Origin of the sequence: Ferruginivarius sediminum (genome assembly GCF_003344765.1) — a bacterium.
GTDB classification, from domain to species: domain Bacteria; phylum Pseudomonadota; class Alphaproteobacteria; order Kiloniellales; family Rhodovibrionaceae; genus Ferruginivarius; species Ferruginivarius sediminum.
In genome coordinates this window covers 55,962-110,538 of sequence record NZ_QPMH01000010.1, presented here as the reverse complement: position 1 = coordinate 110,538, position 54,577 = coordinate 55,962, and the positions used below count along the sequence as shown (strand labels likewise).

At 66.2% G+C, this 54,577-nt stretch carries 62 protein-coding genes (2 of these 62 only partly in view); 12 read left to right on the top strand and 50 right to left on the bottom strand.

Translation table 11 applies throughout. The features are described 5' to 3' along the window. Together DRB17_RS12175 and hemF are read left to right on the top strand one after the other, a co-directional pair. A protein-coding gene (locus DRB17_RS12175) for a tRNA (cytidine(34)-2'-O)-methyltransferase (protein WP_114582483.1) crosses the window boundary here: on the top strand, window positions 1-193 show its 3' portion. It extends 302 nt beyond the left edge of the window; only the last 193 of its 495 coding nucleotides appear in the window; its start codon lies off the left edge, out of view; the stop codon is at window positions 191-193. Then, the gene (gene hemF / locus DRB17_RS12170) at window positions 190-1,086 is read left to right on the top strand and encodes an oxygen-dependent coproporphyrinogen oxidase (protein ID WP_114582482.1); all 897 of its coding nucleotides are present in this window, start codon (window positions 190-192) and stop codon (window positions 1,084-1,086) included. The genes DRB17_RS12175 and hemF overlap by 4 nt, the downstream gene beginning before the upstream one ends. Window positions 1,087-1,101: 15 nt before the next feature. Here hemF and DRB17_RS12165 read toward each other — a convergent pair whose 3' ends face one another. From DRB17_RS12165 to DRB17_RS12145, 5 genes are all read right to left on the bottom strand, one after another. Further along, window positions 1,102-1,524, bottom strand: a complete 423-nt coding sequence (locus tag DRB17_RS12165) for a hypothetical protein (protein WP_114582481.1) — start codon at window positions 1,522-1,524, stop codon at window positions 1,102-1,104. Next, window positions 1,521-2,774, bottom strand: coding sequence for a CCA tRNA nucleotidyltransferase (locus tag DRB17_RS12160; protein ID WP_114582480.1), 1,254 nt, complete (start codon window positions 2,772-2,774; stop codon window positions 1,521-1,523). The genes DRB17_RS12165 and DRB17_RS12160 overlap by 4 nt, the downstream gene beginning before the upstream one ends. A gap of 80 nt (window positions 2,775-2,854) precedes the next feature. After that, the gene (locus tag DRB17_RS12155) at window positions 2,855-3,136 is read right to left on the bottom strand and encodes a hypothetical protein (protein WP_114582479.1); all 282 of its coding nucleotides are present in this window, start codon (window positions 3,134-3,136) and stop codon (window positions 2,855-2,857) included. Beyond that, a complete protein-coding gene (locus DRB17_RS12150; RefSeq protein WP_114582478.1) occupies window positions 3,130-3,804 on the bottom strand; it encodes a CoA pyrophosphatase in 675 nt (224 codons plus the stop codon). Before DRB17_RS12150 ends, DRB17_RS12155 begins: the two co-directional genes overlap by 7 nt. Beyond that, entirely contained in the window at window positions 3,756-4,244 is a 489-nt protein-coding gene (locus tag DRB17_RS12145) for a DUF1285 domain-containing protein (protein WP_241503823.1), read from the bottom strand. Before DRB17_RS12145 ends, DRB17_RS12150 begins: the two co-directional genes overlap by 49 nt. 131 nt (window positions 4,245-4,375) lie before the next feature. Between DRB17_RS12145 and DRB17_RS12140 the strand changes: the two genes are divergently transcribed. From DRB17_RS12140 to DRB17_RS12115, 6 genes are all read left to right on the top strand, one after another. Then, complete coding sequence (locus tag DRB17_RS12140; RefSeq protein WP_114582476.1) at window positions 4,376-5,407, top strand: AAA family ATPase; 1,032 nt, start codon at window positions 4,376-4,378, stop codon at window positions 5,405-5,407. A 43-nt stretch (window positions 5,408-5,450) separates the two neighbouring features. Next, window positions 5,451-6,332 carry a DUF58 domain-containing protein gene (locus DRB17_RS12135; RefSeq protein ID WP_114582475.1) on the top strand — a complete coding sequence of 294 codons (882 nt, stop codon included), beginning with the start codon at window positions 5,451-5,453 and terminating at the stop codon, window positions 6,330-6,332. An 18-nt stretch (window positions 6,333-6,350) separates the two neighbouring features. Next, window positions 6,351-9,137, top strand: coding sequence for a DUF4159 domain-containing protein (locus DRB17_RS12130; RefSeq protein ID WP_114582474.1), 2,787 nt, complete (start codon window positions 6,351-6,353; stop codon window positions 9,135-9,137). Then, entirely contained in the window at window positions 9,134-11,215 is a 2,082-nt protein-coding gene (locus DRB17_RS12125) for a hypothetical protein (RefSeq protein ID WP_114582473.1), read from the top strand. The genes DRB17_RS12130 and DRB17_RS12125 overlap by 4 nt, the downstream gene beginning before the upstream one ends. Then, window positions 11,212-11,727 (top strand): TspO/MBR family protein, encoded by a 516-nt coding sequence (locus DRB17_RS12120; protein ID WP_206607871.1) that lies wholly within the window; start codon window positions 11,212-11,214, stop codon window positions 11,725-11,727. Before DRB17_RS12125 ends, DRB17_RS12120 begins: the two co-directional genes overlap by 4 nt. 69 nt (window positions 11,728-11,796) lie before the next feature. Then, a complete protein-coding gene (locus DRB17_RS12115; RefSeq protein WP_421778747.1) occupies window positions 11,797-12,807 on the top strand; it encodes a zinc-dependent alcohol dehydrogenase family protein in 1,011 nt (336 codons plus the stop codon). Here DRB17_RS12115 and DRB17_RS12110 read toward each other — a convergent pair. The 3 genes from DRB17_RS12110 to DRB17_RS12100 form a co-directional block, all read right to left on the bottom strand. Further along, window positions 12,804-13,382, bottom strand: a complete 579-nt coding sequence (locus tag DRB17_RS12110) for a hypothetical protein (protein WP_147274894.1) — start codon at window positions 13,380-13,382, stop codon at window positions 12,804-12,806. The genes DRB17_RS12115 and DRB17_RS12110 overlap by 4 nt on opposite strands. A 125-nt stretch (window positions 13,383-13,507) precedes the next feature. Beyond that, window positions 13,508-13,921 carry a hypothetical protein gene (locus tag DRB17_RS12105; RefSeq protein ID WP_114582471.1) on the bottom strand — a complete coding sequence of 138 codons (414 nt, stop codon included), beginning with the start codon at window positions 13,919-13,921 and terminating at the stop codon, window positions 13,508-13,510. A 1-nt stretch (window position 13,922) separates the two neighbouring features. Then, entirely contained in the window at window positions 13,923-14,804 is an 882-nt protein-coding gene (locus DRB17_RS12100) for a helix-turn-helix transcriptional regulator (protein WP_206607870.1), read from the bottom strand. A gap of 161 nt (window positions 14,805-14,965) precedes the next feature. On the opposite strand from DRB17_RS12100, the gene DRB17_RS12095 reads away from it, so the two are divergent. After that, on the top strand, window positions 14,966-17,035 hold the full coding sequence (locus DRB17_RS12095; protein ID WP_114582470.1) for a 4Fe-4S dicluster domain-containing protein: 2,070 nt from the start codon (window positions 14,966-14,968) through the stop codon (window positions 17,033-17,035). Between the two features lie 34 nt (window positions 17,036-17,069). Here DRB17_RS12095 and DRB17_RS12090 read toward each other — a convergent pair whose 3' ends face one another. Further along, entirely contained in the window at window positions 17,070-18,602 is a 1,533-nt protein-coding gene (locus tag DRB17_RS12090; RefSeq protein WP_114582469.1) for an acyl-CoA carboxylase subunit beta, read from the bottom strand. Between the two features lie 92 nt (window positions 18,603-18,694). Further along, complete coding sequence (locus DRB17_RS12085) at window positions 18,695-21,064, bottom strand: PAS domain S-box protein (protein WP_114582468.1); 2,370 nt, start codon at window positions 21,062-21,064, stop codon at window positions 18,695-18,697. Between the two features lie 336 nt (window positions 21,065-21,400). On the opposite strand from DRB17_RS12085, the gene DRB17_RS12080 reads away from it, so the two are divergent. Continuing rightward, window positions 21,401-22,027, top strand: a complete 627-nt coding sequence (locus DRB17_RS12080; protein WP_114582467.1) for a response regulator transcription factor — start codon at window positions 21,401-21,403, stop codon at window positions 22,025-22,027. A gap of 318 nt (window positions 22,028-22,345) precedes the next feature. Next, window positions 22,346-22,741 carry a MarR family winged helix-turn-helix transcriptional regulator gene (locus DRB17_RS12075; RefSeq protein ID WP_147274893.1) on the top strand — a complete coding sequence of 132 codons (396 nt, stop codon included), beginning with the start codon at window positions 22,346-22,348 and terminating at the stop codon, window positions 22,739-22,741. A gap of 83 nt (window positions 22,742-22,824) precedes the next feature. Here the strand turns inward: DRB17_RS12075 and DRB17_RS12070 are convergent, their stop codons facing one another. From DRB17_RS12070 to DRB17_RS20695, 5 genes are all read right to left on the bottom strand, one after another. Then, entirely contained in the window at window positions 22,825-23,541 is a 717-nt protein-coding gene (locus tag DRB17_RS12070; protein ID WP_114582465.1) for an ATP12 family protein, read from the bottom strand. Further along, the gene (locus DRB17_RS12065) at window positions 23,483-25,579 is read right to left on the bottom strand and encodes an AsmA family protein (RefSeq protein ID WP_114582464.1); all 2,097 of its coding nucleotides are present in this window, start codon (window positions 25,577-25,579) and stop codon (window positions 23,483-23,485) included. Before DRB17_RS12065 ends, DRB17_RS12070 begins: the two co-directional genes overlap by 59 nt. Beyond that, window positions 25,567-26,265, bottom strand: coding sequence for an HAD-IA family hydrolase (locus DRB17_RS12060; RefSeq protein ID WP_114582463.1), 699 nt, complete (start codon window positions 26,263-26,265; stop codon window positions 25,567-25,569). The genes DRB17_RS12065 and DRB17_RS12060 overlap by 13 nt, the downstream gene beginning before the upstream one ends. 61 nt (window positions 26,266-26,326) lie before the next feature. Continuing rightward, entirely contained in the window at window positions 26,327-27,334 is a 1,008-nt protein-coding gene (locus DRB17_RS12055; RefSeq protein ID WP_241503822.1) for an RluA family pseudouridine synthase, read from the bottom strand. After that, window positions 27,319-27,711 (bottom strand): fluoride efflux transporter FluC, encoded by a 393-nt coding sequence (locus DRB17_RS20695; RefSeq protein ID WP_241503821.1) that lies wholly within the window; start codon window positions 27,709-27,711, stop codon window positions 27,319-27,321. Before DRB17_RS20695 ends, DRB17_RS12055 begins: the two co-directional genes overlap by 16 nt. A 204-nt stretch (window positions 27,712-27,915) precedes the next feature. On the opposite strand from DRB17_RS20695, the gene accC reads away from it, so the two are divergent. Next, the gene (gene accC / locus DRB17_RS12050; protein ID WP_114582500.1) at window positions 27,916-29,904 is read left to right on the top strand and encodes an acetyl-CoA carboxylase biotin carboxylase subunit; all 1,989 of its coding nucleotides are present in this window, start codon (window positions 27,916-27,918) and stop codon (window positions 29,902-29,904) included. Between the two features lie 43 nt (window positions 29,905-29,947). Here accC and DRB17_RS12045 read toward each other — a convergent pair whose 3' ends face one another. The 35 genes from DRB17_RS12045 to rpoC all read right to left on the bottom strand — a co-directional run. Continuing rightward, on the bottom strand, window positions 29,948-30,613 hold the full coding sequence (locus DRB17_RS12045) for a cysteine hydrolase family protein (RefSeq protein WP_114582461.1): 666 nt from the start codon (window positions 30,611-30,613) through the stop codon (window positions 29,948-29,950). Between the two features lie 122 nt (window positions 30,614-30,735). Next, window positions 30,736-32,040 carry a replication-associated recombination protein A gene (locus tag DRB17_RS12040; RefSeq protein WP_114582460.1) on the bottom strand — a complete coding sequence of 435 codons (1,305 nt, stop codon included), beginning with the start codon at window positions 32,038-32,040 and terminating at the stop codon, window positions 30,736-30,738. Between the two features lie 42 nt (window positions 32,041-32,082). Beyond that, window positions 32,083-33,489, bottom strand: a complete 1,407-nt coding sequence (locus tag DRB17_RS12035) for a DegQ family serine endoprotease (RefSeq protein ID WP_241503820.1) — start codon at window positions 33,487-33,489, stop codon at window positions 32,083-32,085. Between the two features lie 144 nt (window positions 33,490-33,633). After that, window positions 33,634-34,056 (bottom strand): 50S ribosomal protein L17, encoded by a 423-nt coding sequence (gene rplQ / locus DRB17_RS12030; protein WP_114582459.1) that lies wholly within the window; start codon window positions 34,054-34,056, stop codon window positions 33,634-33,636. 224 nt (window positions 34,057-34,280) lie between these two features. Beyond that, window positions 34,281-35,297: a DNA-directed RNA polymerase subunit alpha gene (locus DRB17_RS12025; protein WP_114582458.1), complete on the bottom strand. Its 1,017-nt coding sequence runs from the start codon at window positions 35,295-35,297 to the stop codon at window positions 34,281-34,283. A 166-nt stretch (window positions 35,298-35,463) separates the two neighbouring features. Then, complete coding sequence (rpsK, locus tag DRB17_RS12020; protein WP_114582457.1) at window positions 35,464-35,856, bottom strand: 30S ribosomal protein S11; 393 nt, start codon at window positions 35,854-35,856, stop codon at window positions 35,464-35,466. Between the two features lie 75 nt (window positions 35,857-35,931). Continuing rightward, a complete protein-coding gene (gene rpsM / locus DRB17_RS12015; protein ID WP_114582456.1) occupies window positions 35,932-36,312 on the bottom strand; it encodes a 30S ribosomal protein S13 in 381 nt (126 codons plus the stop codon). 132 nt (window positions 36,313-36,444) lie between these two features. After that, on the bottom strand, window positions 36,445-37,098 hold the full coding sequence (locus tag DRB17_RS12010; RefSeq protein ID WP_114582455.1) for an adenylate kinase: 654 nt from the start codon (window positions 37,096-37,098) through the stop codon (window positions 36,445-36,447). Beyond that, a complete protein-coding gene (gene secY / locus DRB17_RS12005; protein ID WP_114582454.1) occupies window positions 37,095-38,441 on the bottom strand; it encodes a preprotein translocase subunit SecY in 1,347 nt (448 codons plus the stop codon). The genes DRB17_RS12010 and secY overlap by 4 nt, the downstream gene beginning before the upstream one ends. A gap of 86 nt (window positions 38,442-38,527) precedes the next feature. Continuing rightward, window positions 38,528-39,055: a 50S ribosomal protein L15 gene (gene rplO, locus DRB17_RS12000; RefSeq protein ID WP_114582453.1), complete on the bottom strand. Its 528-nt coding sequence runs from the start codon at window positions 39,053-39,055 to the stop codon at window positions 38,528-38,530. A 123-nt stretch (window positions 39,056-39,178) separates the two neighbouring features. Then, on the bottom strand, window positions 39,179-39,376 hold the full coding sequence (gene rpmD, locus DRB17_RS11995) for a 50S ribosomal protein L30 (RefSeq protein WP_114582452.1): 198 nt from the start codon (window positions 39,374-39,376) through the stop codon (window positions 39,179-39,181). Window positions 39,377-39,382: 6 nt separating this feature from the next. After that, a complete protein-coding gene (gene rpsE / locus DRB17_RS11990; RefSeq protein ID WP_114582451.1) occupies window positions 39,383-39,928 on the bottom strand; it encodes a 30S ribosomal protein S5 in 546 nt (181 codons plus the stop codon). Window positions 39,929-39,943: 15 nt separating this feature from the next. Then, window positions 39,944-40,306, bottom strand: coding sequence for a 50S ribosomal protein L18 (rplR, locus tag DRB17_RS11985; RefSeq protein WP_114582450.1), 363 nt, complete (start codon window positions 40,304-40,306; stop codon window positions 39,944-39,946). A 4-nt stretch (window positions 40,307-40,310) separates the two neighbouring features. Further along, entirely contained in the window at window positions 40,311-40,844 is a 534-nt protein-coding gene (gene rplF, locus DRB17_RS11980) for a 50S ribosomal protein L6 (RefSeq protein ID WP_114582449.1), read from the bottom strand. A 20-nt stretch (window positions 40,845-40,864) separates the two neighbouring features. Continuing rightward, window positions 40,865-41,263 (bottom strand): 30S ribosomal protein S8, encoded by a 399-nt coding sequence (gene rpsH / locus DRB17_RS11975; protein ID WP_114582448.1) that lies wholly within the window; start codon window positions 41,261-41,263, stop codon window positions 40,865-40,867. A gap of 18 nt (window positions 41,264-41,281) precedes the next feature. Then, complete coding sequence (gene rpsN, locus DRB17_RS11970) at window positions 41,282-41,587, bottom strand: 30S ribosomal protein S14 (protein WP_114582498.1); 306 nt, start codon at window positions 41,585-41,587, stop codon at window positions 41,282-41,284. 23 nt (window positions 41,588-41,610) lie between these two features. After that, window positions 41,611-42,153, bottom strand: coding sequence for a 50S ribosomal protein L5 (gene rplE / locus DRB17_RS11965; RefSeq protein ID WP_114582447.1), 543 nt, complete (start codon window positions 42,151-42,153; stop codon window positions 41,611-41,613). Window positions 42,154-42,170: 17 nt separating this feature from the next. After that, window positions 42,171-42,491 (bottom strand): 50S ribosomal protein L24, encoded by a 321-nt coding sequence (rplX, locus tag DRB17_RS11960; protein WP_241503819.1) that lies wholly within the window; start codon window positions 42,489-42,491, stop codon window positions 42,171-42,173. Next, a complete protein-coding gene (gene rplN / locus DRB17_RS11955; RefSeq protein ID WP_114582445.1) occupies window positions 42,488-42,856 on the bottom strand; it encodes a 50S ribosomal protein L14 in 369 nt (122 codons plus the stop codon). Before rplN ends, rplX begins: the two co-directional genes overlap by 4 nt. Before the next feature lie 29 nt (window positions 42,857-42,885). Further along, window positions 42,886-43,131, bottom strand: coding sequence for a 30S ribosomal protein S17 (gene rpsQ / locus DRB17_RS11950; RefSeq protein WP_114582444.1), 246 nt, complete (start codon window positions 43,129-43,131; stop codon window positions 42,886-42,888). 3 nt (window positions 43,132-43,134) lie between these two features. Continuing rightward, window positions 43,135-43,344, bottom strand: coding sequence for a 50S ribosomal protein L29 (gene rpmC, locus DRB17_RS11945; protein ID WP_114582443.1), 210 nt, complete (start codon window positions 43,342-43,344; stop codon window positions 43,135-43,137). A gap of 4 nt (window positions 43,345-43,348) precedes the next feature. Continuing rightward, window positions 43,349-43,768, bottom strand: coding sequence for a 50S ribosomal protein L16 (gene rplP, locus DRB17_RS11940; RefSeq protein ID WP_114582442.1), 420 nt, complete (start codon window positions 43,766-43,768; stop codon window positions 43,349-43,351). 41 nt (window positions 43,769-43,809) lie between these two features. Beyond that, the gene (gene rpsC / locus DRB17_RS11935; protein ID WP_114582441.1) at window positions 43,810-44,490 is read right to left on the bottom strand and encodes a 30S ribosomal protein S3; all 681 of its coding nucleotides are present in this window, start codon (window positions 44,488-44,490) and stop codon (window positions 43,810-43,812) included. Window positions 44,491-44,492: 2 nt separating this feature from the next. Then, window positions 44,493-44,873: a 50S ribosomal protein L22 gene (gene rplV, locus DRB17_RS11930; protein WP_114582440.1), complete on the bottom strand. Its 381-nt coding sequence runs from the start codon at window positions 44,871-44,873 to the stop codon at window positions 44,493-44,495. Window positions 44,874-44,876: 3 nt separating this feature from the next. Then, complete coding sequence (rpsS, locus tag DRB17_RS11925) at window positions 44,877-45,155, bottom strand: 30S ribosomal protein S19 (protein ID WP_114582439.1); 279 nt, start codon at window positions 45,153-45,155, stop codon at window positions 44,877-44,879. 12 nt (window positions 45,156-45,167) lie between these two features. Beyond that, window positions 45,168-45,998 carry a 50S ribosomal protein L2 gene (rplB, locus tag DRB17_RS11920; protein ID WP_114582438.1) on the bottom strand — a complete coding sequence of 277 codons (831 nt, stop codon included), beginning with the start codon at window positions 45,996-45,998 and terminating at the stop codon, window positions 45,168-45,170. A gap of 3 nt (window positions 45,999-46,001) precedes the next feature. Continuing rightward, entirely contained in the window at window positions 46,002-46,334 is a 333-nt protein-coding gene (locus DRB17_RS11915) for a 50S ribosomal protein L23 (protein ID WP_114582437.1), read from the bottom strand. Next, the gene (rplD, locus tag DRB17_RS11910; RefSeq protein ID WP_114582436.1) at window positions 46,331-46,951 is read right to left on the bottom strand and encodes a 50S ribosomal protein L4; all 621 of its coding nucleotides are present in this window, start codon (window positions 46,949-46,951) and stop codon (window positions 46,331-46,333) included. Before rplD ends, DRB17_RS11915 begins: the two co-directional genes overlap by 4 nt. A gap of 3 nt (window positions 46,952-46,954) precedes the next feature. Then, window positions 46,955-47,722 (bottom strand): 50S ribosomal protein L3, encoded by a 768-nt coding sequence (gene rplC, locus DRB17_RS11905; protein WP_114582435.1) that lies wholly within the window; start codon window positions 47,720-47,722, stop codon window positions 46,955-46,957. Window positions 47,723-47,726: 4 nt separating this feature from the next. Next, complete coding sequence (gene rpsJ, locus DRB17_RS11900) at window positions 47,727-48,041, bottom strand: 30S ribosomal protein S10 (protein ID WP_114582434.1); 315 nt, start codon at window positions 48,039-48,041, stop codon at window positions 47,727-47,729. Window positions 48,042-48,112: 71 nt separating this feature from the next. Continuing rightward, entirely contained in the window at window positions 48,113-49,303 is a 1,191-nt protein-coding gene (gene tuf / locus DRB17_RS11895) for an elongation factor Tu (RefSeq protein ID WP_114582422.1), read from the bottom strand. Between the two features lie 65 nt (window positions 49,304-49,368). After that, the gene (gene fusA, locus DRB17_RS11890) at window positions 49,369-51,447 is read right to left on the bottom strand and encodes an elongation factor G (RefSeq protein ID WP_114582433.1); all 2,079 of its coding nucleotides are present in this window, start codon (window positions 51,445-51,447) and stop codon (window positions 49,369-49,371) included. A gap of 26 nt (window positions 51,448-51,473) precedes the next feature. Then, on the bottom strand, window positions 51,474-51,944 hold the full coding sequence (rpsG, locus tag DRB17_RS11885; RefSeq protein ID WP_114582432.1) for a 30S ribosomal protein S7: 471 nt from the start codon (window positions 51,942-51,944) through the stop codon (window positions 51,474-51,476). Between the two features lie 11 nt (window positions 51,945-51,955). Further along, window positions 51,956-52,327: a 30S ribosomal protein S12 gene (gene rpsL, locus DRB17_RS11880; protein ID WP_114582431.1), complete on the bottom strand. Its 372-nt coding sequence runs from the start codon at window positions 52,325-52,327 to the stop codon at window positions 51,956-51,958. A gap of 331 nt (window positions 52,328-52,658) precedes the next feature. Continuing rightward, a protein-coding gene (gene rpoC / locus DRB17_RS11875) for a DNA-directed RNA polymerase subunit beta' (protein WP_114582430.1) crosses the window boundary here: on the bottom strand, window positions 52,659-54,577 show its end. It continues 2,263 nt past the right edge of the window; 1,919 of the gene's 4,182 nt are visible here — the last part of the coding sequence; the start codon falls outside the window, past its right edge; its stop codon occupies window positions 52,659-52,661.

Genomic DNA, 54,577 nt, shown 5'->3' with positions numbered 1-54,577 from the left:
AAGCGCGGGTGTGCCGGAAGACGTGCATGCAAATGTTGACGCCTGCATACGCATACCGCTTTGTCCCGGCCAGCGGTCCCTGAACGTCGCCATCGCCGCGGCGATGACGGCGGGTGAGGCGCTGCGACAGACCGGCGGCTTCGCGCGGCATGGCGCCCCCGCAAGCGATTTCGAGGAGACTGGCGACTCGTGACAGACACGGCCGACACACACGACCTCGCAACCGAGCGCAAGCAGCGCGCCGAATCCTGGTTCCGCGAGCTGCGCGACGACATCTGCGCGGCCTTCGAGCGCCTGGAGGACGAGCTTTCCGGCGAGAACGCCGAACGCCTGGCCGACACGCCGCCCGGCCGCTTCGAACGCCGGACCTGGCGGCGCCAGGATCCGGAGGTCGAGGAACCCGGCGGTGGCACGATGTCGATCATGCACGGCCGCGTCTTCGAGAAGGTGGGCGTGAACATCTCCACCGTCCAGGGCCGGTTCAGCGAAGGTTTCGCCAAGGAGATTCCGGGTGCCGAGGCCGATCCCACCTTCTGGGCGTCGGGCATCTCGCTGGTGGCGCACATGCGCTCGCCCCACGTGCCGGCGGTACACATGAACACGCGGCACATCGTCACCGCGACAAGCTGGTTCGGTGGCGGCAGCGACTTGAATCCCAGCCGCGAGGACGAGGCGGATACCCGCGACTTCCACGCGGCAATGCAGGCCGCCTGCGACGCGCACGACCCGGGCTATTACCCGCGCTTCAAGGCCTGGGCCGACGACTACTTCTTCATCAAGCATCGCGGCGAGGCGCGCGGCGTCGGCGGCATCTTCTACGATTACCTGGACAGCGGCGACTGGGAGGCGGACTTCGCGTTCACCCGCGACGTCGGCAAGGCCTTCCTGGACATCTACCCCACGTTGGTGCGCCGGCACATGCACAAGCCCTGGACCGAAGCCGACCGCCAGCATCAGCTTTTCCGCCGGGGGCGTTACGTCGAGTTCAACCTGCTTTACGACCGGGGTACCCGATTCGGCCTGCAGACCGGCGGCAACCCGGAAGCCATCCTGATGTCGCTGCCGCCGCTGGCCGGCTGGCCGTAACGCCGAAAGCCGCGCCTACCCCGCCGCCGGGGCCGTGAAACGGCGGCAGTCGACGCGCAAGAAGGGCTCTCCAGACGGCATCGTGGCGCGGATTTGCAGGTCGGTCGCGCTGCCCACCTCATCCCAGAGATCGGCGCCCGGACAGACCTCGGCGATGCTGGCCTGCTGGAAGCCCATCGGGCTTTTCAGCAAGGCCGCCGCCTGCGCCGAGGGCACTTCCAGGTGCACCAGCACGCGGCCCTGTGTCGCCTCCACATCCCGGACGTGCCAATCCGGGCGCGGCGGATTCGCGGCGTAGTAGGTACGCACCCGCTTCGCCGCCAGCCTGTCGCCCGCCGACGGCGGCGCCTTGGGGCGCTGCTCAAGGATGTAGGCTGCCCCGGCCGCCGCCACCGCCGCCGCCGCCACGACAACCCCCAGCCGAACGATTTCCTTCAAGACCGCCGCTCCGCCACTTCCCGCAGTTTGGCCAGGCAGGCCGCGCGGTCGGGGACGAAATCCCGCTCTTCCCACCACCGCTCGACCGCGCGCAGCGCCGCGCCCATCTCCGGACCCGGCGATATCCCCACAGCCTGCGCATCCGCTCCCCCGATAGGCAAGTGCCGCGGAGTCCAGGCAGCCACTTCCGCCAGCGCCGCGGTCAGCCGCTCGCCGTCGACCAACTCCCCTTCCGCCTTGCGACTCGCGGCGGCAAGCAGCAGGAGATCGCGCACCAGCTCCGGCCCCAGTCGGTACATCGCGCGTCGCAGCGCCGACCCCGAGTCGCCGATTCCCACGTCCCGCGCGGGTGCCAGCAAATCGGCCAGCCACCGCGCTTCCCGGCGGGAGAAACGCAGGCGTTCCGCCACGTCCTCGGCGCCCGCGCGATCCGTCTCCAGGAGGGCGGCAAGGCGGAGGATCGGGTCCCCCGCCACGCCCGCCGGCCGTTCCAGTCCGACGAGCGCGTCGAGCCGCTCCGCCAGCTTCGCCTCCGGCAGGATCGCGGCCAGGATACCGTGGGCCAGCATGTCCCGCAGCACCGGCGCCGGGTCGGGGGCGGACAGCAGCCGCAGCAGCTCCTCGCGGATACGCTCACCCGAAAGCTCGACGAGATGCGGTGCGAAGGCCGTCGCCGCCCGCAGGCCGTCAGCGTCCGGCGCGCCGTGGCCGTAATGGGCATGGAAGCGGAAGAAGCGCAGCAGCCGCAGATAGTCCTCCTGGATTCGCTGCGCCGGCTCGCCGACGAAGCGCACCCGCCCGGCGCGCAGGTCCGGCAAGCCGTCGAAGGGGTCGTAGATCGCACCCTCGGGCGCCAGGAACATCGCGTTCATGGTGAAGTCCCGGCGCGCGGCGTCGGCCGTCCAGTCGTCTGTGAACGCAACCCGCGCGTGGCGGCCGAAGGTCTCGACATCCTCGCGCAGCGTCGTGATCTCGAAGGGGTGATGATCCGACACTGCCGTCACCGTGCCGTGGTGCAGCCCGGTCGGTATCGCCTTCAGGCCGGACTGGCGCAGCAGGCGCAGGACGGTCTCCGGCGTGTCGGGCGTGGCGATATCCACGTCCTTCACCGGACGGTGCAGCAGGCTATCGCGCACGCAGCCGCCGACAAAGCGCACCTCCGTCCCCTCGGCCCGCAGCGCGGCGAGGACCGCGCGCGTGTCGTCCGCCATCATCCACGGCTGCGGGTCCAGATGGCCGGCCGGTTTCATGCGCCCGTCGCAAAGGGGGGCGCGTCCCCCCGCGCATGCCCGGAAAGAGAGATATCCCACCTAGCCCACAAAACCTCGCCCTACTCCTCGACCACGTAGCTGGGTTCCACCTGGCCGTCGATGTAGCGATCGGGGACGATCTCCGCACCGGGCGCGGCAGGATCGGAGAGGACCCGCCAGGCGATGAGCGCGGCGGCCATCAGCACGACGCCGCCCGCTGCCAGCCAGGGCCAGGGCGGGTCCTTGTAGCCCGGTTGCTGGCCCTGCCCGGCACCGCGCATGCGCGCCCAGGTGATGTAGAGGTAATACACCACGAACGGCAGGGCGATCGGCAGGACGATTGTCAGCAGCTTTCTCAGCATGGTTGCTCAAGCACATCCACAAGGTTGACCAGCATGCCCGCCGTTGCCCCCCAAATGTAATAGGCGCCGTAGGGAAATACATAGAAGAAGCGCTCGCGCCCCTGGAACTGCTGGCTGTGCATCTGGCGGGACTCGGGCTGGCGCAGGAATGACAGCGGCACCTCGAAGATCTCGGCGACCTCGAAATCGTCGGGCCGCAGCGCGCCGGGCGGTTCCATGACGCCGACGATGGGCGTGACCCGATAGCCGGTGCGCGTCAGGTAGGTGTCGAGCTGGCCGACGATATCCACCGCGCGCGGCGTCAGGCCCACCTCCTCCTCCGCCTCGCGCAGGGCCGCCGCCTCGGGGCTGGCGTCCCACGCCTCGACCCGGCCGCCGGGAAAGGCGATCTGGCCCGGATGGTCGTTCAGATGCGCGGTGCGGCGCGTCAGCAGGACATGCAGGTCGCTCTTCCGGCGGATCAGCGGCACCAAAACGGCGGCATCCACAAATTCCCCCACCGGGGAGATCAGGCCTGGATTGAGGTCGTCGTCCCCCCGGCGCGGCGCGATACGCGTCGCGGCATCACGGCGCCCCAGGGGCGCGTGGGTGCGCAGCCGCTGGATGGCTTCGCCGCTGCTCAGTCCGCTGGCATCCCGCCCAGCGGGAAAAAGGTCTCGTGACTCCATACGCCCAGCACTTCCTCCCCGTTTTGGCGCGCCGGCTCTGCCAGTTCGACGAGGCTATAGAACACCGATCGGGCGAGCAGCGCCTCCAGCTTGTCTTTCACCAGTATATAGGGGCTGGGCTCTCCGGTTTCAGGCGACCGCCGCACGCGGATCGGATGATCCGGTCCCGCCTCCACCCACACGTCCATGTTCGTGCGGAACCACAGCACTTGTTTCCGGCCCGCGCCCTCGCGCTCCATCTCCTCGGCGATGAAGGGCGCGTCCTCCACGTGCACCCGCACCTTCTCCACAGGCGTTTGCAACCAGTAGAGGCCGTCTTCATCTCGCCGCAATACGGTGGAAAACAGCTTCACCAGCGCCTTGCGCGGAAACGGCCGGCCCTCGTGGAACCAGGTGCCGTCGCGGACGATGTAGAACTCGCCGCTGCCGACGAGGGACATGATCTCCGCCGCCCCCCTCTCGTCAGGCGGCGCGCGATGAGTCACTATCGAGGGTGACGGGTCCAAGGGCCCTTGCATGGTCTTTCGGTCTCCGTGCGCTATCTTGCTCTTTCGACAGGGAGTCGAACACAGTGTCGAGCAACGCGCCTTACACGAGCGATGCAGCCGCCGACGACGCAACCGCGGCGGGGCGGCTGGCTGAAGAGATCGAGACGCTGGGCCACAAGCTGCAGGCGGCCCGCGAGTCGATCGCCCACGTCATTTTCGGCCAACAAAGCGTCGTCGATCAAACGTTGATCACGCTGCTCTGCGGCGGACATGCCTTGTTGATCGGCGTGCCGGGGCTGGCGAAGACCCGCCTGGTCGAAACACTGGGCACCGTCTTCGGCCTGGAGGACCGCCGCGTGCAGTGCACGCCGGACCTGATGCCGGCCGACATCCTCGGCTCGGAAGTGCTGGAGGAGGACGAGCAGGGCCGGCGCACCTTCCGCTTCATTCCCGGCCCGGTATTCTCGCAGCTTCTGATGGCCGACGAGATCAACCGCGCCAGCCCGCGCACGCAGTCGGCGCTGTTGCAGGCAATGCAGGAACGCCGGGTCACCGTCGCCGGCCATCCCCACGACCTGCCGCGACCGTTCCACGTGCTGGCTACCCAGAACCCGCTGGAGCAGGAGGGCACCTACCCGCTTCCCGAAGCGCAGCTCGACCGCTTCCTGCTGGAGATCGACGTCGGCTACCCGGATATCGACGCGGAGCGCCAGATGCTCCTCGCCACCACCGGCGCCGAGGACGCAAAGCCCAACCGGGTTCTCGACACCGAGGAGCTGATGGCGGCGCAACGGCTGGTCCGGCGCGTCCCCGTGGGCGAGAGCGTGGTCGAGGCGATCCTGTCGTTGGTCCGTCAGGGCCGGCCGGAGAGCAGCAGCATCCCCGAGGTCGGCGAGCAGGTCGCCTGGGGTCCCGGCCCGCGCGCCAGCCAGGCGCTGATGCTGGGCGCGCGGGCGCGGGCCGTGATGGACGGACGGCTCGCGCCGTCGGTGGACGACGTTCTGGCGCTTGCCCATCCCGTGCTGCGCCATCGCATGGCACTGACCTTCGCGGCACGGGCGGAGGGCGCGACCCTCGACGACGTCATCGCGCGCCTGTGCGCCCCGCTGCAATAGCGCCTGACGCAGCCAAGCGGGAAGACGCGGACGAAAGAAAGCCATGGCGACACCGGCATTGACGGCACGGCAACGGGCGGAACAGCTTGCGGCGACGCTGCCGCCGCTGCTGCTGGCGGCCGAGCGGGTGGCGACGACCGTCGCCCAGGGCGTGCACGGACGCCGCCGTGTCGGCCAGGGCGAGACCTTCTGGCAATACCGCGACTACCAGCCGGGCGACCCGCCGCCCAGCATCGACTGGCGCCAATCGGCCAAGTCGGACCGCGTGTTCGTGCGCCAACTGGAATGGGAAGCGGCGCAATCGGTCTGGATGTGGCGCGACGCTTCCGCCTCGATGACGTGGCGATCCAACAGGAACCTCCCCACCAAGCGCGAGCGGGCCGAGCTTCTGATGCTGGCGCTGATGGTACTGATGGTGCGTGCCGGCGAGCACGTGACGCTACTGGGCACCGGGATGCCGCCGGCGGCGGGACGCGGCACCCTGGGCCGGCTGTCGGAGGCGCTGACACGAGAGGGTACCGGCGACAGCGACCTGCCGCCGCCCGAGCCCCTGCCTCGGGCGGCGCAAGTGGTGCTGTTCGGCGACTTCCTGGCGCCGCTGGAGTCGGTGGAACGCTGCCTGCGCGACTTTGCCGAGCGCGGCGTCTCGGGCCACCTGGTCCAGGTGCTGGACCCCGCGGAGGAAACGCTGCCCTACGAGGGCCGCGTGCGCTTCGAGGGACTGGAAGGCGAGCAGCCGTGGCTGTTGTCCAGGGTCGAGGGCGTGCGCGGCGCCTATCGCCGGCGGCTGCGCGCGCAGGAAGAGGGCATCGCCGCCATCGCCCGGCGCACCGGCTGGAGCTGCACTTGGCACCGCACCGACCGGCCGCCGCAGACGGCGCTGCTGGCGATCTACGGCGCGTTGACGGCGTTCATGCAGAGGTAGGGCGTTGAGCGAAACCTGATGCTGGGACTGGAGACATTCGCCTTCGCGCAGCCCTGGCTGCTGCTGGCCCTCGTCGGCCTGCCCGCGCTGTGGTTCCTGCTGCGCGTCACGCCACCCGCGCCGAAGAGCATCCGCTTTCCCGCGATCCGCCTGCTGACCGGCCTGACGCCGCCGGAGGAGACGCCCCAGCGCACGCCCCTATGGCTGCTGCTGCTGCGCATGCTGGCCGTGGCGCTGCTGATCCTGGGCCTGGCCGGGCCGGTGCTGCACCCGGCCGGGCAGCTATCGGGAAGCGGGCCCCTGGTCCTTGTGATCGATGACGGCTGGGCCGCCGCCGGCACCTGGGAAGAGCGGCAACGCGCGATGGAGACTCTGATCGACCGCGCGGCACGCGAAGAGCGGCGCGTCATCCTGATGACCACGGCGCGCGAGCGGCCGGACGAGCCGCTGACCGCCAGCAACCCGCTACGCCCGGACGCGGCGCTGGAGCGCGTGCGCGCCATCCAGCCGAAGCCCTGGCCGAGCGATCTCGACGCCGCGCAGGCGGTCGCGGCCGAGATCGGCGTGACCGGCTCGGCCCACGTCATCTGGCTCTCCGACGGTCTGGCCGCGCCGGGAACGCGGGAACTCGCCGCGACGCTGCAACGGCTTGGCCGGCTGAGCGTACTGCATGCCGGCGCCGGACGCGCCGCCAGTATCGTGCTGCCGCCGGAGAACACCGGCACGGACGTGCGGGTGACCGTCCAGCGGCCCGATTCGCGCGGCGCGAAGTCGGTGACCGTTCTGGCCGAGGGCGAGGACGGACGGCTTGTCGGCACCGCCCCCGCCCGCGTCGAGGCAGGCGAGACGGCCGCCACGGCCAGTTTCGAGTTGCCGCTGCAACTGCGTAACCGTATCGCGCGCGTGCGGATCGAAGGCGCGCGCCATGCCGGCGCCGTCGCGCTGCTGGACGAGCGCTGGCAGCGCCGGCCCGTGGGATTGGTGTCCGACAGCCCGCTGGAGGCCGCGCAACCGCTGCTGTCCGAGCTGTACTACCTGGAACGGGCGCTGAAGCCCTATGCCGAGATCAGCCGGGGCACACTTGACGATCTGCTGAAGCGCGACCTTGCCGTGCTGGTACTGGCGGATCGCGGAAAGCTGTCGCCGGAACAGCGGGAGGCGGTCTCCCGCTGGGTGGAGAACGGCGGCCTGCTGCTTCGCTTTGCCGGGCCGAAGCTGGCCCAGGACCTGAGCGGCGACGGGATAACCGCGGGGGAAGGCGCACAGCCGCCGCTGCTGCCGGTGCGCCTGCGCCGTGGCGGCCGCGCGCTGGGCGGCACGATGAGTTGGGACACGCCCGCGACGCTTGCGCCCTTCGGCGACGACAGCCCGTTCGCGGGGCTGGAAATCCCCTCCGACATCACAGTTTCGCGGCAGGTGCTGGCCGAGCCCTCCCTGGAGCTCGGCGGCAAGACCTGGGCGCGGCTGGCCGACGGCACGCCGCTGGTGACAGCGGGCGAGCGCGGGGATGGCTGGCTGGTGCTGGTGCACACGACGGCGAACACCTCGTGGTCGAACCTTTCGCTATCGGGCCTGTTCGTGCGGATGCTGCGACGCGTGGTGACGGTAAGCGAGGGCCTGAGCGGCGCGGCGGACGACCAGCCCGCCCTGCCCCCGCAACGCGTGCTCGACGGCTTCGGCCGGCTGACGGAACCGGGTGCCGGCGTGCGCACGCTGCCGGCGGAAGCCCTGCGCGATCACCTTGTCAGTGCCGGCAATCCGCCTGGACTTTATGGCCGCGACGGCCAGCGCCGGGCACACAATCTGGGCCCGATGGTGGCGCCTTCGCTGGCGCCCCTGGACGACCTGCCGCCGGGTGTCACCGCCGGCGCCTTCGCGATGCAGCCCGAGACGCGCATCGGGCCCTGGCTGCTGGCGACGGCGCTGGTACTGATGCTCGTGGACATGTTGATCGCGCTTGGCCTGCGCGGCCTTCTGCCGACGCCGCGCCGCGGCGGGGCCGCCGGAACCACCGCCGCCACGATGCTGATTTTCACGGCCTGCATGCTTGCCTGGCCGGGCGGCGCGAAGGCCCAGGGCGACGACGAGTTCGCGCTGAAGGCCACGCTGGACACGCGCCTCGCCTATATCGAAACCGGCGTGGCGGAGGCCGACCGGATCACGCGCCAGGGCCTGACGGGCATTTCGAGGGTGCTGGCGCGGCGCAGCGCGGTCGAGCCGGAGCCGCCGCTTGGCGTCGACCTGCTCAGCGACGAGATCGCGTTCTTTCCCCTGCTCTACTGGTCGATCTCGCCGGAGCAGCCGGACCTGCCGCCGGCCGGCGTGCGCAAGATCAACCATTTCCTCGGCCACGGCGGAACGCTGCTGATCGATCTGCGCGAGGCCGGCGGCGGGAGTTCGCTGTTCGGCCAGGGAACGCCGGCGACGCAAGCACTGCGGCGGCTGACCCGTGATATCGACATCCCGCCGCTGACCCCGGTCGACCCGGAGCACGTGCTGACCAAGGCCTTCTACCTGCTACAGGATTTCCCCGGCCGCTATGCCGGCGGCGCGTTGTGGGTGGAGGACACGGCGACCGCGCCGGGCGACGGCGTCGCCTCGGTCATGATCACCGCGAACGACTGGGTGGGCGCCTGGGCCGTGGATGAAAGCGGCCAGCCGCGCCTTCCCGTGGTGCCGGGCGGCGAGCGCCAGCGCGAGATCGCCTACCGCGTCGGGGTCAACGTCGTGATGTACGCACTGACCGGCAATTACAAGGCCGATCAGGTCCATGTGCCGGCGATTCTGGAGCGCCTGGGACAATGAACACCGCCCTCTCCATCGCCTGGTCGCCGCTGTTGCCGTGGGGCGCAATCGCGCTGCTTGCCCTGCTTGCGGCGGCGGTGACGGGGCTTGCGGCGTGGCGGCGCGCGCGCGGTACCGCCTGGCGGGCGCTGGCCGCACTTGCCATCCTGGCGGTGCTGGCGAACCCGACGCTGGTGCAGGAGGATCGCGAGACGCTGCCGGATATTGCCCTGGTCGCGGTGGACGCCAGCCCGAGCCAGGATATCGAGCCGCGCGGCGAGCAGGTGCGGGCGATCATGGACTATCTCGACCGCCGCCTCGCCATGCTGCCGGAGACAGAGGTCCGCGTGATCCAGGCCGGCGAGCCCGATTCCGGTCCGCCGAAGGAAGGCACCCGCCTGTTCGCCGACGTGGCCCGCGCGCTTGGCGAGATTCCGCGCGACCGGCTGGCCGGTGTCGTGATCGTCAGCGACGGACAGGTTCACGACGCCCCCGAAAGCCTCGATGCCCTCGATATCGACGCGCCGATGCACCTGTTGCTGACCGGCGGCGCGGACGAGGGCGACCGCCGCCTGATCGTCGGTGACGCGCCCAGCTACGGCATCGTCGGCAAGGAGATCGAGATCACCGTCCGGATCGAGGACGTGCCCGGCACTGGCGAGCGCCGGCTGGCCCGACTGAAGCTGACACGCGACGGCGGCGAGCCCGAGGTCGTCCGGGTCCCGACCGGCGAGGAGCAGAAAGTCCGCTTCAAGATCGAGCACCGCGGTCCGACGGTGCTGGAGCTTGCCACGGACGCGGGGCCGCGCGAGCTGACCATGGCGAACAACCGCGCCGCCGTGATGGTGAACGGCGTGCGCGACCGGCTTCGCGTGCTGCTGGTCTCGGGCGAGCCGCATGCAGGTGAGCGGGCGTGGCGGCACCTCTTGAAATCGGACCCCTCGGTCGACCTCGTGCACTTCACCATCCTTCGCCCGCCGGAGAAGCAGGACGGGACGCCGATCCGCGAATTGTCGCTGATCGCCTTCCCGACGCGCGAGCTGTTCCAGGAGAAGATCGACGACTTCGACCTGATCGTCTTCGACCGCTATCGCCGCCGTGGAGTGCTGCCACAGCTTTATCTGGACAACGTCGCCGAATACGTCCGCAACGGCGGCGCGCTACTGGAAGCAGGTGGCCCCAGCTTCGGCTCGTCGCTGTCGCTGTTCCGCACGCCGCTGGGCGACGTCCTGCCCGCGGCGCCGACCGGCCGCATCATGGAGCAGGGCTATCGCCCGTCAGTGACGACGCTGGGCCAGCGCCATCCGGTCACCGCGAAGCTACCGGGGGGGAACGACGCGAACTCGAATCCCGAATGGGGCCGCTGGTTCCGGCAGGTGGACGCGGAGGCGCGCGAGGGCGACACCCTGATGTCCGGCATCCGCGAGCGGCCGCTACTGATCCTGCAGCGCGTCGGCGAGGGCCGCGTGGCGCAGTTGCTGAGCGATCATGCATGGCTGTGGGCGCGCGGCTACGAGGGTGGCGGCCCCCAGGCGGAACTGATGCGCCGCGTTGCCCACTGGCTGATGAAGGAACCGGAACTGGAGGAAGAGGACCTGCGCGCGCAGGTGAGCGGCGGGACACTGGAGATCGTCCGCCGCTCCATGCGCCCGAGCCTGCCCGAGATCACGGTCACCCGCCCCGACGGCTCGACGGAATCGTTGCAGCTTGAGGACGCCGGTCCGGGTCGCGCCACGGCAGCAATGCCGGTCCATCAGGTCGGCCTGTACGAGGTCAGCGACGGCAGCCGCACGGCGCTGGGCGCGGCCGGGGCGCTGAACCCGCTTGAATACCGCGACGTGCGCGCCACGCCCGACAAGCTGCGGCCGCTGGTCGAGGCAAGCGGCGGGGCCGTCACCCAATTCGCTACCCAGGAGTTGCCGTCGCTGCGCAAGGTTCGTCCGGACCGCGCGCATTCGGGCCGGGGCTGGATCGGTCTTCAGGAAAACAATGCCTATCGGGTCACCGGTGTCGCCGAAGCGTCCTTGCTCCCGGCCATTCTCGCGCTCATCCTGGCGGTCGGCACCCTGACATTCGCCTGGTTCCGGGAGGGACGATGAGCGTCGCGACCATGCCCAGCGCCGGCACGCGCCGGCCTTCGCGCGGCCAGCAGGCCGCCGTATTGCTGCTGTTTCTGGTGCTCTGCCTTGCCGTGGAGGTTGCCGCCGCGTCGGTGACCCAGCCGGCCATAGAGCCGTGGTACCGCAATCTGGCGAAGCCCGCCTGGACCCCGCCGGACCAAGCCTTCCCCATCGTCTGGACGCTGCTCTACATAATGATGGCGGTTGCCGTCTGGCAGGCCTGGCGCGACGCGCCGAACCGCTTCGGCTGGCCGCTGGCGTGCTTTCTGATCCAGCTCGCGTTGAACGGAGCCTGGTCGTACGTCTTCTTCGGCATGGGCGAGATCGTGGCCGCGTTCCTTGTCATTCTCGCGCTGGTGCTGGCGATTCTGGCGACCGTCGTCGCCTTTGCCCAGATTTCGCGCCCGGCGGCATGGCTAATGCTGCCCTACCTGCTTTGGGTCGGTTATGCGACGGCCCTGAACGGCGCGATCGTGCAGATGAACGTCTGAGTCTGCGCCCGGGGCCCAGCCGGCACTCGGCGTCTTCGGCTTCCTTCCGTGCATTTCGGAGACACGACGATGGCCCAGCAGATGCGCGCAATGGTCCTGGAGCGCCAGCATTCACCGCTCCAGCCAGAGGATGTCCCGCGGCCCGAGCCGAAGGACGGCCAGATTCTGGTGCGCGTTTCCGCCTGCGGCGTGTGCCGCACGGATCTGCACGTCTGCGACGGCGACCTGAAGCATCCGAAACCGCACCTGATTCCCGGCCACGAGATCGTCGGCCATGTCGAAGCGATGGGCCGCGGCGTCACCGGGTTCGAGCCCGGCCAGCGCGTCGGCATCCCCTGGCTGGGCTGGACCTGTGGCGAGTGCGTCTACTGCCGCGCGGGACAGGAGAACCTGTGCGAAAACGCGGGTTTCACCGGCTACACGCTGGACGGCGGCTACGCGCAGTACGCGGTCGCGGACGCGCGTTACTGCTTCCCGGTGCATGGGGATTACACCGACGCGGAGGTGGCGCCGCTCCTGTGCGCCGGGCTGATCGGCTACCGCTCGCTGCGCATGGCCGGCGAGGGCCGGCGGCTGGGCCTTTACGGCTTCGGGGCGGCGGCGCACATCGTGGCGCAAGTGGCCCGCTGGCAGGGGCGCGACATCTATGCTTTCGTGCGGCCGGGCGACGAGAACGCCAAGGACTTCGCGAAGGATCTCGGCGCGGTCTGGACCGGCGACAGCGACAAACCCGCGCCGGAACTTCTGGACGCGGCCATCATCTACGCGCCCGTCGGCGAACTGGTGCCGGCCGCCCTCCGCGCCGTGCGGCCCGGCGGCACCGTGGTCTGCGCCGGCATCCACATGAGCGATATCCCGGCTTTTCCCTATGAGCTCCTGTGGCGGGAACGCCAGATCGTCTCGGTCGCCAACCTGACGCGGCGGGACGGCGAGGAATTCCTGGAATTGGCGCCCAAGGTGCCCGTGAAGACCTCGGTGGAGAGGTTCCCGCTGGATCAGGCGAACGAGGCGCTGGGACGTCTGCGCGACGGCGAACTGCGCGGTGCGGCCGTCCTGACGATGGATAGCGCGGCGACCTAAAGCAGCTTGTCGGCCGCCATGTAGAGCCCCGCCAAGGCGACCACCACCGTCACCGCCCAGCGCGTCTGAACGACGAGCGTGCGCATAAGCTCCGTCTGCATACACTCGATCCGAACCATCAGTTCGGCGGCAAGCTTCTGGTTCTCATCTGATTGTTTGGAAAACCGTTGCTCAATCTCCGTCGACTGTTTGGACAGCCGCTGCTCCATGTCCGCCGAGTGCTGGGAAAACCGCCGCTCAATCTCCGTCGATTGTTGGGAGAAGCGCGCCTCCGTCTCCGTACGCTGCTCGGCAAGCTGTCTTTCGATCCCAGTTTGCAGTTCCGCGAAACGTGCCTCAAACTGCATGCTCTGCTCGGCGAAGCGAGCCTCGAATTTTGCTGTCTGCTCGGCGAAACGCTTGTCGATATATTCGGATTGCGCGTCAAAGCGGCTGTCCAGCCGCTTTTCGAGGCCGGCGATCTCGTCCCTTACGAAGTCCTTGGTCGCGACGTCGCTCATCACGTCGGACAAGACATTCACCATCGCCTCCGCGGCCTTCTGTTCAAGGCTGGCCTCGTCGCGCAGCCGTGTCACGGCCTTCTGCGTATCGAACGCGGGTTCGCTCACCTGCTTATCACTCTATCAGACGTTGGCTTCCGAGTCGCGAACGCATACTACAGAATGCACCAGAAAAGAGAAACCGGCCGGCAGCCTTCGCGTCATTCCCGCCCGCAGGCCCAGCGCAGGAAAGCCTCCTGCCTGGGCGTGCCGGACACCGCCGGGCCGACGCGGGTCATGCCCAGCATGAGGTGCGAGTCCTCTCCCACGATGTCGGCAACGTCGTCCATGGCGCGGTTGCCTTCCCGCGTCGAAAAGAAGCGCGGCCGCCGGGGACGGACATGAATGGTCGCGGCATTGGGGTCGATGCGGCCGCTCTCCGGGTCGAGTGGCAGGAGCGTCACCTCCTCCCCCACGCGCCAGTCCGCTGGTCCCGGCGTGACCAGCAGCATCCGCTCGCCCCGAAAGGCCAAAGTTCCAGGCGCCACGCGATAGCCCCAGCCGGACCAGCACTCCACGCCTGCCGCGGCGGGCAGAGCCCATAGGAGCAGCAGGCATAACAGGCCGGCACGCATGTCAGGGCGCGTTGTCGTGAACGGTACCGAGGCCGGCGATGTCGTAGCCGCCAAGCCGCCGCGCCCGCACCGCGAAGTCGTCGCTCCGCGCAAAGCCCATCAGCGCCTGCACCGACGGCTCGAAGTAGTCGCGACGGCCCATCAGAAGGTCGAAGCGCTCCCACATCAGCGGCACGAAATCCAGCTTCAACGTCCGGGCCACCGCCTCGACGGCGAAGCCCGCGCGTCCCCGTCCCTCCAAAATGGCGAGTCCAAGGTCCATCTCACTGCGCGCCGTCTCCTCGACGAAGACCAAATCGCCCTCGCCAAGCCCGGCCTCGCCCAGTAGGTGGGACAGCAACAGCCCGCTTCCCGACTCCGCCTGCCGGCGCGCGACCGGCAGCTTCAGGCGCGCCAGATCGGCGAGGCCCGCCACGCCGTCCGGGTTGCCGGCAGGCAGCACCAACCCCTGCCGCCGCCACGCCCATTCCAGCAGCACGGCATCGGGCAGCGCGGCGCGCTTACGCACAGCGGGCACGTTGAAACCGCCGCTGTCCGGATCGAACAGGTGCAGCCCCGCGACGCGCGCAGCCCCGTCCGCCAGACGTTGCAGCCCATCCAGGCTGCCACCCGGAAGCAGCGCAAGCCCGCAGCCGCTCTCCTTGGCGGCCCACTCCAGCAATGGGTCGTGACTGCCGGCGATGACCGGCGGGGCCGGCTCGCGCGCCGGACGTTCGCCTTCCAGGTTAGCGACCACCCACTGGTCGACCAGGGCGCGGGGGAACAGCCACTTGCCGGTGACGCGGCTGCAGGGAATGGCGCGCTGGCGAACGAGTTCGTAGACCCGCCGCTCCTTGATGCGCAGGTAATCCGCGACTTCGCGTGTCGTCAGGTAATCGTGCAAGCCGTTTTCCCCTTGCCTTGAGGGATAGCGGCCAAGAGACGCGGATGCCACAGAATTTTTGGGGTCGTTTCATACCCTCCAAGCCAGCTACGATGCTGCCTCGAAACATAAAACAAGAACAACGCCGCCGTAGAAGCGGCACGGCAGGAGAGAGCGTGGCAATGAAGCTTAAGGACAAGGAACTGCTGGTCTGTAACTGCCAGCGGTCGATGCCGATTGACGCGAAGAAGCTGCAGCAGGCGCTGCACAAGCTGGGCGGCGAAGGCGATCTGGACCTGCAGACCGGCCTGTGCCGCAACCAGCTTGGCAACTATCAGAGCGCGATCGGCAACGCGGCCTCGGTCTGCGTCGCCTGCACACAAGAGGCACCGCTGTTCCGCGAGGTCGCGGAGGAGGACGAGTCGCGGGCGGCCCTCGCTTTCGCGAACATCCGCGAGAAGGCTGGCTGGTCGGACGAGGCGGGCCAGGCCCATCCCAAGATTGCCGCCCTGCTGGCGGAGGCGGCGCTCGACCTGGAACCGACGCCGTCGGTGTCGATGCAGTCGGAGGGCGTGTGCCTCGTCTACGGCCGCGACGAGCAGGCGATCGAGCTGGGCCGGCAACTGTCAGGCCGTCTGGAGGTGACGGTCCTGCTGAAAGACCCCGGCGAGGTGATGCCGCCGCGCACGATGGATGTGCCGGTATTCAAGGGCCGGGTGAAGCAGGCCGGGGGCCACCTTGGCGGGTTCGGCGTCAACGTGGACGACTACGCCCCCGCCCTGCCCGCCTCGCGCGCGGCGTTGGAGTTCGAGATGGGGCGGAACAACGCCTTCTCGGAGTGCGATATCATCCTCGACATCACCGGCGACGCGCCGCTGTTCCCGGCGCCGGAGAAGCGCGACGGCTACCTGCGCGCCGATCCGGGCGACCCGGCGGCGGTGCAGAAGGCGGCCTTCGAGGCGGCGGATCTCGTCGGCGAGTTCGAGAAGCCGCGCTATGTCGCCTACGACGCCTCGATCTGCGCGCATGCCCGCTCACGCAAGGTCGGCTGCACCAACTGCCTGGACAACTGCCCCACCGGCGCCATCGAGAGCGCGGGGGAGAGTGTCGCCTTCGATCCCTACATCTGCGCCGGCTGCGGCAACTGCGCCAGCGTTTGCCCGACGGGCGCGGCGACCTATCAGGTCCCGGGACCGGCCGGGCTGTTCGACCGGCTGCGCACGCTACTGTCGAGCTACCAAAATGCAGGTGGCGAGGCGCCCGTCCTGCTGGTCCACGACGCGCGGCACGGGGAAGAGGTGATCGATCTGATGGCGCGCTTCGGCCGTGGCCTTCCCGCACGGGTTCTCCCGTTCGAGGTGAACGAGGTCACGCAAACCGGCGTCGACTTCACCGCCGCGGCCTTCGCCTATGGCGCCACGCAGATCTGCGTCCTGGTCCCGCCGAACAAGCGCCGCGAGGGCGAGGTCGCCGGGCTGGAGCGGTTGCAGGGCCTGACGGACGCGATCATGGATGGGCTGGGCTATGGCAGCGGCCGCGTGCACCTGATCGAAGATCTGGACCCGGAGGCCGTCGAAGCCAGGATCTGCGGCCTGGACCGGCCCGAAGCGCCAACGCCCGGCGGCTTCCTGGCGATGGGCGGCAAACGCACGCGCACCATGCTGGGCCTGCGCCACCTGCACCAGCACGCACCGAATCCCCAGGACATCGTGCCGCTGCCCGAGGGCGCGCCCTTCGGCCGCGTTCACGTCGACACCCAGGGCTGCACCATGTGCCTCGCCTGTGTCGGCGCCTGTCCGACCGGCGCGATGCTGGACGATCCTGATTCGCCCTGGCTGGGCTTCAACGAGGAGGCCTGCGTGCAGTGCGGCATCTGCGCCAGCACCTGCCCGGAAAGCGTGATCTCGCTGGAGCCGCGCCTGAACTTCACCGACGAGGCGCGCGGGGCCATTGAACTGAACCGGCAGGAGCCGTTCCACTGCGTTCGCTGCGGCAAGCCCTTCGGCGTGGAGTCATCGATCCGCCGCATCGTCGAGCAGCTTGGCGACAAGCACTGGATGTTCCAGGGCAGCGATCAGGTGGAGCGCATCATGATGTGCGACGACTGCCGCGTCGTCGTGCAGTTCGAGACCCCGGACACCCCGATGCAGCTCGGCACACCGCGCCGGCCGCGCACCACCGAGGACGACCTGCGTGAGCGGGAGGAGGCCCGCGCCCGCGAGAAGGCGAACGGGCACGACCGGGAGAATTAGGCGAGTTAGGCGAGGACGGCGCCCCGGCAGTCCGCTACAGCGGAATGTTGGAGTGCTTCTTCCACGGGTTGTCGCGCTTCTTGTCGCGCAGCATGGCGAGCGCGCGGCAGAGCCGGCGGCGCGTGCCGTGGGGCATGATGACGTCGTCCAGGAACCCGCGCGAGGCCGCCACGAAGGGGTTTGCGAACTTGCTGCGGTATTCCTCCGTCCGCTCCTCCAGCTTCTCCGGGTCCTTCGCTTCCTGGCGGAAGATGATCTCCACCGCGCCCTTTGGCCCCATGACGGCGATCTCCGCCGTCGGCCAGGCGTAGTTCACGTCGCCGCGCAGGTGCTTGGAACTCATGACGTCATAGGCGCCGCCATAAGCTTTGCGAGTGATGACGGTGACCTTGGGCACCGTGGCCTCGGCAAAGGCGTAGAGCAGCTTGGCCCCGTGCTTGATGATGCCGCCATACTCCTGCGTGGTGCCGGGCAGGAAGCCGGGCACGTCGACGAAGGTGACGATGGGGATGTTGAAACAGTCGCAGAAACGCACGAAGCGCGCCGCCTTGCGCGAGGAATCGATGTCCAGGCAGCCGGCCAGCACCATCGGCTGGTTGGCCACGACACCAACGGTCCGCCCTTCCATCCGGGCAAGGCCGACAATGATGTTCTTGGCATAGTCGGGCTGGATCTCGAAGAAGTCCTTCTCGTCGACGACCTTCTCGATCAGCTCCTTCATGTCGTAAGGCTTGTTCGGGCTGGGCGGGACAAGGGTATCCAGCGACGGCTCCTCGCGGTTCGGCGAGTCGGTCGTGGGGCGCACCGGCGGCTGCTCCCGGTTGGACAGCGGCAGGAAGTCGAAGATTTGCCGCGTGCGCTGCAACGCTTCCACATCGTTCTCGAACGCAAGGTCGGCGACGCCGGATTTCGAGGTGTGGGTGATCGCGCCGCCAAGCTCCTCGGAGGTGACGGTCTCGTGCGTCACCGTCTTCACCACCTCGGGCCCGGTGACGAACATGTAGGAGCTGTCCTGTACCATGAAGATAAAGTCGGTCATGGCCGGGGAGTAGACGGCGCCGCCCGCGCAGGGGCCCATGATCAGCGAAAGCTGCGGCACCACGCCCGAGGCCTCGACATTTCGCTGGAACACCTCGGCATAGCCGGCGAGGGAATCCACGCCTTCCTGGATTCGCGCGCCGCCGGAATCGTTCAGGCCGATGACCGGCGCGCCGACCTGTAGCGCCTTGTCCATGACCTTGCAGATCTTCTCCGCGTGGGATTCCGACAGAGCGCCGCCGAAGACGGTGAAATCCTGGCTGAACACGAACACCAGCCGGCCGTTGATCGTGCCATAGCCCGTAACCACGCCATCGCCGGGTATGCGGTTGTCGGCCATGCCGAAATCGACGCAGCGATGCTCGACGAACATATCCCATTCCTCGAAGGAGCCTTCGTCGAGCAGCAGCTCCAGGCGCTCACGCGCCGTCAGCTTGCCCTTGCCGTGCTGGTTCCCGATCCGGCGCTCGCCGCCGCCCACGCGGGCGCGGTCGCGCTTTTCCTCCAACTGACGGATGATGTCCTGCATGCCGTCCCCATACCGCGATGACCGAAACTATGTTTATTGCAGCAGCGAATAGCACGCCGCGCCGCCGCAGGAAAGGCAATCCCATCGCAACGTCAACGCGACCGAAAGTTGCGAGAATCGATTGCTTCCCGTACGCGCCGTCCGAGTTCGCGCCTGCAAAACGGCTTGCGAAGTATCGGGGCGTCGCCGATCGACTGCAGCTCCGCGTCCGGGACATCGCCGGTGAAGCCGGACATGCACAGCACCGCCACGTTCCGCCGGCCGCGAGCGGTTTCCGCGAGTTCGCGCCCGTTCATCCGGCTGTCGAGAACCACGTCCGTGAGTAGCAGATCGACCCGCGGCGCGGCTTCGAGTTCGCCCAGCGCGGCTGGGCCATCCTCGGCTGTGCGAACTCCGTAGCCCGCGGCGACTAGCATTTCGGCAATGGCGGCACGCAGGTCCGGCTCGTTATCCACCAGAAGAACCACCTCGCCGGGGCTGGCGCGCGTGCTGATCTTCGACGGCGCCGTCGCGGGCACGGCCGTTGCGTCCTCATTGGCGTGCGGCAGATAGAGGCGAACCGTGGTGCCCTCGCCCACCTTGCTGTGAACGGATGCATGACCGCCGGACTGCTTGAGGAAGCCATAGACCATGGGCAGGCCTAGGCCCGTCCCCTTGTCCGGCGGTTTCGTCGTGAAGAAGGGCTCGAATGCCTTGTCGATGGATTCCTGCGGCATGCCCACCCCGGTATCGCTGACCGAAAGCACGGCATAGCGGCCCGGCTCGACGTCGGGGTGCTCGCGTGCATAGGCACTATCGAGTTCGACATCCGCCGTCTCGACCGTGACCACACCGCCGTCGGGCATGGCGTCGCGCGCGTTCATCGCCAGATTGATCAGCGCGTTTTCGAGCTGTCCGGGATCGACGCGAACTGTATGCCGGGCCGCAAGGGGGGCGGTGGCGACCTCGATGCCCGGCCCCAGGGCGTGTTCCAGCAGTTCGGTCGTACGCCTGACCAGATGGTTGAGGTCGATGACCCGTGGCGACAGCGGCTGCCGCCGGGCGAAGGCCAGCAGGCGCTGCGTCACGTCGGACCCACGCATCGCCGCCTGCCGTGCCTTGGACGCCATGCTTCGCTCGCGCGGGCGGTCGGCGAGGTCGTCTTCCAGCAGTTCGAGGTTGCCGCCGATCACCGCAAGGAGGTTGTTGAAGTCATGCGCCAGGCCGCCGGTCAACTGGCCGACGGCTTCCATCTTCTGGGCCTCGCGAAGCTTCTGCTCAGTGACCTTATGGTCGGTGACGTCGAGCACGACGCCGTTCCAGACGATGCTGCCGTCGCGTTGCCGGCGCGGCAGCGAGGCGCCGCGGACCCAGTTATAGTCGCCGCCGCCCGACCGGATCCGCCCTTCCCAGGTACGTAGCTGCAGCGTTCTTGCGGAATGGGCGATGCTGTCCTCGAAGGCGGGGCGATCGTCGGGATGTATGCGATCGAGATAGGCATTCGCGTCGGCGATGACGTCCTGCGGTTTCAGCCCGGTTATGTCCGCAAGCTGCGGGCTGATGTAGTCGAAACGGCGGGCACCGTCTTCGTCCTGGACAAAGCGGTAGACGATGCCGGGAATGGTCGTCGCGATGTCATGGAAGAAGGCGGCCGTCTCCTTCAGGACGCGCTCGACCTGTTTCTGCTCGCTGATGTCCAGAAAGATGCCGCTCCACACGACGTGTCCACCGGCGGCGTGCCGTGGCCGGGCGATGCCCTGGGTAAAGATATGCCTGCCATCCGGCGCCTGGATTCGGCCCCGCCACGACCACGTACCGTGGCGTTGCCACGCCGATTCGACGCTGGCACGCAGCCCTTCCACGTCGTCAGGATGAACATAGTCCTTCAATATCGTCGGATCTGCCATGACGATTTCGCAGTCCAGGCCGATCCAGTTCTCAAGCTGGGGGCTGAGGTAATTGAAGCGGCCACTGCCGTTTCCGCTCCACTCGTACTGGAATGCCACGCCCGGCACGCTGGCGGCGATGTCGCGGAAGAATTCGGCGGCGTCGGCGAGGTCCCGCCGTGTTTTCGTCTGCTCGGTGATGTCCTCGATCAGCATGAAGAAGCCGTCGACCGCGCCGTCAGCCTCATAGGGCGTGTACCTGGCGCGAAGCATACGTCCTCCGGCGCCGGCGACTGGTTCCTCTTGCCCTTCCGGCGGAACCTCGAACGTGAAGCTTACCTCCTCACCGCCCAGCGCGCGCAGGATATGCGGGCGAATGGCGGTGTAGAGTCTTGCACCGAGATAATCCCGCAATTCGCCACCCACGACCTGTTCCGCCGGCGCGCCGGCATCCGCCGCGAACGCGCGATTGGCATACTGGAAGCGCTCTTCGCGACCGACGTAGGCGACCATCATCGGCAAGGCGTCAAGCAGGGCGAAGCCGGCCTCGAAGGTATCCTCTGGATTCGGTGCCGACAGGTTCGATAGCCCGGTCATGGCTCCTCCCGTCGCTACAGCTATGAGTAACCATTTATTGCATGCACGGGTCGCGCGAGGTTAAACAAGATTCTGCGCGCTGCTCGTCAAGACCCCCATCCATGGCAATTGGCACAATTCCGAAACTAACCCCAACGAATGTATATTGACTTCAGTGTAGGGGCCACCTTTAACTGTCTCCCTGAAAGTATAACATTCAACCTGTGATATTAGCATCCGCTTTTATGCCGGCTCATGCATCCAGCGGTGGATGGTCAGCGGTTTGCAATTGGGCTTGGAAGCGCCGAAGATATGTGCCGGGGACATGGTCTGCCGCTATAAGTGGGGTGTGGGGCGATGAACGCGTTGATCATCGAAGATCAGGAATTGGTTCTCGATCTGCTGAGGACCTTCCTGGAGCGCGGATGGCCCGATTGCCACGTCGCCGCCGCGTCGTCCCTGACGGAGGGCGTGGCCCGGCTGGAAAGCGATACCGATTTCAATATCGTGCTGCTCGACCTCTACCTTCCCGAAGGCTCGGCGCTGGAGGCGGTGCCGCGTCTCAGTGCCCAGTGTCCGCACACGCCGGTCGCGGTGATCTCAGGCCAGGCTGACGAGACCACGGCACTTGCGTGCATCGAGGCGGGCGCCAAGGGCTTCCTGCCGAAATCCCTGTCCGCGCGGGCATTTGCCGCCGCCGTCGATGTCATCCTGAGCGGCGAGGTGTTCTTTCCCTGGAACCTTCGCGATATCTACCCCCAGACGCCCCCTCTGCAGGAGGGGAATCTGCCCAGACTGACGCCGCGGGAGAAGGACGTTCTGCGCGAGCTTGGCGACGGCAAGTCCAACAAGGCGATCGCCAACGTTCTGGGAATCAGCGAAGTGACGGTAAAACTCCATCTTCGCGGGCTGTTCCGGAAGCTGGAGGCCGAGAACCGGACACAGGTGATCCGGAGGGCCATTGCGCACGGGCTGCTCGAATAGTTCCGGGGTCAATTTGCTTGAAGTTGGAATTTTCCCGGTTGTTAATAAATATACTTTTCCGTGCGTTAAAATTTGTAACCACCACATACCACGTGTTAAATATTGATATTTAGCAATTTTGCACGCGAGGTATGTGAAAGCGATTTATATCTGATCTTTAGGATATATACTGCAAACTTGCATACCACCTTTTGGACATCTAGTGCGTATGCAAAACATAAGATAATTATGTCGTCAAAACATTCAAATACAAAGATGTGGCACCGTGGATCGATTGGAAAGAGCGCTATGCCAAACGGGACAGAGCTGACCGATCTAATGACTCAATTCGTGCGGGCCTACCTCAACAATGCTTACAGCGGGAAGCTGCGGCCCTCTCAGTGGGAAGTGATTCGGTTTCTCGCCGATGCGCCGGAGCGCGATCGCACCGTCAGCGGTGTCGCCCGGCATCAGCGGACCACGCTGGGCACCGCATCCATCACCGTCTCGGCGCTGGAGCGCCGTGGCCTGGTGCGGCGTGGCGAACGCCGGCGCGCGCAGCCGCTGGAACTGACGGAAGAAGGGCTCGCCGTCCTTGAACGCGATCCAATCGCTCGCCTGGAAGAGGCGCTTGGTGGCCTGGAGGGCGAAGAGCAGGCGGCGCTGTCGAACGCCATGCACAAGGGGCTGCGCGTTTTGGAAACCGACGGCCAAGGCGTCTGGCGCGGCGCCTGACACAACACGGGCGCGGCGGAATTGCGGGGCCACGGCCCGCCGGTCCCGCATTGCCGCCGCGCCCGTAAAGCGCGTTTAGCCGCTCAAGCGGCCTGCAGCAGGCCGACGAAGCGTTCCACCGCGTCGAGTTCGCGTTGAAGCGCTGCGCGGCGCCTGGCAGCTTCGGCGTCTTCCCCCCATTCCTCGATCTGGAACGTCGCCTCGACCTCGGCGGCCTCGAACGCGTCTGCCGCGTCGATCCGGCCGTGAACCATCGCCAGCCCGATCACGACCGAGCCCGCCGCGAGGACCGCGGAAGACAGGGCGGCAAGGCGCATGTCGTCAAGCTCCGCCACGGCGGCCGCGAGCGCCTGCGTCGCTTCGGGTGGCTGCTCCGCCGGCAGGATGGCGGTGGTCACGTTCAACCGCGCATCGTATGTCAGCGCCGCCCAGTCCAGAAGCGGCTGCCACAGCGCATGCTGCCGCTCGGCCAGTTCGCGCGGCTCCGGCACGCGATAGCACAACAAGTCGGTGTCCGCGTACTTGGATATCCCGGCGACCAGTTCCTCCCGCCGCGTCCGCGCGGTATCCAGCGCCGTGCACGCCAGTGCCGTCATCGGCATGTTGGTGAGATCGACCGTCTCGCCCTGCTCCGCCCACTCGGCCGCCACGGCCTCGGCCATCGCCGGTGTCGGGCAGACCAGATCGGCGCGCGTCTGTGGTGTCTTGACTGGCCGCTCGTCCAGGAGGACGGCAACGCCGTTATTGGCCGGGCGCGCCGTCGCCATCTTGTAGAACCGCTGGATCCTCTTCTCTGCCATTGCCTTCCACGCCAAGCTGCTTGTCGATCGATTTGCTGAGACCCTCAAGGAACCCCTTGAGCCCCTCCTCCGTTCCGCCATCGCCCGAGCCGGCGGCGTCCCCGCCGTGGCCGCGCTGGCGGGCTGCCTTGTCCAAGGCGGCCACGCAGGGATTTTGCTCGGCTGTCGCGCTGTCGATCAGGATGACGCCCAGGGCGGTCAGCGGATTGACGATCGTGCCGATGGCCAATGCACCCGCCTTTGCCGCCCCCAGCGTGTCTGGCGTAAGCGCCGGATCCCTCAGGGGCCCCGTCACCCGCATCGGGATCGCCAGACTCATCAGGCTGGCCTGTTTCGCCTGCGGCACAAGACGCAGATCGAATCGCTCATCCGCCAGGCTGATCCGGCCGTCACCGCCAAGCGTGGCGCTTTGGGTATCCGCCAGCAGGGCACGGCTGGACATTATGCCCTCGGCCACGTCGAAGCGCGCAACGACGCAGTTCAGCCGCATGCCCTCCTCGCTCTCCCGCCATGGGGCCAGCGCATCGGCCACGCCGGCACTGGCTGTGGCGATCAGGGCCTCGCTGATCCGCCCCTCGTCGGCCACCAGTTTGCTTTGCCCCGCAAGGCTGGCGGCCAGGGCGCGGGGGGAGTTCCCGGTGCCGCGCAGGTGGGCTTCGGCGCGCACCGTTCCGCTGACCTGGTCGGTGATGCCCATGTCCACCAGCAGCCGGCCGTAGTCGATCTTCTCGGCCGTTGCGTTCAGCGTGACCTGGGGCGGGGTCCGCGCCACATCCATCACCGCGCCCAACTCGATCGTGCCTTGACCAAGCTGGCCCGAGAGCGGCTGCACGGACACCTCGCCATCCTCGGCGACGATCTGCGCCTTGAGGGATGACAGATCAAGCCCGTCCGCCAGGCGCAGGGTGCCAATCTTGATCTCGGCCTCGCCGTCGAACCCGCGAAGCGCCGCGAAAGGCAGGGGCTTTTCCGTGAAGATATAGCCCGACGTTTCGCCCCCTTCCACCTCGGCGGCGTCACGTGAGGCCGTGGGACCAGACAGGTCCGCCACGTCCATGACGGCCGAGGTGAGATCGGCCGACACGCGCGGTCTTTCCCCGTCCATCTCGACCGTCGCCTCGCCGGACAGGTCGCTTTCACCCACGTCCGCGCGGAACCCGCTAAGGCGGTAGCTTTCCCTCTGGACGGAGAGTTGCGACTTTACGGTAAGCGGCCCCATTCCGGGAAGCTCCCAGCCCAGAAGCGGGCCAAGCCGGGCCAGGTTCTCGGACGCGCCGTCGAGCGTAAGTTCGGCTTCGATTCCCTCGCCGGTGCGCGCCATTTCGCCAGTGACACGAATACGGCTGTCCGCCGCGCTTGCCGTCAGGTCGACCGGAAACGGCGCGCCCTCCGACAGCAGTCCCGGTAGCGCGCCAAATCTGCCCGAGACGTCGAAGGCGACGCCCTGGTAGCTGCCCTCCACCTCCACGTCGGCGGCCCGCGCGGCGCCCCGCGCGTCGGATGCCGCGCGGTCGAGCATCAGCATGATGCGCCGGCCCCGGCCAAGGTCCCTGTAGCTGACCTTGCCGCCCTCGATGCGGATGCGCTCGATTGCCGGGATTTGCGGAAGCCGGCGTCGCTTGGCGGCGGACGCCGGGTGATCCTTCGCGAAGACCCAGTTGGCGCGGCCGTCCTCGGCCACCTCCAGGCGAACGGTCGGCTCCACCAGGATCAGACGGCTCACCCGCACCTCGCCGGTTACAAGCGGCCACAGAGCCAGTTCCAGCTCGAAGCGGCGCACCGACGCCATATGGTCTTGCCGGCTCCAGTCCGCGTTGGCGAAGCGCACGTTCTCGGCCGTGACGGACGGAGTGAAGTCCATGTTCAGGTCCATCGGACCGTCGATGACCAGCTTCCGCCCGGTAGCCGCCTCCACACGCGCCTCGAAGGTCTCCCTATAGGCGTCCAGGTCGAGTTGGGACAGCGCCACGTAGACGGCCACCACGAGGGCTGCGACGATGGCGATCAGGACTCCCGCGGCAAGTTTCAGGCGCCGCATGCCGTCGCCTCTCCCCAGCCTGTGAGCGTTCGCGGCAATTCGTCGAAGGCCGTCAACACATGCCGCGCGCCGGCGGCCAGCAGTTCCTCCCGTTCGTGATAGCCCCAGGCCACGCCAAGCGCCGCAGTGCCGGCGTTCGCGGCCATCTCCATGTCGAACACGGTGTCACCGATGATGACGGTCTCATGCGGCTCGGCGCCCACATCGGCCATGGCCTCGTGAAGCATCCGGGGATGTGGCTTGCCGGGGCCGCCGTCGGCCGTCTGCAGTGTCACGAAGTGCCGGGCCAGGTCGTGGCGGTCCAGCGTGACGCGCAGGCCTCGCATGTTCTTGCCGGTCGCCACGCCCAGACAAACCTGCGGCAGGTCCAACGCGGCGATGGTTTCCCGCGCACCGGGGAACAGCGGCTCCTCGTAGTCGGGACGCTTGCGCATCGCGATGAAATTATGCCGGTAGGCGTCCGCCACCTGCGCCACCAGTGCTGCCCCCGCGCCATCGGGCATCAGCCGCGCCACCGCCTCGTCCAGCGACAGGCCGACCACGCGGCGCACCGATTCCGGGCTGGGAAGCGGCAGCTTGGCGCCGTCGAAGGCCGCCGTCATCGAGGCGACGATACCCGCCTGGCTGTCGACCAGTGTGCCGTCGACGTCGAAAACGATCAGTTTGAATGGATGCTCTTCCGCCATGTCACGCAACAGATATGGATGATTTCACACAGTATCGAGGGGTATGGGGCCGCTGCCAAGGTCAATTCCCGGCCGGATCCACGCCGGCGCCGGACTCGGCATCGAATTCCAGCGCCGCGAAAAGCGCCCGCATGTGGGCGGGAAGCGGCGCGGTCACCCGCAGCGTGGTGCCGTCGGCGGGGTGCGGCAGGGCGATCTCGCGCGCATGGAGTTGCAGTTGGTGGACCGGAACGCCCTCGGGATAGGCCTTTCGCCCGCCATACTTGCCGTCACCCAGGATCGGCGCGCCGATTTCCGCCAGATGGGCGCGAAGCTGGTGGGTGCGGCCCGTTAGCGGGCTCAACGCCAGCCAGGCGACCTCGGCGAGGCGCCGCGTCGTCTCGACCGTGGCGTAGAGCGTAACCGCCTCTTTTCCCGCCTTCGGATCGTGACCCATCTTCTCCCCGCCGCCGCGCTTCAGCTTGCCCAGCGGCAGATCGATGCGTCCGCGCCGAGGCTTGGGAATGCCCGCCGTCAGGGCCCAGTAGAGCTTGCGAGCATCCTTGGACCGGAAGGCGCGCGCAAGCCGGTTCGCCGCTTCCGCCGTACGCGCCAACAACAGCACGCCGCTGGTGTCCTGGTCCAGCCGGTGAACGAGGCGCGGCGGTTCCGCAGCGTCGAACTGCAGGGCGCCCAGCATCACGTCCAGGTTCCGCTTCACGCCGGTGCCGCCCTGCGTTGCCAGCCCGGCCGGCTTGTCGAGGGCGATCACCCAGTCGTCGCGGTAGAGAACGGCGTCGCGAAGCCGCTGCGCCTCGACCTCGCCGGGCATTCGCGACGCGCTGTCCGACTTCGTCGCTTCCTCGGCGTCCTGCGGCAGCGGCGGGATCCGCACCTCCTGGCCCGGCGCCAGGCGCTGACTTGGCTTGGCGCGCTTGCCGTCGACGCGGACCTGCCCGGTGCGCAGCAGCTTGGCAAGGCGGCCGAAAGCCAGGCCCGGGTAGTGGCGCTTGAACCAGCGGTCCAGGCGGATATCGGCCTCGTCCGCCGCAACCTGCCGGGTTTCGACGCCGCCTAGGTCAGCAGCCACCGTATCCCCCACATGCCCGCGAACAGCGCGGCGATCGACAGGACCACGGACGCCAGGACATAGCCGGCGGCATGCGCGATGGCATGGCGTTCCAGCAGCACCGCGGCCTCCAGCGAAAAGGTCGAGAAGGTCGTGAACGCGCCCAGCAGGCCGACCGTCAGGAAAGCCCGAAGGGCACCGCCGGGCGACCACGCCAGTGCCATGGTCTCGACCAGCGCGCCCATGACAAGGGATCCCGCGACGTTCGCGGCCAGGATGCCGACCGGCATACCGGCCACGCCATGTGGCCCGACAAGGTGGCCGACCTGCCCGACGAAGAGGTGCCGGGCGACGGCACCCACCGCGCCGCCGGCGGCCACGGCCAACAGCATTTTCATCGCGCGCTCGATCCTCCCCGCCGCAATACCCCGGCGGTGTTAGCAAAGCCCCGCGTACCTGGCAAATCCACCGATAGCAAGAATCCCGGAATGCAGCGGCTCTCGACATGGTTCGCCGCCCGTGCCATTGATTTCCGCACCGCAACGCGGGTAAACCGGACGCCGGATTTACGGGTTACATACAGGGAGGTGGCGGAAGCAGCCGTGTTCGATAAGATCCTGATTGCCAACCGGGGCGAGATCGCCTGCCGGATCATTCGCACGTGCCGCAAGCTCGGCATCGCGACCGTCGCCGTCTATTCCGAGGCCGATGCCACCGCGCTTCACGTCGAGATGGCGGACGAGGCCGTCCACGTCGGCCCCGCCGCCTCGGCCGAGAGCTACCTGCGGATCGAGCGCATCGTGCAGGCCTGCAAGGATACCGGGGCACAGGCGGTGCATCCGGGCTATGGCTTCCTTTCCGAGAACACGCATTTCGCCAAGGCGCTGGAGGACGCGGGCATCGTCTTCATCGGCCCGCCGGCCGAGGCCATCGCGGCGATGGGCGACAAGATCACCTCGAAGCGCCTGGCCAAGGAGGCCGGGGTCAGCACGGTGCCGGGCCACATGGGCCTGATCGAGGATGCCGACGAGGCGATCTCCATCGCGCACGACATCGGCTATCCGGTGATGATCAAGGCGACCGCCGGCGGCGGCGGCAAGGGCATGCGCATCGCCCGCGACGACAAGGAGATGCGCGACGGCTTCCGCGCGGCGCGCAGCGAGGCCAAGTCCAGCTTCGCCGACGACCGCGTCTTCATCGAGAAGTTCATCGAGGAGCCGCGCCACATCGAAATCCAGGTACTGGCCGATAGCCACGGCAACGTCATTCACCTGGGCGAGCGCGAGTGCTCCATCCAGCGCCGCCACCAGAAGGTGATCGAGGAGGCGCCGTCGCCGGCCCTCGATCCCGAAATCCGGGAGGCGATGGGCGAACAGGCGAAGGCGCTGGCGCGCGCCGTGAACTATCGCTCCGCCGGAACGGTCGAATTCATCTTCGACCGCGACAGGAGCTTCTATTTCCTGGAGATGAATACCCGCCTGCAGGTGGAGCACCCGGTGACGGAACTGGTGACCGGCCTGGACCTCGTGGAGCAGATGATCCGCGTCGCGGCAGGAGAGAAGCTGCCGCTCACGCAGGATCAGGTGAAGATGCAGGGCTGGGCGCTGGAAAGCCGCGTCTACGCCGAGGATCCGCTGCGCGGCTTCCTGCCGTCGATCGGCCGGCTGGCCTACTACCAGGAGCCCGAGGACGCGGAGAGCGTGCGGGTCGACACCGGCGTCGTCGAGGGCTCCGAGATCACCATGTACTACGACCCCATGATCGCCAAACTGTGCACCTGGGGCCAGGACCGCGACGCGGCCATCGACGGCATGCAGGATGCGCTGGACGCCTATTACGTGCGCGGCATCAACCACAATATGGCTTTCCTCGCCGATGTCATGGCGAAACCCCGGTTCCGGGATGGGCGGCTGTCCACCAACTTCATCGCCGAGGAGTATCCCGACGGCTTCCATGGAACCCAGCCGACGGCGGAGGTCACGGCCCGGCTTGTCGTGGTCGCGGCGGTGCTGCACCGCGCCTGCGCCATGCGCGATGCCAATATCGCCGGTCAGGTCGGCGGGCACGAGATGGAGGTCGGCGACGACTGGGTCGTCTTCATCGAGGACGAGCGCATCCCCGTGACCGTCACGCAGGCCGGCGACGGCGCCTGGCGGGTCGCCCAGGCCGGCGGCGAAACGCAGGTGCAGAGCGACTGGCGGCCGGGCGAGCCGCTATTCCATGCCCGTCTGTCGGGCAAAACGATCACCGTGCAGGTCGACCGCCAAGGGGCGTGCTGGCTACTGACCCACGGCGGCGCTTCCCGGCAGATCCGCGTGCTGCGCCCGCGCGCGGCGGAGTTGGCCGCGCTGATGCCGCGCAAGGAGCCGCCGGACCTGTCGAAGTACCTGCTCTCGCCGATGCCGGGCCTTCTTACCAAGCTGCTGGTGGACGAGGGCACTCCCGTCAAGGCCGGGGAGGAACTGGCCATCGTCGAGGCGATGAAGATGGAGAACGTCCTGCGCGCCGAGCGCGACGGCACGGTCTCCAAGCTGCACGCCGATCCCGGTGCAAACCTGGCAGTCGATCAAGCGATATTGGAGTTCGAGTAACAGCCAGGAAGCTGTCCGCGGGCGTGAAGGGACGTCCGCGGCTCTACGCCGCCTGGCCGGGGTTCTTGCGGCCGGCGATCCAGCCCTGGCACTGGTCGACGCGCATCAGGTGGACGCCGACACGGCACAGTTCGCGCTGGCCCTCGTCACTGAGGCCGGCACAGGCCTCGGGCACCATCACGACGCGGAAATCGCGTTCGCTGGCTTCCAGAACCGTGGCGCGGCCGGAGGTGGCGAAATTGCAGCCGCATATCACTACGGTATTGACGCCAAGGACGCTCAGGCGTTCTTCCAGCGGCGTCCGGTAGAACCCGCCCCAGCGCGGCTTGTAGATCGCCTCCTCGCCATCGGCCAGCGCCTGCACCCCGCCGTCGAGTAGCAGGTGCGGATCGATGCGCGGGCAATCGGCGGGCGCGACCTCGGGGATCAACTCCGCCCCCATGCTGCCGGGCATCAGCACCCGCATGCCCTCTTCCACTGCCTTGCGCCGGCAGAGATCGACGTTGCTGGCGTCCGCTCGATAGAAGCGAATGAGGTGGAAGATCGGAAGCTGCTGTTCCCGGAATGCTTCGACCACCTGCCGCAAGGGTTCTCGCACCTGCCCGCAGCCGGTCGAGCGGACGGGCGATTGCTGGGCAAAGTAGTCGCGCTGTGCGTCGACGGTTAGAAGCGCGGTGTGCGCACGTTCCGGCATCGTGTAATCGACCATGCGGCGGTTAGGCCCCTTGCGATCAGGAACTGAATTGTCGCGAGACAAAGCACGATCAGGGGGCTCACCACAACGGGTCCGATTGTCATGACAGGGTTACGCACGGCGCAGGGCTGGCGCCGTCAGGTGTTTTCGCCCCCTTCGCCCTGCCGCTGCGCGCGCAGCTTGGCCCAGTAATCCAGGCGCTTCTTCACCTCGCGTTCGAACCCGCGCTCGACCGGGCGATAGAACTGCCGGCGCTCCATCCCATCGGGGAAATAGTTCTGGCCGGAGAACGCATCGGGCGCGCTGTGGTCGTATTCGTATCCCTTCGCGTAGCCGAGGTCGCGCATCAGCTTCGTCGGCGCGTTCAGGATGTGCTGCGGCGGCATCAGCGAGCCGGTCTCCTTCGCCGCGCGCATCGCCTCCTTGTAGGCGCTGTAGTTGGCGTTCGATTTCGGCGCGGTCGCCAGATAGACGGTCGCCTGCGCCAGCGCCAGCTCACCTTCCGGGCTGCCCAGGCGGTCGTAAATATCCCAGGCGGCGAGCGCCTGATGCACGGCATCCGGGTCGGCCAGGCCGATGTCCTCGACCGCGAAGCGGGCCAGCCGGCGGGCGATGTAGCTGGGATCCTCCCCGGCCGTCAGCATGCGCGCAAGCCAGTACAGCCCGGCATCCGCGTCCGAGCCGCGAAGAGATTTGTGCAGGGCAGATATAAGGTTGTAGTGGCCTTCCTGCGCCTTGTCGTAGACCGGCGCGCGCTTCTGCACCACCTCGGCCAGGGCCTGCGTATCCAGCGTCTCGTCCCGCGGCAGCTCGAACAGCGCCTCGGCGAGGTTCAGCAGGTAACGCCCGTCGCCGTCGGCCATGGCGACCAGCGCCTGACGCGCCTCCGCGTCCAGCGGCAGGTCCCGGCCCTCCTCCCGCTCGGCGCGGACCAGAAGCTCTTCCAGCGCCGCGCCGTCCAGACGCTTGAGCACGAACACCTGACAGCGGGACAGCAACGCGGCGTTCAGTTCGAACGACGGGTTCTCGGTGGTCGCCCCGACCAGGGTCACCGTGCCGTCTTCCACATAGGGCAGGAAAGCGTCTTGCTGTGCCCGGTTGAAGCGGTGCACCTCGTCCACGAACAGCAAGGTGCCCTGCCCCTGCGCGCGCCGCTGCTTCGCGCGCTCGAACACCTTGCGCAGGTCGGAAACGCCCGAGAACACGGCGGACAGCGGCTCGAACGCCATGTCGGTGACGTCGGCCAGCAGGCGGGCGATGGTGGTCTTGCCGCAACCGGCGGGGCCCCACAGGATCATCGATGCCAGACGGCGCTGCGCCGCCATCCGGCCGATGGCGCCCTCCGGGGCTAAAAGGTGCTGCTGTCCCAGCACCTCGTCGAGGCGTCGGGGGCGCAGCCGATCGGCCAGCGGCCGCGGCGCCTGTTGCTCGAACAGACTCATGCCGGGTACTTCATCGCTTCGCCTGTCGCCGTCAATTGACACTCAAGCCGTGATCTTCACCGACTTCACCTGTCCGTCGCGCCGGAAGCGGATGTGCCAGCGCCCCTCGGCCGCGTTCAGCGCCGGCTGGGCGTCCTTCACCCGCGCCACCTCACGGCCGTTGACCGACAATAGCACGTCGCCGGGCCGGAAGCCGAAGCGCGCCGCCGTGCTGTCCCGGGCAACACGCGTGACGACCACGCCGGACCACGCACCGGGCCGGTCCAGTTCCTCGGCCAGCGCGGGCGAGAGATTGGCGACGCGGGCACCGGCCAGCGGCTGCCGGCCAGACAGCGTCGTTTCGTTGCGCGGCGGCTCTTCCGGCGGCGGCTCCAACGGCAGGCGCGTGTCCAGCTCGCCGCGGTTCGGGCGATAGACTTTCAGCGCCACACCGCCGTTCGCCTCCCGCGTGGCGACCCGGAAACGCAGGGCCTCCAGATCCTCGACGCGCTTGCCACCGACGCCCCGGATCACGTCGCCGCGTTCCAGCCCGGCGCGGTCGGCAGGTCCGCCCGGAAAGATCTCGCGGACGATGGCCCCGCCGGGCCGGTCCAGCCCCAGGCCCTCGGCAAGGTCGGCGGTCACCGTCTGGCCGGTCATCCCCAGCCAAGGCCGCACGATACGGCCGCCGGCTTGGACGCTCTTAACCACGGTGCGCACCATGTTGGCCGGAATGGCGAAACCGATCCCGACCGAGCCGCCGGACTTCGAGAAGATGGCCGTGTTGATGCCCGCAAGCTTGCCGTCCAGCGTCACCAACGCGCCGCCTGAGTTGCCGGGATTGATCGCCGCGTCGGTCTGGATGAAGAAGCTGTAATCGCTGATTCCCACTGCCGTTCGCGCAAGGCCGGAAACGATGCCGCTCGTCACGGTTTGGCCAACGCCGAAGGGGTTGCCAATGGCCAGCACGAGGTCGCCCACCTTGAGGGCGTCGGAATCGCCAAGTTCCAGGGCCGGCAACCTCTCCTCGCCCGGATCGATGCGCAGCACCGCCAAATCGGTCCGGTCGTCCGTCAGCGCGATCTCGGCGTCGAACTCCCGGCGGTCGGACAGCACGACCTTGATCTCCTGCGCACCCTTGATGACGTGCCGGTTGGTGACGATAAGGCCGCCGGGATCCAGGATGACCCCCGAGCCGAGAGAGCGCTGCTCACGCTCGCGCTTGAGGTCGAAGGCGTCACCGAAGAAGCGCTGGAAGAATGGATCGTTGAACAGCGGCGAGCCGATCCGTTCCTCGACCAGCCGCCGGGCATAGATGTTGACGACCGCCGGCGCCGTTTCCTCCACCACCGGCGCGAACGACAGCCGGATCTCCGCGCGCGAACTCGGCACCTCGCGCTCCTGGGCCCCGGCGGCGCCAGGCCATGCCAGCATCAGAACGGCGAACAGAAGATACAGGCGTTTCAACACGGAAGGTATCTCCGGAATACTCTTCGACAGGGACGTGGGCCAGAACCGCGGGCAGAATAGCGCCAAGCCCCGAACGGAAAAAGGCGGCTCCGCGTGCGGAGCCGCCCCCTGTCCATGAAGCGATAACGGTGGAAGACGCGTCGCTCAGGACTCGTCCTCTTCCTCCGTCGCCTCGGCCGTCGGCCCCGAATCGGTTCCCTTGGCGTCGGGATCGCGATCCACCAGTTCGATCACCGCCATGGGGGCGGCATCGCCATACCGGAAGCCGGCCTTGAGGACGCGGGTATAACCGCCCGGACGCTCCTTGTAACGCGGGCCCAGCACCTCGAAGAGCTTCTTCGCCATCGCCTCGTCGCCCAGGCGCGAAGCCGCCAGACGACGGGCGTGCAAATCGCCGCGCTTGCCAAGCGTGATCAGCTTCTCCGTCACGCGGCGAAGCTCCTTCGCCTTCGGCAGCGTCGTCACGATCTGCTCGTGTTTGATAAGGGCGGTAGCCATGTTCGCGAACATCGCCTTGCGATGCTCGGCCGTCCTGTTCAGCTTGCGTCCGCTTTTGGCGTGGCGCATGTCGGAAGCTCCTTCGAATAGCGGGCCGTTGTGCGACGAGCCCGACGGTTATCCCTTGCGTTCCTCCGTTTCGCGGTCCTGATCTCGCTCGCGAGACCGATCACACGCACCGACGCCGCAAGCCGCCCGCCACAGGGCTATCGCTCGTGTACGCCGGTCGAGGGCGCGCACCGCCCTCAAAGCACTCGCCCCCCCCGGCTCGATCGCCAGGGGCGGGAGGCCGATCAGTAAGGCTCTTCCAAGCGCTTGGCAAGCTCCTCGACGTTGTCGGGCGGCCAGCCCGAAACGTCCATGCCGAGCGACAGGCCCATCTGTGCCAGCACTTCCTTGATCTCGTTCAGCGATTTGCGCCCGAAGTTCGGCGTGCGCAGCATCTCCGCCTCGGTCTTCTGCACAAGATCGCCGATGTAAACGATATTGTCGTTCTTCAGGCAATTGGCCGAACGGACCGACAGCTCGAGCTCGTCCACCTTGCGCAGCAGGTTCTTGTTGAACGGCAGCTCGCTCGCCTTCTCTTCCTCTTCGCGGCCCTGCGGCTCCTCGAAGTTGATGAAGAGCTGAAGCTGATCCTGCAGGATACGGGCGGCCAAAGCCACGGCGTCGTCAGGCTTCACCGCACCATTCGTCTCGACGTCCATCGTAAGCTTGTCATAGTCCGTCACCTGACCGACACGCGTATTCTCGACACGGTAGGCGACCTTGCGCACCGGCGAGAACACGGCGTCGACGGGGATAAGCCCGATCGGCGCGTCCTCCGGCCGGTTCTGCGTGCCGGCGACATAGCCCTTGCCAGTCTCGACCGTCATCTCCATGTCGAGCCGCGCCCCGTCGTCAAGCGTGCAGATCGCCAGTTCAGGATTCATGACGTCGATGTCATGGCCGGTTTCGATCTGAGTGGCCTTCACCTCGCCGGGCCCTTCGGCACGCAGACGCATGCGCTTCGGCCCCTCGCCATGCATGCGCAGCGCCAGCGCCTTGATGTTCAGGACCACGTCCGTTACATCCTCGCGCACGCCCGGGATCGACGAGAACTCGTGCAGCACGCCGTCGATCTGAATAGACGTTACCGCAGCACCCTGCAGCGAACTCAACAGGACGCGCCGCAGCGCGTTGCCGAGGGTGAGGCCGAAGCCACGCTCCAGTGGTTCGGCAACCACCTTCGCAAGACGCTTCGGATCGGCGCCCGCCTGGATGTCGAGCTTGTTTGGCTTGATCAATTCGGTCCAGTTCTTTTGCAGCACGGTCGTGCCTCACGCTATCCTGGGGTGTCCATAGCGGCCATATGGCCTGCAAACACGATCAGCGGCCGCTTTGGCGCGGCCGCGTCGCCCTTGTCGCCATGCCGGTTCCCCGGCCGGATCCGACGCTCGCATTCAGCGCCGCCACGGCCGGAGCCCCTATACAAATCTACACGCGGCGGCGCTTCGGCGGCCGGCAGCCGTTATGCGGGATCGGGGTCACATCCCGAATCGCCGAAATCTGGAAGCCGCAGGCCTGCAGCGCCCGCAGCGCCGACTCGCGCCCGGAACCGGGACCCTTCACATTGACCTCAAGGGTCTTCATGCCGTGCTCCTGGGCCTTGCGGCCGGCGTTGTCCGCCGCGATCTGCGCCGCGAAGGGCGTCGACTTCCGCGAGCCCTTGAAGCCCATGCCACCGGCCGTCGCCCAGGAAATGGCATTTCCCTGCACGTCGGTGATGGTGATCATCGTGTTGTTGAAGCTCGCGTTGACGTGCGCGATGCCCGAGGTGATGTTCTTCTTCTCGCGCTTGCGTACACGCGACTGCTGCGCCTTCGCCATATTGCTGTCCGCCGTCCTTCGTTCCGTGCCATCCGCGCGCCGCCACGCCGGGCCGGCGCGCCAACCTCAAATGGCTTACTTCTTGCCCGGGCGCTTCTTGCCGGCGATCGCCTTGGCCGGCCCCTTGCGCGTACGGGCATTCGTGTGCGTGCGCTGGCCCCGCACCGGAAGACCCTTCCGGTGACGCAGGCCACGGTAGCAGCCGAGATCCATCAGCCGCTTGATATTCATGGCGACCTCGCGACGCAGGTCGCCCTCGACCGTGTAATCGCGGTCGATCATTTCCCGGATCCGAACGACCTCGTCCTCGGTCAGTTCGTTCACCCGACGCTCCACCGGCACACCGACCGCCTCGCAAATCTTGCGGGCCTGGGTGTGGCCGATACCGTGAATATAGGTCAGCGAAATCGGCACCCGCTTCTGTGTCGGGATGTTGACGCCAGCAATACGTGCCACGTGGCGATCTCCTTACGTCCTCGTCGTCTTTTTACCTACGGAGTTTGGACAGGCGTCATCATTCTGACGCGCCGACGCCGGGAAGCCTGCAATATATGCAGCAGGCCCCCGATGTCAACCGATCCGTCGCTGTCAGCCCTGCCCCTCCAGGATGTTCTCGAGCTGGCGCGTCACCTCGTCGATGTCGGCCATGCCGTCCACTGCCTTGAGGATACCTTTCCGCTCGTAATACGGCAGAATAGGTGCTGTCTGGTCCCGGTACGCCTTCAGGCGCGCGCGGACGGTTTCTTCATTGTCGTCGTTGCGCCGCTTGAACTCGGTCGAACCACAGTAATCACAGACACCATCCACTTTCGGCGTCTGGAACTTGTCATGGTAGCCGGCGCCGCAATTCGCACAGGAGTAACGACCGGTGATGCGCTCGACCAGGGCCTCCTCGTCGACCTTCAACTCGATCACGTAATCCAGCTTGCTTCCCAGTCTGGCCAGCATCTCGTCCAGCGCTTCCGCCTGCGCAACCGTCCGGGGGAATCCGTCAAGGATGAACCCATTCGCGCAATCCGGCTGCTGAATCCGCTCTTCGATCATCTTGACCATCAGGTCGTCCGGCATCAGCTCGCCGGCGTCCATCACCTTCTTCGCCTGCTGACCGAGATCGCTGCCGGACTTTACAGCCGCACGCAGCATATCACCGGTCGAAAGCTGCGGAATGCGATTTGCATCCTCGAGACGCTTCGCTTGCGTCCCCTTGCCCGCACCCGGCGGCCCCAGAAGGATGATGTTCATCCCCGTCTCCCCTTCAGCTTCGCCTTCTTGATCAGGCCCTCGTACTGGTGAGCCAGCAAGTGCGAGTGGATCTGGGCGACGGTGTCCATCGTCACCGATACCACGATCAGCAGGCTCGTCCCGCCAAAGTAGAATGGCACGTTGTATTGCGAAATCAGGATCTCAGGCAGAATTGCCACTAGGGCCAAGTAGATCGCGCCAACCGTGGTCAGCCGCATCAGGATGTAGTGGATGTAGTTCGCCGTGTTACGGCCCGGACGGATACCGGGGATGAAGCCGCCATTCTTCTTCAGGTTCTCAGCCGTGTCTTCCGGGTTGAACACGATCGACGTGTAGAAGAAGGCAAAGAACACGATCAGCGACACATAGATCGCCAGATAAAGCGGCTGTCCGCGTCCCAGGAGCGCCGTCACCGATGTCAACCAGTCGGGTCCGCCAGCACCCGAAAAGCCAGCCAGCGTCAACGGCATAAGCAATAGGGAGGAGGCGAAAATCAGCGGAATCACACCGGACGAATTCAGCTTGATCGGCAGATGGGAGTGCTCGCCGCCGAACATCTTGTTGCCGACCTGGCGCTTGGGATATTGCACCACAAGCCGCCGCTGCGCCCGCTCCACGAACACGATGAAGGCGATCACGGCCACGGACATCACAATGATGAACATGATGACGCCCGCCGACAGCGCGCCGGTCCGCCCAAGTTCCAGCGTGCTCGCGACTGCGCTCGGCAAGTTGGCAACGATGCCGGAGAAGATGATCAGCGAGATTCCATTCCCGACGCCGCGCTGGGTAATTTGCTCGCCGAGCCACATCAGGAAGATCGTGCCGCCCGTCAGCGTGATCAGCGTCGTGAAGCGGAAGAAGTAGCCTGGATCAATGACCGCCGATGCCCCGCCAGGTCCTTGCATGCCTTCGAGGCCCACGGAGATTCCATAGGCCTGCACTGCGGCAAGGACAACCGTCCCGTACCGGGTGTACTGATTGATCTTCTTACGCCCGCTCTCGCCTTCCTTCTTGAGCTGCTCCAGCGACGGCGATACCGCCGTCAGAAGCTGCATGATAATGGCGGCGGAGATATAGGGCATAATCGACAAGGCAAAGATCGTCATGCGCCCCAGCGAGCCGCCTGCGAACATGTCGAACATGCCCAGCATGCCCTGCGACTGCTGCTGGAAGATTTGATCCAGGATCACCGGGTCAATGCCAGGGACCGGGATATAGGTGCCCAGGCGGTAGATCACCAACGCGCCCAGGGTGAACCACAGCCGCTTCTTCAACTCCGTCGCCTTCGCGAAGGCGCCGAAGTTCAGATTGGCTGCAAGTTGCTCAGCGGCAGATGCCATCTTCGCTTGCCTGTACCTTGAGACGGTTACGGTGTTTACCCGACCTGCAGTGCCGGGCCGGGCGCGAGCGCGCTCGCGGCGGGGTGCTACGCCCCGGTCTCGGTTGCCTTGCGTCCGCGCTTCGTTTTCCGCGCCTCGGCCGCCTCCACCTTCTCGGCATTCTCGATCGTGATCGAGCCACCAGCCTTTTCAACTGCTTCCCGCGCGCTCTTCGACGCGCCCGCGACCACGAGTTCGAGCTTCGCCTTCAACTCGCCACGCCCCAGGATACGCACACCATCGCGGGTGCGCTTGAGAATGCCCGCCGCGGAAATGACCTTTGCGTCAACCGGATTGGCCGGGTCAATACGCCCACTGTCGACGGCCTTCTGCAGCTGGTCCAGGTTGACCTCGACGAAGTTCTTGGCCCATTTGTTGGTAAAGCCACGCTTCGGCATCCGTCGGTGCAACGGCATCTGCCCGCCTTCGAATGCGTGCAGGGCCACACCGCTACGGGCCCGCTGACCCTTATGACCCTTGCCGGATGTCTTCCCCAGACCAGAACCGATACCACGGCCCAGACGCTTACGGGCACGCGTGGCGCCCTCGTTGTCCTTGATCTCGTTGAGTTTCATCGCCTCGCCATCCTTCGATGCTGACCCTGCGCGGCGTAATCGCAAATCTGCGCGGGCTTTGTGACTTCGCGATCACGCCCCTGCGTATCGCTACGGCGTCCGCAAGTTGCCTGGACCGCCTGTTCAGGCGTTCTCCTCGACGCGGATAAGATGCTGGACCTTTTCGATCATACCCCGCACGGCTGGGGTGTCTTCCAGGGTCCTGCTACGCCCGATGCGCGTCAGGCCAAGACCCAGAAGCGTCGCTCGCTGTTTCGGCAAGCGATGCGCTCCGGAGCGGATCTGCGTGACCGTCACGGTCTTGGTCTTCTTCTCGGCCATCGTACCTTACTCTCCGGTGGTCTGGGCGCCTTCGCGCCGTCCCACGATCTCCGACACCTTCTTGCCGCGGCGCTGTGCCACCTGCCGGGGGCTGCGACACTTGGAAAGGCCGTCCATGGTTGCCTTGATCATGTTGTGCGGGTTCTGCGTGCCTGCCGACTTGGCGACCACGTCATGCACGCCAAGCGCCTCGAAGATCGCGCGCATCGGACCGCCGGCAATGATGCCCGTGCCCGGAGGCGCGGCCCGGAGAATCACCCGCCCAGCACCGAAATGCCCCGGCACGTCGTGGTGCAGCGTCCGCGCCTCGCGGAGCGGCACGCGGATCATCGTGCGCTTCGCCTGCTCGGTCGCCTTCCGGATCGCCTCCGGCACCTCACGCGCCTTGCCATTGCCGTAGCCGACCCGGCCCTTGCCATCGCCGACCACGACAAGCGCGGCGAAGCCGAACCGCCGGCCGCCCTTCACGACCTTGGCGACGCGGTTAATGTGGACCAGCTTTTCGACCAGCTCGCTCTCTTCGCGGCGGTCATGCCTGTCGCTGCGTGCCATTTATTCCCCACTCACCTAGAACGAAAGGCCGCCGTCACGCGCCGCATCGGCCAACGCCCGAACACGTCCGTGATAGATGCAGCCGCCCCGGTCGAAGACCACTTCCTTGACGCCGGCTTTCACCGCCCGTTCCGCGATCAGCTTGCCGACCTGCGCCGCGGCGCCCTTGTCAGCACCGGACCTCAGCGCCTTGCGCAAGTCCGGATCGAGAGTCGAGGCGTGCGCAAGCGTTATGCCCTTCCGGTCGTCAATCACCTGCGCGTATATGTGCTTACTGGACCGGAAGACGGACAACCGAACGCGATCGCTGCTCTTCTTCCCGATCTGAGAGCGGACGCGTAACTTGCGCCGCTCCCGAAGTTCCCGTGCACTCAGCATGGCTCTACTTCTTCTTGCCTTCTTTCCGCAGGATCTGTTCACCCGCGTACTTGATGCCCTTGCCCTTGTATGGCTCCGGTGGCCGGAAGCCGCGAATTTCCGCCGCAACCTGCCCGACACGCTGCTTATCCGCGCCCGAAATGCTGACAGAGGTCGGCTTGGCACACTTGATCGTGATGCCTTCGGGGATCGGATAATTGATGTCGTGACTATACCCAAGCTGCAGGTTCAGCGTCTGGCCCTGCACCTGCGCGCGGTAACCAACGCCAACAATCTCCAGCTCGCGCGTGAAGCCAGCTGAAACCCCCGTGACCATGTTCTGCACCACCGCCCGGGTCGTGCCCCACATGGCGCGGGCCTTCTGCGTGTCGTTCGCCGGCTCCACGGCGAACTCGCCATCCTTGAGTTCCGTCTTCACCAAGTCGCTCAGCGGAGCGGCGAGCTCCCCAAGCTTTCCCTTGGCGACGATCCGGTCGCTTTCGACCTTGAGCTCGACGCCATCGGGGACCGTGACCGGATTCTTGCCTACGCGGGACATCGTACTACGCCTCTATTCCATCAGAAAACGCGGCAGAGAACTTCTCCGCCGACGTTCGCCGCGCGGGCTTCGGCGTCCGAAAGCACGCCCTGCGGCGTCGACAGGATGGTAATGCCCAAGCCATTGTACACGCGCGGCAGCTCCTTGATCTTGGAGTAGACGCGGCGGCCCGGCCGGGACACCCGGGAGATCTCCTGGATCACCGGCTCGCCCTCATTGTACTTCAACTCGATCTGCACTTCCCGCACGCCGGGGCGAAGCTCGCGCAAATCAAAGCCGCGGATATACCCTTCGCGCTTCAGCACTTCGAGTACATTTCGATGCAGCCTGGAGCCCGGCGCAACGATCGTGCGCTTGTTCGCGCGCTGTCCGTTGCGGATGCGGGTCAGCAGGTCCCCGAGGGGATCGCTCATTGCCATGACGCGGCGCTCCTTGCCTTACCAGCTCGACTTGACCATGCCGGGAATCTGGCCAACCGAGGCCAGTTCGCGCAGGGCGATACGGGACAACCGGAACTTCCGATAGTAACCACGCGGACGGCCTGTCAGCTCGCACCGGTTGCGCACCCGCGTCGGCGACCCGTTTCGCGGAAGCTTTGCCAGTTCAAGCGAGGCCTGGAACCGTTCCTCCGGAGCCAGCGACATGTCGCGCACCTTCGCTTTCAGCGCGCTGCGCCGGGCCGCATACTTCTTGGCCATGCGGATCCGCTTCTTGTTGGTCTCGACGGAGCTCTTCTTCGCCATCTCGAAATTCTCCTCGCAGCCGCTCAATTCTGGAACGGCATGTCGAAGCCCTTGAGGAGCGCGCGTGCCTCCTCATCCGACTTCGCCGTCGTACAGATCACAATGTCCATCCCGCGAACCTGGTCGACCGCGTCATAGTCGATCTCCGGGAACACGATCTGTTCCTTCAGCCCCATCGCGAAGTTGCCGCGGCCGTCGAAGCTCCTACCGGGCACCCCGCGGAAATCACGTACACGCGGTAGCGCGATGGTGATTAACCGATCCAGGAACTCGTACATGTGATCACGACGCAACGTGACCTTGCAGCCAATCGGCATCCCCTGGCGCAGTTTGAAGCCGGCAATCGACTTTTTCGCCCGGGTAATGACCGCCTTCTGGCCGGCGATGCGCGTCAGTTCCTCCGCCGCGGCCTGAACCTTCTTCTGGTCACCGACGGCCTCGCCAACGCCCATGTTCACCACGATCTTCTCCAACCGAGGCACCTGCATGGGGTTTTCGTAGCCGAACCGTTCGACCAACTGCGCACGGATCTTGTCGTCGTACTGTTGCTTAAATCGGGCCGCCATGGCTAACACTCCACCCCTCAGCGGTCGATCGTTTCGCCCGAGCGCCGGGCGACGCGCACCTTGCGCCCGTCGTCCAGAACGCGGAAGCCAACCCGGGTGGGCCGGCCGTCCTTCGGGTCAGCGACGGAGACGTTGGACAGATGAATGGGCGCCTCTTTCTCGATGATGCCGCCTTGCTGACCCATCGAGGGACGCTGGTGACGCTTCACCACGTTCACACCCTGCACCACGACGCGGTCTTCCTTCGGAATCACCCGAAGAACCTCGCCACTCCGTCCGCGATCCTTCCCATTGAGGACGACCACGGTGTCGCCACGCTTCACTTTCGAAGCCATCACAGCACCTCGGGCGCCAGCGAAATGATCTTCATGAACTTCTTGGCGCGCAGCTCGCGCGTCACCGGACCGAATATACGCGTGCCGATCGGCTCGTTCTGCCGACTGAGCAGCACCGCCGCATTCCGGTCGAAACGGATGGCCGTACCATCCTCGCGCCGCAACTCCTTCGCCGTGCGCACTACCACAGCACGGTGTACGTCGCCTTTCTTGACGCGCCCGCGGGGAATCGCCTCCTTCACGGAGACGACGATAATGTCGCCCACAGAGGCCGACGTCCGCTTGGAGCCGCCCAGCACTTTGATGCACTGCACCCGGCGAGCGCCGGAATTATCGGCGACGTCCAGGTTGGTTTGCATCTGGATCATCGGATCACACCCTTCTTGTTCGCAGGCGCCTAGCCGGCGATCTCGCCTTCGGCGATGATTTCCCAGCGCTTGGTCTTCGAATGCGGTGCGCACTCGCGAATCCGCACCCAATCGCCGATCTTGGCGTTGTTGTCGGCGTCATGCGCCGCATAGCGCTTCGTGCGCTTGATGAACTTCTTGTAGAGCGGATGCTTCACCCGGCGCACGACAAGAACCTGGACGGTCTTGTCGCCCTTGTCGGAAACCACCGTGCCCTGAAGGATTCGGCGCGGCATCGCTTACTTCTCCTGCCCCTGAGCTTCTCGGCTTTTCGTCGTCAGGATCGTCTTGATCCGGGCGATGTCGCGGCGTACCTGACGCACGCGAGCCGTGTTCTCCAACTGACCGCTTGCCCGTTGAAAGCGCAAATTGAACTGCTCCTTCTTCAGGTTCAGGAGCTGGTCCTTCAACTCGTCCACGGTCTTGCTACGCAGATCGGCGGCTTTCATCTGTTCAGCCCTCCAACCGCGTGATGAACTTCGTCTTGATCGGCAGCTTCGCCGACGCGAGCCGGAACGCCTCTTCGGCGACTTCCTTCGGCACGCCGTCCAACTCGAAGATCACACGGCCCGGATGGACCGGCGCCGCCCACCACTCGACGGTGCCCTTGCCCTTACCCATGCGCACCTCGGCCGGCTTCTCGCTGATCGGCACGTCCGGGAACACGCGGATCCACAGCTTACCGACGCGGCGCATATGGCGGGTAACCGCGCGTCGCGCCGCTTCGATCTGGCGGGCGGACAAGCGCGCCGAACTCTCGGCCTTCAGGCCGTACTGGCCGAAGTTGAGCTGGGTCCCGCCCTTGGCGACACCGCGAAGGCGCGTCTTATCTTTATGCGCCTTGCGGTATTTCGTTCTCTTCGGCTGCAACATGGTCGCCGATCCCTAACCTTCTCGTCTTCGACTCTCGCCGGTCAGCGCCCGGCCTGCGTTTCCTGCTGGCGCTTGTCCTGCGCCATCGGATCGTGCGCGAGGATCTCGCCCTTGAAGACCCAAACCTTGACGCCGCAGGTGCCGTACGCGGTCTTGGCCGTCGCCTCACCGTAATCGATGTCGGCACGCAGCGTGTGCAGCGGCACCCGACCCTCGTGATACCACTCGGTCCGCGCGATCTCGGCGCCGCCCAGGCGGCCGCCGCAATTGATCCGGATACCCTGAGCGCCAAGGCGCATCGCCGACTGCACGGCCCGCTTCATCGCACGGCGGAAGGCGACGCGGCGCTCAAGCTGATTGGCAATGTTCTCCGCCACCAGTCGCGCCTCGGTTTCCGGCTTGCGAATCTCGAGGATATTCAGATGCACCTCGCTGCCGGTCATCTTCTGCAGCTGCTGGCGCAGTTTCTCGATGTCCGCCCCCTTTTTGCCGATCACAACACCCGGACGCGCCGTGTGAATCGTGATCCGCGCCTTCTTCGCCGGCCGCTCGATAACAATCCGGGCGACACCGGCCTGGTACAGCCGCTTCTTCAGATACCGGCGCAGGCGCAGGTCCTCGTGGAGCAGTTCTCCGTACTGCTGGCGGCCGGCAAACCAGCGCGAATCCCAGGTTCGATTGATGCCGAGGCGGAACCCGGTCGGATTGACTTTATGACCCATATCTAGGCGCTCTCCTCGCGCTCGCGAACGACCACGGTCAGTCGGCTGAACGGCTTATTGATGCGGCCTACGCGACCGCGGGCCCGCGGACGGAACCGCTTCATAACAAGCGACTTGCCCACCGACGCCTCGGCCACATAGAGGCGATCGACGTCAAGCTGATGGTTGTTCTCCGCGTTCGCGATCGCCGATTCCAGCACCTTTTTCACGTCACTGGCGATCCGCCGCTTGCTGAAGCTCAGCTCGGCCAGGGCGCGCTCGGCGTCCTTTCCGCGAATCATGCCGCAGACCAAGTTCAGCTTCTGCGGGCTGATCCGCAGAGACCGCGCCATCGAGTGGGCCTCGTTCTCCGCGACCGGACGGGCCGATTTCGGCTTGCCCATGACTTACTTCCTCTTGGCCTTCTTGTCGGCGGCATGGCCGTGGAACGTCTTCGACGGCGCGAATTCGCCCAGTTTGTGCCCCACCATATGCTCGGTGACGAGCACGGGCAGGAACTTCTTGCCGTTGTAGACACCGAACGTGAGACCGACGAACTGCGGCATAATCGTCGACCGCCGCGACCACGTCTTGATGATTTCCTTCCGCCCCTTCTCGCGAGCGGTCTCTGCCTTCTTCAGCAGATAACCGTCGACGAACGGGCCCTTCCAAACCGAGCGAGCCAAGACCGCCCTCCGTTACTTCCGCTTCTGCCGACGCCGCACGATCATCGCGTCGGTCCGCTTGTTCTTGCGCGTCTTCGCGCCCTTCGTCGGCTTGCCCCACGGGCTTACCGGATGCCGGCCGCCGGACGTCCGTCCCTCGCCACCGCCATGCGGATGGTCGATCGGGTTCATCGCCACGCCGCGGACCGCGGGCCGCTTGCCAAGCCATCGCGTCCGGCCGGCCTTGCCCTTGTTCACGTTGGCGTGGTCCTGATTAGAGACCGCCCCGATCGTGGCCATGCACTCCGCCCGCACCATCCGGACCTCGCCGGATGAAAGCCGCAACAGCGCGTAACCCGCATCGCGCCCGACGAGCTGAACATAGCCGCCTGCCGCGCGCGCAATCTGACCGCCCTTACCCGGCTTCATCTCCACGTTGTGCACGATCGTGCCGACGGGGACCGACTTGAGCGGCATCGCGTTGCCCGGACGGACATCCGCCTTGTTGGCCGCAATAACCGTGTCACCGGGCTGCAGCCGCTGCGGCGCCAGGATGTAGGCCTGTTCGCCGTCGTCGTAGGTGATCAAGGCGATGAAGGCCGACCTGTTCGGATCGTACTCCAGCCGTTCCACCTTCGCAGACACGTCGAACTTGCGCCGCTTGAAGTCGACCACGCGGTAGGCACGCTTGTGCCCACCACCGCGGCGGCGCGCCGTCACCCGCCCGGCATTATTCCGCCCACCCGAACTCGTCAGGCCCTCTGTCAGGCGCTTCACCGGCTTACCCTTGTGTAGGGTCTTCCGATCCACTGTGACCAGCTGGCGCTGCGCGGGCGTGACGGGATTGTAGGTTTTCAGCGCCATCGCTTAGACCCCCGTCGTAACGTCGATGCTGTGGCCCTCTTCCAGGGTCACGTAAGCCTTCTTGGTGTCCGGGCGCTTACCGGGCATTCCGCGGAACCGCTTGACCTTGCCGTTCTGGCGAAGGGTATTCACACTCTTCACCCTGACCGAGAACAGGCCTTCGATGGCTGCCTTGATCTCCGGCTTCGAGGCCCATAGCGGCACGCGAAACGTCACCTGATTGTGCTCGGAGCCCATGGTCGCCTTCTCGGTGATGACCGGTTCACGCACAAGATCATACATGCGCGCACCGCTCAGCTTCACCTGGCTGGGCTTATAGATGCGGCCCCTGCTCATGTCAGTCGCGCCTCCAATGCCTGGGCGGCTTCCTTCGTCAGCACGAGCGTGTCGTGCCGGAGGATGTCGTGCACGTTCGCGCCAACCATCGGCAGAACGTCGATCCCAACGATATTCCTGACCGCCAGCGAGAAATTCTCGTCAAGCTGCTCTCCACCGACGATCAGGGCATGCCCGATGCCAAGCGCCTGCAGCTTCTGCCGCATCTCGCGCGTCTTCGGGCTCTCCGCCTTCGCATCGTCAAGCACGATCAGCTTGCCTTCGCTCGCCTTCGCCGACAGCGCGCTCTTCAAGCCCAACCGACGCACCTTCTTCGGCAGATCCTTGCCAAAGGAACGTGGACGCGGACCGTGAGCGATGCCGCCGCCGCGGAAGATATTGGCGCGAACGGCGCCATGGCGAGCACGCCCCGTACCCTTCTGCCTGAAGATCTTTCGCGTCGAGCCCTCGACCTCTCCACGGGTTTTCGTCGACGCCGTACCGGCGCGACGCTTGGCAAGCTGCCACTCAACCACCCGCGCCAGAATATCCTTGCGCACGGGCGCACCGAAGACGGCATCGCTGAGCTCGATCTCACCGGCCTGGTTGTTGTCCAGCGTTTTGACCGGGCACTTCATGATTTAAGCGTCCTTCTTCTCTTCGGTCGCGCCGCTCTCGCCTTCACCGACCGGCACCTCGGCCTGCTGGCCTTCGCCAGCATCCGCCGCCGCGCCGGCTTCCCGAAGGCCGGCCGGGAACGGCAGGTTCTCCGGCAAGGCGCGCTTCAGCGAATCGCTCAGCCGCACCCAGGAGCCCTCGTGACCGGGCACGCAGCCCTTTACCAGAACGAGATTGCGATCCGTGTCGACAGACACGACTTCGAGGCTCTGCGTCGTGACCTTCCGGCTGCCCATCTGGCCGGGCATCTTCTTGCCCTTGAAGACGCGCCCCGGATCCTGCATCTGGCCGGTCGAGCCAAGCGCGCGGTGCACGGCAGAGACGCCATGGCTTGCCCTCAGGCCGCTGAAGTTGTGACGCTTCATGGCCCCTTGGAAACCGCGGCCGATGGTGATGCCGCTGGCGTCGACATGCTGCCCCTCAACGAAGTGCGCGGCGGAGAGTTCCTGCCCCAGTTCCAGCAGCGCGTCCGCGGAAACACGGAACTCGGCCAGCTTTGCCTTGGGACGGACCTTCGCCTTGGCGAAGTGGCCGCGCATCGGCTTCGTGACGTTCTTGGCCTTCGCTGTGCCCGCACCGATCTGAACGGCATTGTAACCGTCCTTCTCCTCGGTGCGCACGGCGACCACCTGGCAATCGTCCACCTTCAGCACCGTAACGGGAACATGCTTCCCTGTCTCGGTGAACAGGCGGGTCATGCCAACTTTCTGTGCGAGTACGCCGGTACGCATCGCCCTAGCCCTTCAGCTTAATCTCGACGTCCACGCCAGCAGCCAGGTCGAGCTTCATCAGCGCATCGACCGTCTGCGGCGTTGGATCGACGATGTCTAAAAGCCGCTTGTGTGTACGGACCTCGAACTGCTCACGACTCTTCTTGTCGATATGAGGCGACCGCAGCACGGTGTAACGCTCGATACGCGTGGGCAACGGAATCGGTCCCCGCACCCGAGCGCCGGTCCGCTTGGCCGTATTCACGATCTCCGAGGTCGACTGATCGAGCACCCGGTGTTCGAAGGCCTTCAAGCGGATACGAATATTCTGGCTTTCCATGGTCGCAACCCGTTTGGGAGTTGGTGTCGCAGCGTGCCGTCACGAAGCGACACCACTCGACGCTTGGCTTTCTACTCGATGATCTTGGAGACGACGCCGGCGCCGACGGTGCGGCCGCCCTCGCGGATGGCGAAGCGCAGGCCCTCGTCCATGGCGATCGGCGCGATCAGCTCCACGTCCATCGTCACGTTGTCCCCCGGCATCACCATCTCCGTGCCTTCCGGCAGATGCACAACACCGGTCACGTCCGTCGTCCGGAAGTAAAACTGCGGACGGTAGTTCGTGAAGAACGGCGTGTGACGGCCGCCCTCCTCCTTGTTCAGAATGTACGCCTCGCAGCTGAACTTCGTGTGCGGCGTGATCGTCCCCGGCTTCGCCAGAACCTGACCGCGCTCAACATCGTCGCGCGCCACACCGCGCAGCAGCGCACCGATGTTGTCGCCCGCCTCGCCCTGGTCCAGCAGCTTGCGGAACATCTCAACGCCCGTCACAACCGTCTTCCGCGTCTTCTTCAGACCGACGATCTCAACTTCCTCGCCCGTCTTCACGATACCCTGCTCGACGCGGCCCGTCACAACCGTCCCGCGACCCGAAATCGAGAACACGTCCTCGATCGGCATCAGGAACGGACGGTCCTTCGGACGCTCCGGCTGCGGAATGTAGTCGTCCACCGCCTGCATCAGCTCCATGATGCTGTCGCGCCCCAGCTTCGGGTCGCCGTCCTCCGTCGCAACAAGCGCCGAGCCCTTGATGATCGGAATGTCGTCGCCCGGGAAGTCGTAGCTGCTCAGCAGTTCCCGAACCTCCAGCTCGACCAGCTCCAAAAGCTCCTCGTCATCAACCTGGTCGCACTTGTTCAGGTAAACAACGATCGCCGGAACACCCACCTGACGCGCCAGCAGAATGTGCTCCCGCGTCTGCGGCATCGGACCGTCCGCCGCTGAGACAACCAGGATCGCACCGTCCATCTGCGCCGCGCCCGTGATCATGTTCTTCACGTAGTCCGCGTGACCCGGGCAATCCACGTGCGCATAGTGCCGCGTCGGCGTCGTGTACTCCACGTGCGCCGTCGAAATCGTGATCCCGCGGGCCTTCTCCTCCGGCGCCTTGTCAATCGTGTCGTACGCCATGTACGTACCGCCGCCGGACTCCGCCAATACCTTCGTGATCGCCGCCGTCAACGTCGTCTTGCCGTGGTCAACGTGACCAATCGTCCCGATGTTACAGTGCGGCTTCTCGCGCTGGAACTTCTCCTTGGACATCGTTGTTCTCTCCGTAACCCCGTGTCTTGTCTTGTCCGCTTCGTGCTGGCCCGGGAAACGACCGGTCAGGCCATCTTCGCCACGACCTCGTCGGCCACAGCCTGCGGCACGCGATCGTAGTGACTGAAGTGCATCGTGTACTGGGCACGCCCCTGACTCATGGAGCGGAGCGTGTTGACGTAGCCGAACATGTTCGCAAGCGGCACGTCGGCCGTGACCACCCGCGCATTGCCGCGGTTGTCCATACCCTCGACCGCGCCGCGACGCGAGTTCAGGTCACCGATAATGTCGCCCATGTATTCCTCGGGCGTCACCACCTCGACCTTCATCATCGGCTCGAGCAGCACCGGCTTCGCCTTCTTGATCCCCTCGCGAAACGCCGCCCGCGTGGCGATCTCGAAGGCCAGGATGCTGGAATCGACGTCGTGACTGGCGCCGTCGATCAACGTCGCCTTGAAGTCGATTACCGGGAAGCCGGCGAGCACACCCGTATCCTTGCTCTGTTCGATACCCCGCTGCACGCCCGGGATGTAGTCCTTTGGCACCGAGCCGCCGACGACCGCGTTATCGAACCGGAAGCCCTCGCCAGCCTCCTGCGGCTCGAACACGATCTTGACGCGGGCGAACTGACCTGAACCACCCGTCTGCTTCTTGTGCGTGTAATCGACCTCGGCCCGCTGCGTGATGGTCTCGCGATAAGCCACTTGGGGCGCGCCAACGTTCGCGTCGACCTTGAACTCGCGCTTCAGGCGATCCACCAGGATCTCAAGGTGCAATTCGCCCATGCCCTTGATGACCGTCTGACCGCTTTCCTGGTCGATGGACACCTGGAAGGAGGGATCTTCCTGCGCCAGGCGCGCCAGGGCATTGGCCATCTTTTCCTGGTCGGCCTTCGACTTCGGCTCAACGGCCACCTCGATCACGGGGTCGGGGAACTCCATGCGCTCCAGCACGATCGGCGCATTGGAATCGCACAGCGTTTCACCCGTGGTCGTGTCCTTCAGGCCCGCAATGGCGACGATATCGCCCGCCAGAGCCTCGTCGATCTCCTCGCGGTGATTGGCATGCATGAGCAACATGCGCCCGACACGCTCCCGCTTGCCCTTCACCGAGTTCAGGACCTGCGTGCCCTTCTTCACCGCACCGGAGTAAACCCGCACGAACGTCAGCGACCCGACGAAGGGGTCAGCCATGATCTTGAAGGCGAGCGCCGACATCGGCTCGTCGTCGCCAGCCTTGCGGGTCATCTCGTCCTCGCTGTCCGGCTTCACGCCCTTGATGGCGGGCACATCCAGCGGAGACGGCAGGTAATCGACGACCGCATCGAGAAGGGGCTGCACGCCCTTGTTCTTGAACGCACTGCCGCAGAGCACCGGCACAAAGGACAGCCCGCAGGTTCCCTTGCGGATACAAGCCTTCAACGTCGCCTCGTCGGGCTCATTACCCTCGAGGTAGGCCTCCATGACCGCTTCGTCCTGCTCAACCGCCAGCTCAACAAGCTCCTGGTGAGCCTCTTCGGCCTCGGCCTGCAGGCCTTCGGGGATATCCTGGTACTCGAACTCGGCACCCAGCGATTCGTCCTTCCAGACGATCGCCTTCATCTTAATCAGGTCGATGACGCCCTTCAGGTCGGCTTCCGAGCCGAGCGGAAGCTGCACCACCGCCGGCGTCGCCGCCAGGCGGTCGCGCATCATCTGAACGCAACGCGCGAAGTCGGCGCCCATCCGGTCCATCTTGTTGACGAACGCAATGCGCGGAACCTTGTAGCGGTCAGCCTGCCGCCAGACCGTCTCCGACTGCGGCTCCACACCGCCAACACTGTCGAACACCGCGACCGCGCCGTCCAACACGCGCAGCGCGCGCTCGACCTCAATGGTAAAGTCGACGTGGCCGGGCGTGTCGATGATGTTGACGCGATGGTTGTTCCAGAATGCGGTGGTCGCGGCGGACGTGATCGTGATGCCGCGCTCCTGCTCCTGCTCCATCCAGTCCATCGTCGCGGCGCCTTCGTGCACCTCGCCGATCTTATGCGAGCGCCCGGTGTAGTAGAGGATGCGCTCAGTCGTCGTCGTCTTACCGGCATCGATGTGAGCCATGATGCCGATATTACGATAACGCTCGAGCGGGGTCTGACGGGACGACATGTCGAACTCTCTACTTCCTGCGTTGCTTACCAGCGATAGTGCGAGAACGCCCGGTTCGCCTCGGCCATGCGATGCGTGTCCTCACGTTTCTTCACAGCCGCGCCGCGGCTGTTCGCGGCATCCATGAACTCGTTCGCAAGCCGCTCGGTCATCGTCTGCTCCGAACGGGCGCGGGCGGCATTGATCATCCAGCGGATGGCCAGCGCCTGGCCGCGATCGGTGCGGACCTCGACGGGAACCTGATAGGTCGCGCCACCGACACGCCGCGAGCGCACCTCGAGATCCGGCTTCACGTTATCCAGCGCGTCGTGGAACACCTTCAGCGGCTCACCACCGGTGCGCTTCTGCACCTGCTCGAAGGCCCCATAGACGAGACCTTCGGCCACCGACTTCTTGCCGTGGTACATGAGGTTGTTGACAAACTTCGTGACCACCGCATCCCCGAACAGCGGATCGGGAAGAATTTCGCGTTTTTCGGCCCGGTGACGGCGAGACATTCCCTACTCCCTCACTTCGGACGCTTGGCGCCGTACTTGGAACGACGCTGCCGGCGGTTCTTGACACCCTGGGTGTCGAGCGTGCCGCGAATGATGTGATAGCGCACACCCGGCAAATCCTTCACGCGGCCCCCGCGGATCAGCACCACGGAGTGCTCCTGCAGGTTATGCCCCTCGCCCGGGATGTAGCTGGTGACCTCGTAGCTGTTGGTCAGTCGCACGCGGGCGACCTTCCTCAGCGCCGAGTTCGGCTTCTTCGGCGTCGTCGTGTAGACGCGCGTGCAGACCCCGCGCTTCTGCGGACAGGCCTCAAGCGCCGGAACCTTATTCTGCACGACCGGCCGCTCGCGACCTTGCCGGACCAACTGATTAATCGTCGGCATGTGTCCTTCTCGACCCTATGTTCTGACCAAGCAAACGACCGCGAAAGGGCCTCCGTCCCCGGAGATCCTTCGCGGACACGCCTTCATCCGCCGCCAGAAACAGCGTTCGCTGTGTTGCCACGTTAGCGCGTGGGACTGCGTCTAGGCCGTTGCCGTAGCGAGGCCTACCACCAGCCCCCGAAAGGTTGGCGCATCCTATTGAGACGCCCGCCTCCCGTCAAGCCGCAGTGCAACCCTTTTTCCGCTGCTCCCCCGGCTTGCGGCGGAACAGGCAAATGTTGCAGTAAACTTGCCCGTCCCGCCACCGTCACGAAATTATCTTACAACCTTGCTACTGTGCGGCGGACTGCTCCTCGCCAGCACCCGAGTCCTCGCCCCCGGCCAGGGCCTGCTTGCGCTCCTGCTCGGCCAGGAGTTGGCGATCGCGTTCCGCCGCGACTCGCCGGAACGTATTCATCTGGGCCCCCGTTCCGGCGGGGATCAGGCGGCCAACGATCACGTTCTCCTTCAGACCCTGCAGGTGATCCGACTTGCCGTACACCGCCGCCTCGGTCAGCACCCGAGTCGTTTCCTGGAACGACGCCGCCGAGATGAAGGAGCGCGTCTGCAGGCTGGCCTTGGTGATACCCTGGAGGACCGGCTTGGCCTCGGCAGGACGCAGCGACTCCTCCGCCATCTTGCGGTTCATCGCCTCATAGTCCTCGCGATCCACCTGCTCGCCCACGAGGAACGTGGAGTCGCCAGGCGCCGTCACCTCCACCTTCTGCAGCATCTGCCGGATCACGACCTCGATGTGCTTGTCGTTGATCTTCACACCCTGCAGCCGGTAGACGCTCTGAATCTCGTCCGTGAGGTACTCGGCCAGGGCCTCTACGCCAAGCACGTCGAGAATATCGTGCGGCACCGGGTTGCCGTCCATCAGCAGATCGCCGACTTCGACCCAGTCGCCCTCGCGCACGGTGATGTGCTTGCCCTTCGGCACCAGGTACTCACGAGACGATTCGCTCTCGTCCTCCGGCACCACGACGATGCGGCGCTTGGTCTTGTAGTCCTTGCCGAACTCCACGCGACCGGCGATTTCGCTGATGATCGCATAGTCCTTCGGCTTCCGGGCCTCGAACAACTCCGCAACTCGCGGCAAGCCGCCGGTGATGTCGCGGGTTTTCGAGGATTCGCGCGGGATACGCGCCAGCACGTCGCCAGCCTTGACGTGAGAGCCACTCTCCACCGAGAGGATGGCGTCCACGCTCATGTAATAGCGAGCCTCGGTGCCGTTCGCCAGCGTCACCACCTCGCCGTCCTGGTCGCGAAGCGTGATCCGCGGCTTCAGGTCCGAGCCGCGTGGCTGCTGCTTCCAGTCAACCACCACGCGGTTGGTGATGCCGGTCTCCTCGTCGGTGACCTCGTGCATCGACACGCCCTCGATCAGGTCGACGTAGTGCGCCACGCCTTCCTTCTCGGTGATGATCGGCTGTGTATAGGGATCCCATTCCGCAAGGCGCTGACCCTTCTGGACTTTCGCGCCCTCATCGACCAGCAGCTTGGCGCCGTAGGGGATCTTGTGGGTGGCCCGCTCCCGGCCCTGATCGTCATAAACGACCAGTTCCAGGTTGCGGCCCATGACCACGAGTTGCCCCTCGGAGTTCTGCACGACGTTCCGGTTGCGCAGCCCGGCCGAGCCGTCCACCGACGCCTCGACGCTCGACTGTTCGCCGCCACGCTGCGCGGCGCCGCCGATGTGGAAGGTCCGCATGGTGAGCTGCGTGCCCGGCTCGCCGATCGACTGCGCCGCGATCACGCCGACGGCCTCGCCGATGTTCACCGGCGTACCGCGCGCCAAGTCGCGGCCGTAGCACTTGGCACAGATGCCGCCGCGCGACTGGCACGTCAGGACCGAACGGATACGCACCTGATCGATGCCCGCCGTCTCGATCCGATCGACGAGATCCTCGGTCATCATCTCGCCCTGGGGCACGATGAGCTCGTCGGTCAGCGGGTCCTTCACATCGTCCAGCGCCGTGCGGCCGAGCAGGCGGTCGGCCAGCGGCGCGATCACCTCGCCGCCCTCGACCACCGGCCGGACCGTCAAGCCGCTGGTGGAGCCGCAATCGGTCTCGACGATGATGGCGTCCTGCGCCACGTCCACCAGACGCCGCGTCAGGTAGCCGGAGTTCGCCGTCTTCAAGGCGGTGTCGGCCAGGCCCTTACGCGCGCCGTGCGTCGAGTTGAAGTACTCGAGCACCGTCAGGC

What these genes read in the sequence shown, in the direction of transcription:
- DRB17_RS12115 (WP_421778747.1), top strand. Translation starts at nt 11,797, where the DNA reads ATGGCCCAGCAGATGCGCGCAATGGTCCTGGAGCGCCAGCATTCACCG.
- rpsH (WP_114582448.1), bottom strand. Translation starts at nt 41,263, where the DNA reads ATGGCAATGAGCGATCCCCTCGGGGACCTGCTGACCCGCATCCGCAAC.
- DRB17_RS11915 (WP_114582437.1), bottom strand. Translation starts at nt 46,334, where the DNA reads ATGAGCAGGGGCCGCATCTATAAGCCCAGCCAGGTGAAGCTGAGCGGT.
- DRB17_RS12150 (WP_114582478.1), bottom strand. Translation starts at nt 3,804, where the DNA reads ATGGAGTCACGAGACCTTTTTCCCGCTGGGCGGGATGCCAGCGGACTG.
- DRB17_RS12120 (WP_206607871.1), top strand. Translation starts at nt 11,212, where the DNA reads ATGAGCGTCGCGACCATGCCCAGCGCCGGCACGCGCCGGCCTTCGCGC.
- rpsG (WP_114582432.1), bottom strand. Translation starts at nt 51,944, where the DNA reads ATGTCTCGCCGTCACCGGGCCGAAAAACGCGAAATTCTTCCCGATCCG.
- DRB17_RS12135 (WP_114582475.1), top strand. Translation starts at nt 5,451, where the DNA reads ATGGCGACACCGGCATTGACGGCACGGCAACGGGCGGAACAGCTTGCG.
- DRB17_RS12125 (WP_114582473.1), top strand. Translation starts at nt 9,134, where the DNA reads ATGAACACCGCCCTCTCCATCGCCTGGTCGCCGCTGTTGCCGTGGGGC.
- tuf (WP_114582422.1), bottom strand. Translation starts at nt 49,303, where the DNA reads ATGTCCAAGGAGAAGTTCCAGCGCGAGAAGCCGCACTGTAACATCGGG.
- rpsK (WP_114582457.1), bottom strand. Translation starts at nt 35,856, where the DNA reads ATGGCGAAGGCGCAGCAGTCGCGTGTACGCAAGCGCGAGAAGAAGAAC.
- rplR (WP_114582450.1), bottom strand. Translation starts at nt 40,306, where the DNA reads ATGCTGAGTGCACGGGAACTTCGGGAGCGGCGCAAGTTACGCGTCCGC.
- DRB17_RS12080 (WP_114582467.1), top strand. Translation starts at nt 21,401, where the DNA reads ATGAACGCGTTGATCATCGAAGATCAGGAATTGGTTCTCGATCTGCTG.
- rpsQ (WP_114582444.1), bottom strand. Translation starts at nt 43,131, where the DNA reads ATGCCGCGCCGAATCCTTCAGGGCACGGTGGTTTCCGACAAGGGCGAC.
- rpmC (WP_114582443.1), bottom strand. Translation starts at nt 43,344, where the DNA reads ATGAAAGCCGCCGATCTGCGTAGCAAGACCGTGGACGAGTTGAAGGAC.
- DRB17_RS12070 (WP_114582465.1), bottom strand. Translation starts at nt 23,541, where the DNA reads ATGGCAGAGAAGAGGATCCAGCGGTTCTACAAGATGGCGACGGCGCGC.
- rpsN (WP_114582498.1), bottom strand. Translation starts at nt 41,587, where the DNA reads ATGGCGAAGAAGAGCTCCGTCGAGACCAACAAGAAGCGGATCCGCATG.
- DRB17_RS12105 (WP_114582471.1), bottom strand. Translation starts at nt 13,921, where the DNA reads ATGCGTGCCGGCCTGTTATGCCTGCTGCTCCTATGGGCTCTGCCCGCC.
- rpmD (WP_114582452.1), bottom strand. Translation starts at nt 39,376, where the DNA reads ATGGCCGAGAAGAAGACCAAGACCGTGACGGTCACGCAGATCCGCTCC.
- fusA (WP_114582433.1), bottom strand. Translation starts at nt 51,447, where the DNA reads ATGTCGTCCCGTCAGACCCCGCTCGAGCGTTATCGTAATATCGGCATC.
- rplO (WP_114582453.1), bottom strand. Translation starts at nt 39,055, where the DNA reads ATGAAACTCAACGAGATCAAGGACAACGAGGGCGCCACGCGTGCCCGT.
- DRB17_RS20695 (WP_241503821.1), bottom strand. Translation starts at nt 27,711, where the DNA reads ATGAAAATGCTGTTGGCCGTGGCCGCCGGCGGCGCGGTGGGTGCCGTC.
- DRB17_RS12040 (WP_114582460.1), bottom strand. Translation starts at nt 32,040, where the DNA reads ATGAGTCTGTTCGAGCAACAGGCGCCGCGGCCGCTGGCCGATCGGCTG.
- DRB17_RS12095 (WP_114582470.1), top strand. Translation starts at nt 14,966, where the DNA reads ATGAAGCTTAAGGACAAGGAACTGCTGGTCTGTAACTGCCAGCGGTCG.
- rplF (WP_114582449.1), bottom strand. Translation starts at nt 40,844, where the DNA reads ATGTCCCGCGTAGGCAAGAATCCGGTCACGGTCCCCGATGGCGTCGAG.
- DRB17_RS12045 (WP_114582461.1), bottom strand. Translation starts at nt 30,613, where the DNA reads ATGGTCGATTACACGATGCCGGAACGTGCGCACACCGCGCTTCTAACC.
- DRB17_RS12060 (WP_114582463.1), bottom strand. Translation starts at nt 26,265, where the DNA reads ATGGCGGAAGAGCATCCATTCAAACTGATCGTTTTCGACGTCGACGGC.
- rplE (WP_114582447.1), bottom strand. Translation starts at nt 42,153, where the DNA reads ATGGCGGCCCGATTTAAGCAACAGTACGACGACAAGATCCGTGCGCAG.
- rpsE (WP_114582451.1), bottom strand. Translation starts at nt 39,928, where the DNA reads ATGGCACGCAGCGACAGGCATGACCGCCGCGAAGAGAGCGAGCTGGTC.
- rplB (WP_114582438.1), bottom strand. Translation starts at nt 45,998, where the DNA reads ATGGCGCTGAAAACCTACAATCCCGTCACGCCCGCGCAGCGCCAGCTG.
- DRB17_RS12130 (WP_114582474.1), top strand. Translation starts at nt 6,351, where the DNA reads ATGCTGGGACTGGAGACATTCGCCTTCGCGCAGCCCTGGCTGCTGCTG.
- DRB17_RS12075 (WP_147274893.1), top strand. Translation starts at nt 22,346, where the DNA reads ATGACTCAATTCGTGCGGGCCTACCTCAACAATGCTTACAGCGGGAAG.
- DRB17_RS12145 (WP_241503823.1), bottom strand. Translation starts at nt 4,244, where the DNA reads ATGTCCCTCGTCGGCAGCGGCGAGTTCTACATCGTCCGCGACGGCACC.
- rplD (WP_114582436.1), bottom strand. Translation starts at nt 46,951, where the DNA reads ATGAAGTGCCCGGTCAAAACGCTGGACAACAACCAGGCCGGTGAGATC.
- DRB17_RS12090 (WP_114582469.1), bottom strand. Translation starts at nt 18,602, where the DNA reads ATGCAGGACATCATCCGTCAGTTGGAGGAAAAGCGCGACCGCGCCCGC.
- DRB17_RS12065 (WP_114582464.1), bottom strand. Translation starts at nt 25,579, where the DNA reads ATGCGGCGCCTGAAACTTGCCGCGGGAGTCCTGATCGCCATCGTCGCA.
- DRB17_RS12155 (WP_114582479.1), bottom strand. Translation starts at nt 3,136, where the DNA reads ATGCTGAGAAAGCTGCTGACAATCGTCCTGCCGATCGCCCTGCCGTTC.
- rplC (WP_114582435.1), bottom strand. Translation starts at nt 47,722, where the DNA reads ATGCGTACCGGCGTACTCGCACAGAAAGTTGGCATGACCCGCCTGTTC.
- rplN (WP_114582445.1), bottom strand. Translation starts at nt 42,856, where the DNA reads ATGATCCAGATGCAAACCAACCTGGACGTCGCCGATAATTCCGGCGCT.
- DRB17_RS12010 (WP_114582455.1), bottom strand. Translation starts at nt 37,098, where the DNA reads ATGAACATCATCCTTCTGGGGCCGCCGGGTGCGGGCAAGGGGACGCAA.
- rpsC (WP_114582441.1), bottom strand. Translation starts at nt 44,490, where the DNA reads ATGGGTCATAAAGTCAATCCGACCGGGTTCCGCCTCGGCATCAATCGA.
- DRB17_RS12160 (WP_114582480.1), bottom strand. Translation starts at nt 2,774, where the DNA reads ATGAAACCGGCCGGCCATCTGGACCCGCAGCCGTGGATGATGGCGGAC.
- rpsJ (WP_114582434.1), bottom strand. Translation starts at nt 48,041, where the DNA reads ATGGAAAGCCAGAATATTCGTATCCGCTTGAAGGCCTTCGAACACCGG.
- rplV (WP_114582440.1), bottom strand. Translation starts at nt 44,873, where the DNA reads ATGGGCAAGCCGAAATCGGCCCGTCCGGTCGCGGAGAACGAGGCCCAC.
- secY (WP_114582454.1), bottom strand. Translation starts at nt 38,441, where the DNA reads ATGGCATCTGCCGCTGAGCAACTTGCAGCCAATCTGAACTTCGGCGCC.
- DRB17_RS12085 (WP_114582468.1), bottom strand. Translation starts at nt 21,064, where the DNA reads ATGACCGGGCTATCGAACCTGTCGGCACCGAATCCAGAGGATACCTTC.
- rplP (WP_114582442.1), bottom strand. Translation starts at nt 43,768, where the DNA reads ATGTTGCAGCCGAAGAGAACGAAATACCGCAAGGCGCATAAAGATAAG.
- rpsL (WP_114582431.1), bottom strand. Translation starts at nt 52,327, where the DNA reads ATGCCGACGATTAATCAGTTGGTCCGGCAAGGTCGCGAGCGGCCGGTC.
- rplQ (WP_114582459.1), bottom strand. Translation starts at nt 34,056, where the DNA reads ATGCGCCACGCCAAAAGCGGACGCAAGCTGAACAGGACGGCCGAGCAT.